This is a genomic window from Acinetobacter halotolerans (genome assembly GCF_004208515.1).
GTDB lineage: Bacteria > Pseudomonadota > Gammaproteobacteria > Pseudomonadales > Moraxellaceae > Acinetobacter > Acinetobacter halotolerans.
In genome coordinates this window covers 1-57671 of record NZ_SGIM01000006.1, presented here as the reverse complement: position 1 = coordinate 57671, position 57671 = coordinate 1, and the positions used below count along the sequence as shown (strand labels likewise).

54 protein-coding genes, 6 tRNA genes, 1 other RNA gene and 1 riboswitch (1 of these 62 running past the window's edge) are annotated in these 57671 nt (G+C 40.4%); of the genes, 32 read left to right on the top strand and 29 right to left on the bottom strand.

What is annotated here, in order from left to right:
* Nucleotides 1-2297, bottom strand: the 5' portion of a protein-coding gene (locus EXE30_RS08680) for a TonB-dependent receptor (protein WP_165382393.1). 382 nt of this gene lie to the left of the window's left edge; only the first 2297 of its 2679 coding nucleotides appear in the window; it begins with the start codon at nucleotides 2295-2297; its stop codon lies beyond the left edge, outside the window.
* A 656-nt stretch (nucleotides 2298-2953) separates the two neighbouring features.
* On the opposite strand from EXE30_RS08680, the gene EXE30_RS08675 reads away from it, so the two are divergent.
* Genes EXE30_RS08675 through EXE30_RS08650 form a run of 6 tightly spaced genes read left to right on the top strand, consistent with a single transcriptional unit; the run spans nucleotide 2954 to nucleotide 12446 of the window.
* Entirely contained in the window at nucleotides 2954-4738 is a 1785-nt protein-coding gene (locus tag EXE30_RS08675) for an ABC transporter substrate-binding protein (protein WP_130162038.1), read from the top strand.
* A 14-nt stretch (nucleotides 4739-4752) separates the two neighbouring features.
* Entirely contained in the window at nucleotides 4753-6564 is a 1812-nt protein-coding gene (locus EXE30_RS08670; RefSeq protein ID WP_130162037.1) for an ABC transporter substrate-binding protein, read from the top strand.
* A 21-nt stretch (nucleotides 6565-6585) separates the two neighbouring features.
* Nucleotides 6586-8601: a M3 family metallopeptidase gene (locus tag EXE30_RS08665; RefSeq protein ID WP_130162036.1), complete on the top strand. Its 2016-nt coding sequence runs from the start codon at nucleotides 6586-6588 to the stop codon at nucleotides 8599-8601.
* An 11-nt stretch (nucleotides 8602-8612) separates the two neighbouring features.
* Nucleotides 8613-9551 (top strand): ABC transporter permease, encoded by a 939-nt coding sequence (locus EXE30_RS08660; protein WP_130162035.1) that lies wholly within the window; start codon nucleotides 8613-8615, stop codon nucleotides 9549-9551.
* Between the two features lie 7 nt (nucleotides 9552-9558).
* A complete protein-coding gene (locus EXE30_RS08655) occupies nucleotides 9559-10701 on the top strand; it encodes an ABC transporter permease (RefSeq protein ID WP_130162034.1) in 1143 nt (380 codons plus the stop codon).
* A gap of 14 nt (nucleotides 10702-10715) precedes the next feature.
* Nucleotides 10716-12446, top strand: a complete 1731-nt coding sequence (locus EXE30_RS08650; protein WP_130162033.1) for an ABC transporter ATP-binding protein — start codon at nucleotides 10716-10718, stop codon at nucleotides 12444-12446.
* Nucleotides 12447-12499: 53 nt separating this feature from the next.
* On the opposite strand, the gene rluB is transcribed toward EXE30_RS08650, so the two are convergent.
* From rluB to EXE30_RS08635, 3 genes are read right to left on the bottom strand one after another with little or no spacing between them, the layout of a single operon-like run.
* Nucleotides 12500-13444, bottom strand: coding sequence for a 23S rRNA pseudouridine(2605) synthase RluB (rluB, locus tag EXE30_RS08645; protein ID WP_121930163.1), 945 nt, complete (start codon nucleotides 13442-13444; stop codon nucleotides 12500-12502).
* A 41-nt stretch (nucleotides 13445-13485) separates the two neighbouring features.
* Nucleotides 13486-14085 carry an SMC-Scp complex subunit ScpB gene (scpB, locus tag EXE30_RS08640; RefSeq protein WP_121930164.1) on the bottom strand — a complete coding sequence of 200 codons (600 nt, stop codon included), beginning with the start codon at nucleotides 14083-14085 and terminating at the stop codon, nucleotides 13486-13488.
* Nucleotides 14082-14876, bottom strand: coding sequence for a segregation and condensation protein A (locus EXE30_RS08635; protein WP_130162032.1), 795 nt, complete (start codon nucleotides 14874-14876; stop codon nucleotides 14082-14084). Before EXE30_RS08635 ends, scpB begins: the two co-directional genes overlap by 4 nt.
* 243 nt (nucleotides 14877-15119) lie before the next feature.
* Between EXE30_RS08635 and EXE30_RS08630 the strand changes: the two genes are divergently transcribed.
* The 3 genes from EXE30_RS08630 (at nucleotide 15120) to EXE30_RS08620 (ending at nucleotide 17158) form a co-directional block, all read left to right on the top strand.
* Nucleotides 15120-15839 (top strand): GNAT family N-acetyltransferase, encoded by a 720-nt coding sequence (locus EXE30_RS08630; RefSeq protein WP_130162031.1) that lies wholly within the window; start codon nucleotides 15120-15122, stop codon nucleotides 15837-15839.
* A 203-nt stretch (nucleotides 15840-16042) separates the two neighbouring features.
* Entirely contained in the window at nucleotides 16043-16525 is a 483-nt protein-coding gene (locus tag EXE30_RS08625; protein WP_130162030.1) for a hypothetical protein, read from the top strand.
* Nucleotides 16526-16591: 66 nt separating this feature from the next.
* Nucleotides 16592-17158, top strand: coding sequence for a hypothetical protein (locus EXE30_RS08620; RefSeq protein WP_130162029.1), 567 nt, complete (start codon nucleotides 16592-16594; stop codon nucleotides 17156-17158).
* A 9-nt stretch (nucleotides 17159-17167) separates the two neighbouring features.
* Here the strand turns inward: EXE30_RS08620 and EXE30_RS08615 are convergent, their stop codons facing one another.
* Entirely contained in the window at nucleotides 17168-17785 is a 618-nt protein-coding gene (locus EXE30_RS08615) for an L-threonylcarbamoyladenylate synthase (protein ID WP_004670005.1), read from the bottom strand.
* Between the two features lie 88 nt (nucleotides 17786-17873).
* Nucleotides 17874-18536: an elongation factor P hydroxylase gene (locus tag EXE30_RS08610; protein WP_130162028.1), complete on the bottom strand. Its 663-nt coding sequence runs from the start codon at nucleotides 18534-18536 to the stop codon at nucleotides 17874-17876.
* A gap of 96 nt (nucleotides 18537-18632) precedes the next feature.
* On the opposite strand from EXE30_RS08610, the gene EXE30_RS08605 reads away from it, so the two are divergent.
* From EXE30_RS08605 to lysM, 6 genes are all read left to right on the top strand, one after another.
* Nucleotides 18633-19193, top strand: coding sequence for a YceD family protein (locus tag EXE30_RS08605; protein ID WP_130162027.1), 561 nt, complete (start codon nucleotides 18633-18635; stop codon nucleotides 19191-19193).
* A 74-nt stretch (nucleotides 19194-19267) separates the two neighbouring features.
* Nucleotides 19268-19453: a 50S ribosomal protein L32 gene (gene rpmF / locus EXE30_RS08600; protein ID WP_004638135.1), complete on the top strand. Its 186-nt coding sequence runs from the start codon at nucleotides 19268-19270 to the stop codon at nucleotides 19451-19453.
* A 197-nt stretch (nucleotides 19454-19650) separates the two neighbouring features.
* Nucleotides 19651-20637, top strand: coding sequence for an ACP S-malonyltransferase (gene fabD, locus EXE30_RS08595; RefSeq protein ID WP_130162026.1), 987 nt, complete (start codon nucleotides 19651-19653; stop codon nucleotides 20635-20637).
* On the top strand, nucleotides 20634-21368 hold the full coding sequence (gene fabG, locus EXE30_RS08590) for a 3-oxoacyl-ACP reductase FabG (protein WP_130162025.1): 735 nt from the start codon (nucleotides 20634-20636) through the stop codon (nucleotides 21366-21368). Before fabD ends, fabG begins: the two co-directional genes overlap by 4 nt.
* 86 nt (nucleotides 21369-21454) lie before the next feature.
* The gene (acpP, locus tag EXE30_RS08585) at nucleotides 21455-21691 is read left to right on the top strand and encodes an acyl carrier protein (RefSeq protein WP_004655272.1); all 237 of its coding nucleotides are present in this window, start codon (nucleotides 21455-21457) and stop codon (nucleotides 21689-21691) included.
* 208 nt (nucleotides 21692-21899) lie between these two features.
* On the top strand, nucleotides 21900-22373 hold the full coding sequence (gene lysM, locus EXE30_RS08580; protein WP_130162024.1) for a peptidoglycan-binding protein LysM: 474 nt from the start codon (nucleotides 21900-21902) through the stop codon (nucleotides 22371-22373).
* Between the two features lie 115 nt (nucleotides 22374-22488).
* Here the strand turns inward: lysM and EXE30_RS08575 are convergent, their stop codons facing one another.
* Complete coding sequence (locus EXE30_RS08575) at nucleotides 22489-24543, bottom strand: TonB-dependent siderophore receptor (RefSeq protein ID WP_171457349.1); 2055 nt, start codon at nucleotides 24541-24543, stop codon at nucleotides 22489-22491.
* Between the two features lie 295 nt (nucleotides 24544-24838).
* The gene (locus EXE30_RS08570; protein WP_130162022.1) at nucleotides 24839-25606 is read right to left on the bottom strand and encodes a hydroxymethylpyrimidine/phosphomethylpyrimidine kinase; all 768 of its coding nucleotides are present in this window, start codon (nucleotides 25604-25606) and stop codon (nucleotides 24839-24841) included.
* Between the two features lie 93 nt (nucleotides 25607-25699).
* On the opposite strand from EXE30_RS08570, the gene EXE30_RS08565 reads away from it, so the two are divergent.
* Nucleotides 25700-26374: an HAD-IA family hydrolase gene (locus EXE30_RS08565; RefSeq protein ID WP_130162021.1), complete on the top strand. Its 675-nt coding sequence runs from the start codon at nucleotides 25700-25702 to the stop codon at nucleotides 26372-26374.
* A gap of 47 nt (nucleotides 26375-26421) precedes the next feature.
* On the opposite strand, the gene ribB is transcribed toward EXE30_RS08565, so the two are convergent.
* On the bottom strand, nucleotides 26422-27081 hold the full coding sequence (gene ribB, locus EXE30_RS08560) for a 3,4-dihydroxy-2-butanone-4-phosphate synthase (RefSeq protein WP_130162020.1): 660 nt from the start codon (nucleotides 27079-27081) through the stop codon (nucleotides 26422-26424).
* 94 nt (nucleotides 27082-27175) lie between these two features.
* A riboswitch (FMN riboswitch) is annotated at nucleotides 27176-27347 on the bottom strand.
* A gap of 182 nt (nucleotides 27348-27529) precedes the next feature.
* Between ribB and EXE30_RS08555 the strand changes: the two genes are divergently transcribed.
* Nucleotides 27530-27751 (top strand): hypothetical protein, encoded by a 222-nt coding sequence (locus EXE30_RS08555; protein ID WP_130162019.1) that lies wholly within the window; start codon nucleotides 27530-27532, stop codon nucleotides 27749-27751.
* A gap of 5 nt (nucleotides 27752-27756) precedes the next feature.
* Nucleotides 27757-28938 carry a hypothetical protein gene (locus EXE30_RS08550; RefSeq protein WP_130162018.1) on the top strand — a complete coding sequence of 394 codons (1182 nt, stop codon included), beginning with the start codon at nucleotides 27757-27759 and terminating at the stop codon, nucleotides 28936-28938.
* Nucleotides 28939-28941: 3 nt separating this feature from the next.
* On the opposite strand, the gene EXE30_RS08545 is transcribed toward EXE30_RS08550, so the two are convergent.
* From EXE30_RS08545 to EXE30_RS08490, 12 genes are all read right to left on the bottom strand, one after another.
* Entirely contained in the window at nucleotides 28942-30732 is a 1791-nt protein-coding gene (locus tag EXE30_RS08545; protein ID WP_130162017.1) for a patatin-like phospholipase family protein, read from the bottom strand.
* 200 nt (nucleotides 30733-30932) lie between these two features.
* Nucleotides 30933-31313 carry an aspartate 1-decarboxylase gene (panD, locus tag EXE30_RS08540; protein ID WP_004670039.1) on the bottom strand — a complete coding sequence of 127 codons (381 nt, stop codon included), beginning with the start codon at nucleotides 31311-31313 and terminating at the stop codon, nucleotides 30933-30935.
* Nucleotides 31314-31459: 146 nt separating this feature from the next.
* The gene (gene pth / locus EXE30_RS08535) at nucleotides 31460-32041 is read right to left on the bottom strand and encodes an aminoacyl-tRNA hydrolase (protein WP_121930178.1); all 582 of its coding nucleotides are present in this window, start codon (nucleotides 32039-32041) and stop codon (nucleotides 31460-31462) included.
* Nucleotides 32042-32059: 18 nt separating this feature from the next.
* The gene (rplY, locus tag EXE30_RS08530) at nucleotides 32060-32356 is read right to left on the bottom strand and encodes a 50S ribosomal protein L25 (protein WP_130162016.1); all 297 of its coding nucleotides are present in this window, start codon (nucleotides 32354-32356) and stop codon (nucleotides 32060-32062) included.
* A gap of 97 nt (nucleotides 32357-32453) precedes the next feature.
* Nucleotides 32454-33407: a ribose-phosphate pyrophosphokinase gene (locus EXE30_RS08525; RefSeq protein ID WP_004670043.1), complete on the bottom strand. Its 954-nt coding sequence runs from the start codon at nucleotides 33405-33407 to the stop codon at nucleotides 32454-32456.
* Nucleotides 33408-33507: 100 nt separating this feature from the next.
* A tRNA-Gln gene (locus EXE30_RS08520) sits at nucleotides 33508-33582 on the bottom strand.
* Between the two features lie 84 nt (nucleotides 33583-33666).
* Nucleotides 33667-33741 (bottom strand) — tRNA-Gln (locus tag EXE30_RS08515).
* Between the two features lie 16 nt (nucleotides 33742-33757).
* Nucleotides 33758-33832, bottom strand: a tRNA-Gln gene (locus EXE30_RS08510).
* A 30-nt stretch (nucleotides 33833-33862) separates the two neighbouring features.
* Nucleotides 33863-33937, bottom strand: a tRNA-Gln gene (locus tag EXE30_RS08505).
* Complete coding sequence (gene ispE, locus EXE30_RS08500; protein WP_130162015.1) at nucleotides 33936-34769, bottom strand: 4-(cytidine 5'-diphospho)-2-C-methyl-D-erythritol kinase; 834 nt, start codon at nucleotides 34767-34769, stop codon at nucleotides 33936-33938. The genes EXE30_RS08505 and ispE overlap by 2 nt, the downstream gene beginning before the upstream one ends.
* A 16-nt stretch (nucleotides 34770-34785) precedes the next feature.
* Nucleotides 34786-35367 carry a lipoprotein insertase outer membrane protein LolB gene (lolB, locus tag EXE30_RS08495; RefSeq protein ID WP_130162014.1) on the bottom strand — a complete coding sequence of 194 codons (582 nt, stop codon included), beginning with the start codon at nucleotides 35365-35367 and terminating at the stop codon, nucleotides 34786-34788.
* 4 nt (nucleotides 35368-35371) lie between these two features.
* Complete coding sequence (locus EXE30_RS08490) at nucleotides 35372-37090, bottom strand: tetratricopeptide repeat protein (RefSeq protein ID WP_130162013.1); 1719 nt, start codon at nucleotides 37088-37090, stop codon at nucleotides 35372-35374.
* A 79-nt stretch (nucleotides 37091-37169) separates the two neighbouring features.
* On the opposite strand from EXE30_RS08490, the gene hemA reads away from it, so the two are divergent.
* Nucleotides 37170-38453, top strand: coding sequence for a glutamyl-tRNA reductase (gene hemA / locus EXE30_RS08485; protein WP_130162012.1), 1284 nt, complete (start codon nucleotides 37170-37172; stop codon nucleotides 38451-38453).
* A 7-nt stretch (nucleotides 38454-38460) separates the two neighbouring features.
* Here the strand turns inward: hemA and EXE30_RS08480 are convergent, their stop codons facing one another.
* Both EXE30_RS08480 and EXE30_RS08475 read right to left on the bottom strand, forming a co-directional pair.
* Entirely contained in the window at nucleotides 38461-40341 is a 1881-nt protein-coding gene (locus EXE30_RS08480; protein ID WP_130162011.1) for a DNA primase, read from the bottom strand.
* A 132-nt stretch (nucleotides 40342-40473) separates the two neighbouring features.
* Entirely contained in the window at nucleotides 40474-41463 is a 990-nt protein-coding gene (locus EXE30_RS08475; protein WP_130162010.1) for an outer membrane protein assembly factor BamD, read from the bottom strand.
* Between the two features lie 71 nt (nucleotides 41464-41534).
* Between EXE30_RS08475 and rluD the strand changes: the two genes are divergently transcribed.
* The 3 genes from rluD (at nucleotide 41535) to EXE30_RS08460 (ending at nucleotide 44000) form a co-directional block, all read left to right on the top strand.
* Complete coding sequence (gene rluD, locus EXE30_RS08470) at nucleotides 41535-42584, top strand: 23S rRNA pseudouridine(1911/1915/1917) synthase RluD (protein ID WP_130162148.1); 1050 nt, start codon at nucleotides 41535-41537, stop codon at nucleotides 42582-42584.
* A gap of 24 nt (nucleotides 42585-42608) precedes the next feature.
* Nucleotides 42609-43349: a peptidoglycan editing factor PgeF gene (gene pgeF / locus EXE30_RS08465; RefSeq protein WP_130162009.1), complete on the top strand. Its 741-nt coding sequence runs from the start codon at nucleotides 42609-42611 to the stop codon at nucleotides 43347-43349.
* A gap of 84 nt (nucleotides 43350-43433) precedes the next feature.
* Nucleotides 43434-44000: a flavodoxin family protein gene (locus EXE30_RS08460; RefSeq protein WP_130162008.1), complete on the top strand. Its 567-nt coding sequence runs from the start codon at nucleotides 43434-43436 to the stop codon at nucleotides 43998-44000.
* A 52-nt stretch (nucleotides 44001-44052) separates the two neighbouring features.
* On the opposite strand, the gene smpB is transcribed toward EXE30_RS08460, so the two are convergent.
* On the bottom strand, nucleotides 44053-44529 hold the full coding sequence (smpB, locus tag EXE30_RS08455; protein ID WP_130162007.1) for an SsrA-binding protein SmpB: 477 nt from the start codon (nucleotides 44527-44529) through the stop codon (nucleotides 44053-44055).
* Nucleotides 44530-44659: 130 nt separating this feature from the next.
* Here smpB and coaD point away from each other — a divergent pair, with 130 nt between their 5' ends.
* From coaD to EXE30_RS08430, 5 genes are all read left to right on the top strand, one after another.
* Entirely contained in the window at nucleotides 44660-45151 is a 492-nt protein-coding gene (coaD, locus tag EXE30_RS08450) for a pantetheine-phosphate adenylyltransferase (RefSeq protein WP_004670066.1), read from the top strand.
* Nucleotide 45152: 1 nt separating this feature from the next.
* Nucleotides 45153-45416, top strand: a complete 264-nt coding sequence (locus tag EXE30_RS08445) for a YfhL family 4Fe-4S dicluster ferredoxin (RefSeq protein ID WP_004670068.1) — start codon at nucleotides 45153-45155, stop codon at nucleotides 45414-45416.
* Nucleotides 45417-45442: 26 nt separating this feature from the next.
* An RNA gene (gene rnpB / locus EXE30_RS08440) (RNase P RNA component class A) lies at nucleotides 45443-45798 on the top strand.
* 62 nt (nucleotides 45799-45860) lie between these two features.
* Nucleotides 45861-45937: transfer RNA gene (locus EXE30_RS08435), tRNA-Met, on the top strand.
* A 261-nt stretch (nucleotides 45938-46198) separates the two neighbouring features.
* Nucleotides 46199-46275, top strand: a tRNA-Met gene (locus EXE30_RS08430).
* A gap of 114 nt (nucleotides 46276-46389) precedes the next feature.
* On the opposite strand, the gene EXE30_RS08425 is transcribed toward EXE30_RS08430, so the two are convergent.
* Together EXE30_RS08425 and EXE30_RS08420 are read right to left on the bottom strand one after the other, a co-directional pair.
* Nucleotides 46390-47421 carry a hypothetical protein gene (locus EXE30_RS08425; RefSeq protein ID WP_121930864.1) on the bottom strand — a complete coding sequence of 344 codons (1032 nt, stop codon included), beginning with the start codon at nucleotides 47419-47421 and terminating at the stop codon, nucleotides 46390-46392.
* Entirely contained in the window at nucleotides 47414-49039 is a 1626-nt protein-coding gene (locus EXE30_RS08420) for an NAD+ synthase (RefSeq protein WP_130162006.1), read from the bottom strand. Before EXE30_RS08420 ends, EXE30_RS08425 begins: the two co-directional genes overlap by 8 nt.
* Before the next feature lie 862 nt (nucleotides 49040-49901).
* On the opposite strand from EXE30_RS08420, the gene EXE30_RS15885 reads away from it, so the two are divergent.
* Nucleotides 49902-50066: a hypothetical protein gene (locus EXE30_RS15885; protein ID WP_165382391.1), complete on the top strand. Its 165-nt coding sequence runs from the start codon at nucleotides 49902-49904 to the stop codon at nucleotides 50064-50066.
* A gap of 55 nt (nucleotides 50067-50121) precedes the next feature.
* Here EXE30_RS15885 and EXE30_RS08415 read toward each other — a convergent pair whose 3' ends face one another.
* The 3 genes from EXE30_RS08415 to EXE30_RS08405 form a co-directional block, all read right to left on the bottom strand.
* Nucleotides 50122-50646, bottom strand: coding sequence for a hypothetical protein (locus EXE30_RS08415; protein ID WP_130162005.1), 525 nt, complete (start codon nucleotides 50644-50646; stop codon nucleotides 50122-50124).
* A gap of 73 nt (nucleotides 50647-50719) precedes the next feature.
* Nucleotides 50720-51172: a CopD family protein gene (locus EXE30_RS08410; protein WP_004670082.1), complete on the bottom strand. Its 453-nt coding sequence runs from the start codon at nucleotides 51170-51172 to the stop codon at nucleotides 50720-50722.
* Between the two features lie 32 nt (nucleotides 51173-51204).
* Entirely contained in the window at nucleotides 51205-52434 is a 1230-nt protein-coding gene (locus EXE30_RS08405; RefSeq protein ID WP_004670084.1) for a beta-ketoacyl-ACP synthase II, read from the bottom strand.
* A gap of 290 nt (nucleotides 52435-52724) precedes the next feature.
* Between EXE30_RS08405 and EXE30_RS08400 the strand changes: the two genes are divergently transcribed.
* The 4 genes from EXE30_RS08400 to fusA all read left to right on the top strand — a co-directional run bounded on the left by EXE30_RS08400 (nucleotide 52725) and on the right by fusA (nucleotide 57566).
* Nucleotides 52725-54074 (top strand): EcsC family protein, encoded by a 1350-nt coding sequence (locus tag EXE30_RS08400; RefSeq protein WP_130162004.1) that lies wholly within the window; start codon nucleotides 52725-52727, stop codon nucleotides 54072-54074.
* Between the two features lie 169 nt (nucleotides 54075-54243).
* Nucleotides 54244-54618, top strand: coding sequence for a 30S ribosomal protein S12 (rpsL, locus tag EXE30_RS08395; protein WP_004648013.1), 375 nt, complete (start codon nucleotides 54244-54246; stop codon nucleotides 54616-54618).
* A 160-nt stretch (nucleotides 54619-54778) separates the two neighbouring features.
* Nucleotides 54779-55249 carry a 30S ribosomal protein S7 gene (rpsG, locus tag EXE30_RS08390; protein ID WP_004638185.1) on the top strand — a complete coding sequence of 157 codons (471 nt, stop codon included), beginning with the start codon at nucleotides 54779-54781 and terminating at the stop codon, nucleotides 55247-55249.
* Nucleotides 55250-55427: 178 nt separating this feature from the next.
* On the top strand, nucleotides 55428-57566 hold the full coding sequence (fusA, locus tag EXE30_RS08385) for an elongation factor G (RefSeq protein WP_130162003.1): 2139 nt from the start codon (nucleotides 55428-55430) through the stop codon (nucleotides 57564-57566).
* Nucleotides 57567-57671: the final 105 nt, after the last annotated feature.

Sequence of the window (57671 nt, the reverse complement as noted above, 5' to 3'; positions counted from 1 at the left end):
TCTTCTTGACGGTCATATTTGATAACATATGTGCCATCAATGCCGAAGCCAAAGCGACCAGTAGAAGTCGTAGGTGAAAGATAATTTAGCGCTAAATCAATACCTTCAGTTTTAACTCCACCCATATTTGTTAATGCACTGTTTATATATTCCAATCGACCATCAGCTCCTCGAATGAAACGATCTGCATATTTTTCAGGATCACCGAAAATCATTGCTTCTCCGATGCTGTTAATTAGCCCATCAATTTTGATGTTGTAATAATCAGCCGAGAACACTAAATTTTTGATGGGTTCCACAACAAAACCTGCGGTAATTGAGGTTGATTCTTCGGGTTGTAAGTCTTTTGTCCCACCTTGTGTACGGTAGAATTGGGTATTACATTCAGTTTGGTATTCTGGTGATATTGCTTTGCCGTTTGGACATAGCACAGGATCATTGTAGCGAGCACCAGTATAAGTTTTACTTTGGGGTGCATTGATATCATATAAGCTAGGTGCTCGGAAACCTGTACTGTATGAAGTACGGAACATCAATTGTTTAATTGGTTCCCAGCGGAATGCGATTTTAGGATTAAATGTATCACCAAAATCACTATAGTCATCATAACGAGCGGCGAGTTGAGCTTCTAAGGTTTTTGTAATTGGGACATGTAACTCTGTAAAAGCTGCGGTAATATCTCTTTTACCTTTACTTTCAGGTTTACTAGGATCAATACCGCTACCAGGAACTTGGCTCACAATCTCCGAGTTCACATTGGCTTTCCAGTCCTGTTTACTAAAACTACCTCCAAAGGCAAAGCCTATGTCACCTGCGGGCAAAGTGTAAATTGGACGACTAATGGTAAAGTCAAATGTGGTGGCTGCAAGTGTACCAGTGTTGGTATCGCCTTTTACTTCAAAGGATTTCCAAAGTTCTTGATTTTCACTAGGGCCAAAAGGGTTGATAGTTCCATTGTTTAAAGCATCTTGGAGTTTACTTTTATTTAAATACCCCCCAAAAAAACCATCTGTCGCTTCGCTACGCGCATAAGATAAACCTGTATTTATGTCCCAACCGTAAGCCTCACCTTCTAAAGCAATTAATGCTCGATGTGATTCATTCACTGGATTAGACATGCGGTTCCCAGCTTGTGATCTCAAGTAAAGTTCTAGGGGTTCACCACTTAATCCAGCGACATCAGGAGTTATGCCATTACCCGGATAGTATGGGCTTGTAGAGGGGAGGGTAACGGAGCGGCTGTAAACATCAGGTGCGATTGACGTAGTCACTTCATTTCGTGAGTAAACATATTCAGCGATAGCATTGAAATTATCATTTAATTTGAATGTGCCTCGACCTAAAGCAGAAATCGTTTCTGTTTTGGGGACAATTCCAATCAGCGCTTGAGTGTTTAGATAGCAGAGTCCGCCATCGGCGATAGTATTTGGTGCCTTATTACAGTTTTGGTCTCCATAAGGATTACCAAGGGCTCCTGTAACGGGATCACGAAAATTTGCAGGGAATCCATTTGCAGAGGTTCCATCAATACCGAGTTCAGGTATTAAACCTCCGCGTCGGCTAATTTTACGATCTTTCGCCATAATGTCATTTGAACGGCGATAGTCAATAACCCCCATGAGGTTAAAGCCTTGTTCATCGAGATCGCCATAACCACCAAAAATTGAAATGTCTTGTTTATCACCGCCACTTTGTTCTGGTTGAATAAAACCAGCACTAATATTTAATCCTTCAAATGATTTCTTGGTGATAAAGTTGATAACCCCTGCAATTGCATCCGCACCATAAATTGCTGAAGCACCATCACGTAAAATTTCAATACGATCAACCATTGCCATTGGAATAATATTTAGGTTTGTGGTTGATGTACTAAATGGACTGTACGCTAAACGTCGACCATTCAATAAAATTAATGTTTTATCAGTACCTAATGCTCGAAGATTTGCAGATGAACCCTCGGTATTACTTGCACCAACATTTTGAGCGGTAGAAAATCCTGCTTGATTGGCACTAACTTTAGTTAGTGCTTCCTCGACAGTGGTTACGCCTTGCTTTGCAAGATCATCTGCTTTAATCACCGTAATAGGAGAGGCGCTCTGCGCTGCAACACCTTTGATCGATGAACCTGTGACTGCAACTTTTACAACTTTGGTCGCTTTTTCATCTGTGGGTGACTCTGTTTCGGCCGCATGGGTCATTGATAAACACAACATACTGAGGCTCAGGGTACTGAGTTTTAGTATGCTTTTGCTCGCTTTTGGCAGAGCACTAGATTGAACGAAATTGGTATTTTTCATTGAATTTATAACCCCTAAATAGACGGTCACTCTAAAGAATGAACAAAATCGTTTTAGCAAGACATGTGCCAAATACTGTTTTTAAGTCTCAATTGGTCTAGATTAAATTGTGTAAAAGCGTTCTAGTTTTATCTAATAAGCGTTTCATATTTTTACTAATTATTAAAAAACAACCAATATACAAAAAATATTTTTATTGTCATTTTTCTACAACAAACATGATTTTTTATATCGCATTAAAATGAAACAGGATGTTTATGTGTTGCTTTTATTTGGTGCGAATTTTTATTTATTTATTTAAAATTATGCATTTGTATTTTTATACTGTCTGAGGTGAAAATTAATATCAAAAAATAATCTTTGCATAATATTACTTTTAATTAACTTCGATAAATCCATATCTTTAGACTACTTATTAAAATTTTTTGATTGTTGTTAAATATTTTATTTGAAAAGTGGCATGAATTTGGCAGTGGTTTTTCCGTCATGGAAATGATTCTTCCATCTTTGTTATTTTTATGAATGGTAAAAAATAATCAATTTTTAAATTTCATTAGAAATATCATTTGATTAAACAAAGATGCTCGAATCGTTGAGTGATTGGGTGCTATTCGAAAGACTAGCGTTTACTGAAAAACGATGATGTGAGCACTGAGTTGAAGTCTAAATTTTCTAGCGTTGCTTTGTTTTCAACCATTATTGCATTTGCCTCAATTGGATATGCCAAAACACCAGCACAAGCCGACAAAGTGCTTCGAATTGCTTTTGAAGCCCCCGATGATGGTTTTGATATGGTTAAAACTTTCAATTTCTATAGTGGGAATGTTGCTGATGTTATTTTTGAAAGGTTACTTCAATATGATTATTTAGCTAGTCCAGTAAAGCTTGTGCCATCGACGGCAGAGAGCATGCCAATCATTCAAGAACATGGCAAAGTTTATATTTTTAAAATAAAACCAGGAATTTATTTTACCAATGACCCTGCATTCAAAGGCAAGCGCAGAGAGTTGGTTGCAGAGGATTATGTTTATTCGATTAAACGTATTTTAGATCCTAAAAATCACTCCTCATCATTTGCTTTTATTGATCATAAAATTGTGGGTGCAAATGTATTGGTTGATCAAGCGAAGAAGTCTGGTCGATTTGATTATGATGCGCCGATGGAGGGAATCAAGGCATTAGACCGTTATACGATTCAATTCACACTGACACAACCTGATTATAACTTTCCTTATATTTTGGCATATAGCACTTTTGGTGCAGTTGCTCGTGAAGTGGTTGAATATTATAAAGATCGTCTAGGTATGCATCCTGTTGGTACAGGTCCATATATGCTCAGCAAGTATGTTCCTCGTAGCAAAATAGAGTTGGTCGCAAATCCTGATTATCGTGGTTTTGTCTGGAATTATAAGTCAACGGGAACGGCTTGGGATAATCAGCTTGTCAAAGAAATGACTGGCAAAAAGATGCCGCAAATTGGCAAGGTGAACATCAGTATTATCGAAGAAGAGCAGTCACGTTGGTTAGCCTTTAAATCCAAGCAACTTGATTTTGATAAGTTAACTTCAAGTTCAGTTCCCAAAGTATTGGATCAAAATAATCAATTAAAAGCTGAGATGAAACAGCAAGGTATTCTCCTTTATCCGAATAAAGAAGCTGAAATCACTTATACCATGCTGAATATGCGTGACCCGATTATAGGTGGGAAGAGCTTAGATAAAGTCGCATTAAGACGTGCCATAGCGATGTCTTTCAATTTGGATGAATACATCCGCATTTTACGAAAGGGGCAGGCAGTCAAAGCCGAAATGTTGGTTCCCGCCGGTGTAAATGGTCATAACCCGAATTATCGTAGCAGCATTGGTTACAACCCTGTTCTCGCTAATAAACTGCTGGATCATTTTGGATATAAAAAAGCTGCGGATGGTTATCGTACTTTACCTAATGGCAATGCTTTAACTTTAAAAATTAATACAGAAAGTGGCTCAGCTTCAGTTATGTACTCTGAGTTGTGGAAGAAAAATTTAGATGCAATTGGCATCAGAGCAGAATTTAAAGTCAGTAATTTTGCCGATAACTTAAAAGCGGCAACTCAATGTCAATACATGATCTGGGGTGGTGCATGGCATGCAGATTATCCAGAAGGAGAGAATTTCACCCAATTGCTTTATGGTCCTAACGTTGGACGCGCGAATCAATCTTGTTATCAGTCAGCAGCTTATGATCGTTTATATAAACAAGCGATGCAGCATGCACCAGAACAGCGTATGCCTTTTTATGAAAAAATGAGCCGACAAATCGAAGCAGATCATCCTTTTATTCTTCAAGACACCCGCATAAGAAACTGGGTCATTCAGCCCCATGTGCAAGGCTTCAAAGCCCATCCAATCATGAATACCAACTGGCAATATCTAGATATTGCTTCACCGCGTCAAAAATAAGTGATGAGTTCAAGATGAAGCAAAATTTTAAACTTTCGTTAACAGGCTATGGTTTGGCAATTTGTGTTGGATTCACGGCAACGCTTTCAACTTCACTGCTTGCTGCCAAAAGCCCAGCCGATCCCAATAAAGTATTGCGTTATGTCTTTCCTGTCGCAGAAACAGGTTTTGATCCTGCGGGTGTACACGACTTATATTCTGCGCATGTGAATGGTTCTATTTTTGAGACCTTATTTACCTATGATTATTTGGCTTCACCTGCAAAATTAACACCTCGAACAGCGCTGTCATTGCCAGAAGTCAGTGCAGATGGTTTGACTTATACCATTCGAATCCAGAAAGGCATTTATTTTGTTGATGATCCTGTATTTAAAGGGAAAAAGCGGGAACTAACCTCGGCTGATTATGCTTATACCTTTAAGCGCTTGCTCGATCCAAACTTGCGTTCACCTAACAGTTGGTTGCTGGATGGGCGTATTGCGGGAATGGATGCAGTGCTGAAGCAAGCACAAAAAACAGGAAAATTTAATTACGATCTACCTGTTGTCGGCTTACAGACACCAGATCGCTATACCTTGGTGATTCAACTGACCAGTCCTGATCAAAACTTCCCGATGATCTTGGCACATCAACCTGCTGGTGCAGTTGCCAGAGAGGTGATCGAAAAGTATCGGAACAAAGCTGGTTTTGCTATGGGACATCCTGTGGGCACAGGTCCTTATATGTTGGCTCGTTGGACACCGGGGTCACGCATTATTTTAAAAGCCAATCCGAACTTCCGAGGTTTTGTTTGGAACTTTAAAGCGAGTTCTGCTGAAGACCAGAAAATTGTTCAAGCCATGCAAGGCAAACAGATGCCGCAAATTGGTGTCATCGATATACAAGTGATGGAAGAGGGTCAATCACGTTGGCTGTCCTTTAGTAAAGATGAGGTGGATTTATTTCAGCTCGATGGTGAGTTGACCGTTCAAGCTTTGCAGAATGGTGAGTTGAAACCTGAATTGGTGAAAAAAGGTGTGCAACTATCTCGTATCGTTGATCCATCCATTGACTATCACTATTGGAATATGAAAAACCCAATTGTGGGTGGGTTGAGTAAAGAAAAAATTGCACTCCGTCGTGCCATGGCGATGGCTTTTTCTGCCGACAGTTATATCAATATTTTGCAAAAAGGGGATGCCCAAAAATTACAAGCGCTGATCCCAGATGGTGTAGTCGGCTACGACCCTGATTATAGAAGCAGTATTCCGTATTCCGTCAAAGCCGCCAATCTGTTGCTTGATCGTTATAACTACAAGGTGAGTGCAAATGGTTGGCGAACGCTGCCGAATGGAAAGCCGCTTGTAATTGATATGACGATCTCTGGAAATAGTCTAAGAAGTCAGCAACAAGCGGAGTTTTGGAAAAAAATTCTGGATAGTCTCAAGATCCAAATGACCACCAAATCTTTGCCATTTTCAGAGGCACTGAAGTTAGAAAAACAATGCAAAACCATGTTCAAAACATCTGCGTGGATTGCGGACTATCCTGATGCAGATAACTTTATGCAGCTTTTTTATGGCAAGAACGTTCATGTGAGTAACAACAGTTGTGCCGAAATTCCTGAATTTGACCGCCTATACGAACAAACCCAGAAGCTGCCACCTAGTCCAGAACGTGATGCCTTATACCGAAAAATGTCACGTGTCTTGGAAGTCTATATGCCCGTACAAGTGATCGGTGCTCGTTACCGAAACATCTTGGCTCAACCTCGTGTGATTGGTTTTAAAAAGCATCCGATTCTTCCTGCGGAATGGATGTACATCGACATTGATATGAAGAAATAGAAATAAAGAACTGGAGTCATCATGAAATTCAATACTTTTAAATTAACCACCTTATGTTTATTGACGATGGGCGTTAGCCAGATGGCAATCGCAGAAACCACAAAACGTCAGACATTACCAACATTTCAGGCCCAAGACATTGCAGCAATGTGCGATGCCAAAATGAATGAGGTGAAAAAAAAGCTAAAGTCGGTAGAAATGTTGCGGTTAAAACAAGATGCACCTGCAGCACCTGTTCTAGCAGAATGGGATCGTATCTTTGCAGAATTTGAAGATTTTTATGGGCCGATTGGTTTATATGGCAACGTTTATCCCGATGAGGCTGTACGCAACGCGGCTGAGGATTGTGAAGTTAAAATTACTCAGTTCCAAACCGATATTTTCCAAAATCCCAAGCTCTATCAGCAGTTTAAAAAACTAAAGCCATCTGATGCAATAGACAGCAAATTTCAGCAAGACATTTTGGATAATTTTGAAGAAAAAGGCATTCTGCTGACCACCAACAAGCAAAAACGTCTGAAAGAGATTTTGGACGAACTCGCAACGGTTGAGCAGGTCTATGCCAGAAATGTACGTGAAAATCCACAGAAATTAGAGTTTAGTGCCGCTGAGTTAAAAGGTTTACCGCAAAGCTATATTGATGCTTTAAGCAAAAATGATAAAGGTCATTATTTATTGGGTTTTGAATACCCTGAATACCGTCCTTTTATGCAGCTTGCGGAAAATGATGATGCACGTAAGCGCTACCAAATTGCTTTTAGTCGTCGTGGTGGAGAAAAGAATTTAGCATTGCTGAAGCAAACGATCGATTTACGCTATGCCTTAGCGCAGCTTTTTGGCAAATCTAGTTATGCTGAATGGGCTTTACAAAAGCGAATGGCAAAAACACCAGAGGCAGTCAATACATTTTTAGCAGAAGTTCATGCAACGGTCGCGCCGTTAGAACAAAAAGAAGTTCAGAACTTAGGCGAGTTCAAAGCAAAAAGTTTAAATATACCCTTACAACAAGCCAAGATCGAGCGTTGGAGCGAGGAATATTGGAGTGAAAAACTCCGTCAAGGCAAATATCAAATTGATCAGGAAAAGTTGCGGGAATTTTTTCCTACACAAGCGACGCAAGATTGGCTATTTGCTATTTCATCTGATTTATATGGGATTGAATTTAAGCCAGTAAATGTAGAAGTTTGGCAAGACGAAGTCGAGTATTACGATGTGGTCGACGCGAAAACAAAGCAATTAATTGGCGGCTTATACATGGATAAATTTCCACGCGAAGGCAAGTATGGCCATGCTGCGGTTTGGAGTGTTTTTGGACGAAGTCGTTTAACTGAGCGTAAACCAATCTCAGCATTGGTCACCAATTTTAATCGCAAGGGGCTGAATAGTGATGAGTTGGAAACCTTCGTACATGAGTTTGGACATGCTTTGCATGGCATTTTGTCAGATACGCGTTATGCATCACAAGCAGGAACCAGTGTAGAACGTGACTTTGTTGAAGCGCCGTCACAAATGTATGAAGAGTGGGCGAGACGTAAAGAAACCCTGTCCAAAGTCGCTGATTATTGTAGGCCTGCGTGTCCACGTGTCGATGATGTTTTGATCGAGAAACTAAATGCAGTACATGGCTATGGGCGTGGTCTGCATTATGCGCGTCAAACATTATATGCCCAGTACGATATGGCACTACATGGTGCTGATGCTTTGAAAGTACAACCTCTTGATCTATGGGGAAAAATGGAGAGTGCAACGGCATTGGGTTATGTGCCTACGACGCAATTTCCAGGTCAGTTTGGGCACATTATGGGCGGTTATCAAAGTAGCTATTATGGCTATATGTGGTCTGAGGTCATGGCCTTAGATATGTTGTCAGCCTTTGGCAATAACCTGAACAATGCTGAGGTTGGACAGCGTTATCGCGAAACCATTTTATCTCAAGGTAGCCAAAAGCCTGCACAAACATTGGTTGAAGCGTTTCTTGGGCGTAAACCCAACAACACCGCATTTTTCCATGAAATCTCAGGTCAACGAATTAAATAAGGGGCATCTTTATGCTGGCATATATTGTACGTCGCATATGGCAGATGATCCCAACCATGCTGGGTGTCGTGCTGCTGATCTTTTTCTTGTTCAATTGGGTAGGAGGAGATCCTGCTTATATCTTGGCAGGGAAAATGTCGAATCCAGAACAAATTGAAAATATTCGTCAGCAGCTTGGGGTTGATCAGCCTTACTATGTACAACTCTGGATTTTTATCCAGCAAATTTTAACATTTGATTATGGGGTGAGTTGGAGTACCGGTGAATCAGTCTCCCAGATTATTACGACACGTTTAGGGCCATCACTGACCATCTTAATTCCACTGACGATTTTACAAACGATTATTTCGATCATTTTGGCTTTAGCAGTTGCCTCAGTGCGAGGCAGTTTGACTGATCGGATGGTGATGATGTTATGCACCATCGGTATGTCGATTAGTATTTTGGTTTATATCATTGTTTTCCAATATTTCTTTGCTTATCAATTGGGTTGGTTTCCAGTGCAGGGCTGGAGCGATAGTTTTAATGAAAACTTATTTAAATATGCCTTACTCCCGATTTTGATCATGCTAGTGGTGAGTATTGCGCCAACGCTCAGACTTTATCGCAGCTTTATTTTAGATGAAGTCAATCAGGATTATGTCCGTACTGCACGCGCCAAAGGCGTGGGTGAACATCGCATTTTTGGTGTGCATGTATTACGCAATGCATCTATCCCAATCGTGACCGATGTCATGGCAACTTTGCCTGCATTACTGATCGGTGCATTTTTAATTGAACGCTTTTTTGGTATTCCCGGCATTGGTCGCGAAGTCATTATTGCGGTGGAGCGGAGTGATTTTCCCGTCATTAAAGCGATTACCGTGTACATCGCTGCTGCGACCATGTGTTTTAACTTAATAGCTGATCTGATTTATAAATTAATCGATCCGCGCGTACAGTTGAAGTAGGTGCAATATGCTGAATATATTATTCAAAAGAAACGCATCTGCTCAGTCTGGCGCAACTTCGTCTGGACTCTGGCAGTTGGCTGTGCAGCGCTTAAAAGCGGATCGTATCGCAATGGTTTCGCTACTCGTCGTGCTGAGTTATTTCATCATATTGGTTCTGTCGGTAACGGGTGTGATTGCATCGAATTGGAATAAAGAGGTTGCTGTGAGTTATGCACCACCTACTTTTATCGGTGCTGATATTGAGGAACGGATTGCTGAGAAAAAATCAGAACCATTGCAAGCTTTACCTGAAAACCCTGTTGATCCTTTAAAAGAGATTATTCGTGAATTGAATATTCAAATTGCGAATGAGCAGATCACCGAAACTCCAATTGATTACTATGGGGTGACAGATCCTTTAGCAGCAGATATGCAAGCCATTGATCAGCAATTGGGTGAGCATTTACTCGATCATAGTCATGCATTAAAAACCACACTCGCTTTTGGTGCTGATAAGTGGGGACAAGACATTTTACTCAAAACCATAAAAGGTGCCGAAACATCGATCCTCGTTGGATTGCTATCTGCTTTATTGGCAGTGGTGATTGGTACGGGTTTAGGGGCGATTGCAGGCTATTTTGGTGGTTGGGTCGATGATGTACTGAACTGGTTCTACAATATTTTTACCTCAATTCCTTATCTGTTATTGGTGTTAGCAGTTGCGGCGGTTCTGCAACAAAAAGGGGTACTTTCGATTGTACTTATTTTAGGTTTAACGGGCTGGACAGGTGTATTTCGCTTGATTCGTGCGGAGTATATGAAGCACAAATCTCGCGAATATGTACTGGCTGCTAAGGCCATTGGTGTCAGCCATTCGCGCCGTATGTTTGTGCATATTTTTCCCAATGTCAGTCATATTGCTTTAGTACAAATTTCTATTCTTGTGGTGGCATTTATCAAGTCAGAAGTGATTCTGAGCTTCCTTGGTTTTGGCGTTCCTGTGGGTGTGGTGTCGTGGGGAAGTATGTTGAATGAAGCACAAACTGAGTTGATTCTAGGCAAATGGTGGCAATTAGCTGCAGCATCGATCGCTATGGCAGTGTTAGTCACCGCATTTTCAATGTTCACCGATGCATTGCGTGATGCATTAGACCCTAAACTGAAATAGCGGAGTGGAATGAGATGATACGTAATAATGAAACACTGCTATTAAATGTAGAAAATCTTCGGGTTAGTTTTAAAGGTGAGGATAAACAGTGGATTGAAACAGTCAAAGGGATTTCATTTTCGATTTCTAAAAACAAGACTGTTGCCTTGGTGGGGGAGTCCGGAAGTGGTAAGTCGGTCACTTCACTCGCGGTCATGGGTTTGCTACCCAAAGGACAAAGCCAAGTCGCTGAGCAAAGCAAAATTATCTTTGAGGGTAAAGATTTACTTAATCTCTCTGCGAAAGAGATTCGGAATATTTGTGGCAAAGACGTTGCCATGATTTTCCAAGAGCCAATGTCATCGTTAAATCCTGTGTTTACAGTAGGCGATCAAATTGCTGAAGTTCTTCGTATTCACCTTGGCATGGGGAGAAAGCAGGCGCGAATACGCGTTTTGGAATTACTAAAGGAAGTTGGGATTCCTTCACCTGAGAGCAAAATTGATGCCTATCCAAGTCAGCTTTCGGGAGGTCAGCAACAACGTATTATGATCGCGATGGCGATCGCTTGTGAACCAAAGCTCTTGATTGCCGATGAACCGACAACTGCTTTGGATGTAACGATTCAAAAGCAAATTATTGATTTGCTCGAATCTTTACGTCAGCGTCATGAAATGTCGATGTTATTTATCACCCATGACTTAGCTTTGGTCGGTGAAATTGCTGATGAAGTGATTGTGATGCGCCATGGTGAAATTCGTGAAAGTGGTGATGTGAAACAAGTGCTTGAACAACCCAATGATGTTTATACACGTGCGCTTTTGCATTGTCGTCCTCAACTTTCATCGCGTCCATATCGCTTGCCTGTCACCAGTGATTTTATGAAACAGGAAAATGGACAACTGGTTGAAGCGATTAATCTGTCCACCTTTCATCTTCAAGAACGAACAAGAGGGCTTACAGGTCTAGAGAAAATCGTGCTGGAGGTTAAAGATCTGAAAAAGTCTTTTTATAGCCGTAAAGGTTTATGGGGACATGAGGAGTTTCAGGCGGTAAAAGGTGTCTCTTTCCAACTAGCAAAAGGTAAAACTTTGGGGTTGGTGGGAGAGTCAGGCTCAGGAAAAACCACAATTGGCTTATTGCTGATGCGTTTACATGAAGCCACGGGTGGACAAATATTGATTGATGGGAAAGATATTCTTTCCATGACGGAGAAAGAATTTGCGCTCTACCAGCGGAAGATACAAATCATCTTTCAAAATCCATATGCTTCGCTCAATCCACGCTTTACCATTGGGCAGATTTTACTTGAGCCAATGCGCATACATGGTATCGGTGAAAATGATGCGGAACGTAAAAAAATCGCATTAGCGCTTTTAGAGAAGGTCAGTTTGCCTGATCAAGCTTATGACCGTTATCCACATGAGTTCTCAGGTGGTCAGCGTCAACGCATTGCGATTGCCCGTTGTTTGACATTAAAACCTGAGATTTTGATCTGTGATGAGTCGGTATCTGCGCTTGATGTATCAGTGCAGGCACAGGTGTTGAACTTATTGCAAGATTTACAGGATGAGTTTGGTTTGAGCTATATTTTTATTTCACACGATTTATCGGTTGTAAAATATATTTCGGATCAAGTGATGGTGATGAATCATGGAGAGATCGTCGAAATTGCGGATTCAGATGAGCTGTATTTACATCCTCAACATGAATACACTCAAAAACTGCTGAATGCAATTCCACAAGGCATCATATCTAATCGCTAGCAGTGATAAAAAAACGCTCAAATTTGAGCGTTTTTTTATATGAATGTAAAGTCTTAAAACTTCTTAAAGCCTTTACTGATACCAAGAGGTTTACGGTCACTGGTATTTTGATTTTTAGAATTGCTGTTCGGGCGTTGTTCTGGTTGTTCATCATCACGACGTTGTTGACGTAAATAACCACCACGACGTGCAGCCATTGGTTTTTCAATCATTCTGTCACTACGACGTTTGGCCATACCAAATAAACCAGTGCCTTGACGTGGTTTCAATTCAACAGATTTCGCAAGATTATCGATATCGCCTTTATCCAATTCCATCCAGCGACCTGTACGCAATTCGCGCGGTAAAATCACTGTGCCGTAACGGGTACGCAGTAGGCGACTAACTTTTAAACTTTGTGTTTCAAAAATACGGCGCACTTCACGGTTACGACCTTCTTTGACCACAACTTGATACCAACGGTTGATCCCATCACCACCAATGTCAGTGAATGATTCAAATTTGGCAGGGCCATCTTCAAGCTCTACACCTTTGAGCATATTGTTGCGAATCTGTGGTGTCACTTCACCCATGACACGTACCGCATATTCACGCTCAATTTCATTAGATGGATGCATCAAACGATTGGCAAGCTCACCATCATTGGTAAATAACAATAAACCAGTACTGTTAATATCCAGACGACCAACCATGACCCAACGATCATTGGCAATTTGTGGTAACTGTTCAAAAACAGTTGGGCGATTCTCAGGATCATTACGTGAACAAATTTCGCCTTCAGGTTTGTAGTAAACCAAAACACGACGACGGATTTCATCTTCAATTTGGAATTGGACTTTACGACCATCAATACGTAGTTCATCCGTCGGTTCAATTCGTTCACCGACCTGTGCAATACGACCATTGATGCTGACACGACCAGCAGCAATAACTTCTTCCATATAGCGACGTGAGCCTAGCCCAACCCTCGCTAACACCTTTTGTAATTTTTCACTCATGACAGCACAACCTTAGACATAATGATCAACAGTTCACCTTATCAAGACTTCGGCGCATGTGCGTCGAGTGTCATGAATGCTTCCTTGGCGTTCTGTAGGGGAGGCAGTTGACCTAGCGAGGCTAGACCAAATGCATTTAAAAATTGGGGCGTTGTAACTAACAACGCAGGTCTTCCAGGTAAATCTCTGAAACCAGCCTCTTTGATCCAGTTCCAGTCAAAAAGCGTTCTTAAAATCTGACTATTATTTGATACGCCACGAATTTGTTCAATATCGGCACGTGTGACAGGTTGATGATACGCAATCACTGCTACTGTTTCGAGTAGTGAGGGTGACAATTTGGTTGGGCGTTCTGGCCAAACCTGCGCAATAATATTCCGATATTTGGCTCGGACTTGAAAACGAAACCCTTGTACCGTTTCAATCAACTCAATGGAGCGACCATGTTGTAACATGGCTAATTGTTGCAAAAACTGACGTAACTGTTGCTTATTATATTGGTTTTGAAATGCTTCTTTTAGTCGTGCAAGTGAGACTGGTGAGTCACTGGCGAATAAAATCGCTTCAATTTGCAATAAAACATCATGATGAATGTCTTCAAGAGACATGCCTTCATTTGAGTCCAATTGATCTAAACTCATGCTGTAACGCCTTGAACAGTTAACGGAGCTTCAATTCCAGTATGAATGATTTGAATTTTTTGCTGACGCGTGAGTTCTAACACCGCCATAAAGGTCACGACCATCCCCATACGACCTTGCTTAGGATTGAGTAAATCAATAAAACTCAGTGTCTCACCAGACGCAAGTTGCTTTTGAATAAATGCAATACGTTCTTCGAGTAAAACAGGTTCTTGAGCCACAACATGCGTTATTGGCTCAGGACGATTAAACACACAGAATATCGCATCGCGTAAAGCCTCGACATCATAACCTTCGTAAATAGGTGCAATATGACCAATACTGACATTTGCGCTAAAGGTATCGCGTTCAAAGATCGGCATTTGACCTAATCTTTCAGCAGCTTGTTTTATGCGTAAATAGGTTTCTAAACGATCGATCAGTTCTTGTTTTGGATCTTGTTCAAATTGATCAACAACCGTGGCTTTCGGCAATAATAACCGTGATTTTAAATCAGCAAGTAGAGCCGCCATCACCATATAATCAGCCGTCAGTTCAATATTCAATGATTTCATACTATCCATATACCTAAGATATTGAGTCGCAATAGGCGCGATATCCATATGTAATAGATCAAAACCATTTTTTTGAATCAGATAAATGAGGAAGTCCAGCGGTCCTTCAAATTGTTCCAGTAAGATTTCAAATGCAGCAGGCGGGATATACAAATCTTCAGGTATGGAGTCTTGCCACTCGTCAAGCACACGAATGGAAGGAGTTAACTCCAAAGAAGAAGATAGGATTTGATTCATTACCGTTATAAGCCACGCGAATTTTCAAAAGCATGAAGGATCGTTTTTGTGATCAAGGGATGACACATACAACAAAGAGCACAGCTATTCTAATCGAAATAGCAAATTTAATAAATTACTCACTTACAAAAACCTTAAAGTTCTCAGGGTATTTTCTATATTTATGCAAAATTATATTGGTAAGGGAAAAATTATGCTTAAATTAGCGACGAAAACCTCATTTTCTTTAAATGATAAATCTCTATGAAACGTTATTTAAGTACACAGCAAAATCAACTTGGGCAAAAAATTGGCCTTTCCATAGAAAATAACTTATCAGTTCAACCGATAGTCGGTGACTTAAACGGGCAATACGTTAACTTGATTGATATTGCTGGTGGTGTGTCCGACCAAGCTTTAAGTCAAATATGGACGAGTGTTTCAACAGAACCGAATGATGGATGTTGGACTTATCTGCCTTATCCAGCACCACAGAGTCAAGACGTTGTAAAAGATGCTTTGCATAATTTATTTAATTTTAAAGATTCCACCCATTTTCTGATCGAAATCGATGGGGATGTACAGGGCTGGATTGCGTTATTAAACCCAAGACTTGAACATGGCGCGATTGAAATTGGCAATGTTTACTTTTCACATAAGATGAAAAAATCAAAAGCATCGACTGAAGCGATATTTTTATTATTACAACAATGTTTTAAACAGGGTTTTAGACGCGTTGAGTGGAAATGTGATGATTGTAATGCCCCCTCTAAAGCCGCAGCCTTACGTTTTGGATTTCAATTTGAAGGCTTGTTCCGCCAAGATCGGATCGTAAAAGGGCGCAATCGCAACACAGCTTGGTTTTCAATTATTGATGAAGAATGGGACGATTTGAAAGGCGCGTATCAACAATGGCTCAGTCCAGATAATTTTGATGAACAGGGTTTTCAGAAACAGCGGTTGTCTGATTTTTTTAACTTTTAATACGTTAAATCATTAAAAATAGTTAAATATATATTTTAATTTTTTTACAGCTATATGGGTGAACTTGCTATCTATCAGAAAATGGCTAATTTAATGTTCATATTTAATTTTTTTTTGTTGATTTTTAATGGTTTTTATAAATAATGTGCTTGCAGATAAACCAAAAAAATTATTAATTATTGAATGAAATATTATGGGGTAATATGAACATTAAATTTGTTGTGATCGGGGTAGCAGTCATTGCTGCATTATATTTTGGAACTGAAAAATATTGGCAACATGAGTTTGAGGAGCAAGAGCGAAATATCTTAAAGAATCTAGCATTTACTCCTGAAATGCTGAATGCTTCCAAAGGTTTGCCAATAAAAGGTGATATTTTGAATCAGTATCCTAATATTTTCTTTTATATGAGTTTTACTAAGGACTTTCCTCAAGGAACAGAAGCTACTATTAAACCTAAATTATTAGAAAATAGTCAAAAGTTAGCTTGTGGTCCCTTTTCTAAATTATCTCAACAAGATAATAAATATAATGATAGGGCTAAAGCTATTATAAGCGTCATAGAGAAAGATAACGTTGTGATGACGTATATTATTAAAAATCGTTTGGGAAGTGTTTTAATGGAACATAAGCAAGTGCTTTCCCAATGTCCTGAATTTCAGATTTTAAAAACAAGTATTTCTTAAAAAATTCCCTACTTTTTTTAGAGTTTTTATATGTGTTCTTGTGTGATTTTATAGAGCAAAAATTAAATGAAAAATATCCTTATTGTTTCTGTAGTTCTGCTATTTTTTTGGCAATTAATTTTTCCAAAATATCAATCATATAAATATGAAAAAGAAGCGAGGAGGTATTTACAAACAACTTGGGCAGATGAGACGCAAAAAGAAATTGCATCTAGTCAATCTAAAGATTTTAAAGTTGACCTTTTAAATCAATACCCCAATATGCGTATTTATCAAAACTTTCTGGTTGATGTTGTTTTTGTTCCTGGGGCGTTAAATAATAATACCTTTAAAAAGCTTTGGTGTAGCAAATTAAATCAACTTACTAAACTTGAAATAAAACCACGCTCAGCAATGTTAAAGGTATTTGAGCAAGATAAAGTCACTTTCTATTTAATTGTGAAAGATAAGTTTGGTAAGGAACTCTTTTCTTTTACGCAACAAGTTTCAGAGTGTCCAAATTTCAATCAACTTCGTACTGCAAAAAAAGATGAAGTGATTGAAGAAACTAGACAAGTGACTTTTGTGCCTAGTGCAGCACCAGCAGTAAGGAGTTCTCCGAGTGAGCCAGCAGCATCAGCATCTCTACAGTAATGCATTAGCTTACTCAAAAGCACTCACATCCCCAATCCCACGACGGATGACTTCTGGATTTTCACCTGATAAATCCACAATGCTTGTGGTTGCTAACATTCCAAAACCACCATCGATAAATACATCAATACGTTTGCCGAGCTGATTTTCAATATCAAATGGGTCATCTAAAGGATCTGTTTGATTCGGCAAGATCAAGGTGCTGGTGAGTAAAGGTTCATCTAACTCTTTTAATAATGCTTGAGCAATTGGATTACTTGGAATACGTAGACCGATGGTTTTTTTCTTCGGATGCATTAAGCGTTTTGGTACTTCACTTGTTGCTGGCAAAATAAAAGTGGTGACAGCAGGCGTATTATTTTTCAACAATCGATACATTGCATTATCAACTTTGGCATAAGTTGCAATGTCTGATAAATCACAGCACATGATGGCGTATTGATGTTTAGGACCTAAACCACGAATTTGAGCAATACGTTCCATCGCACTTTTATTACCAATCTGGCAACCAATGGCATAGGCCGCATCAGTTGGATAGACCACAACGTCACCAGCACGAATACGATCAACGGCTTGAGTGATTAAGCGAGCCTGTGGATTTTCAGGATGAATATGTAAATGCAACATTATTATAACTCCCTGATCTATGTGGCTGAATTTAGTATGAAACTTGTTGTGGGCTTGTGGCAAGAGGTTGATGTGATAATTTTGTCATTTAATCAAGGTATTCACGTTTAAATTCATTGAGTTGTAATGGTGATCCATTGCGTGTGCAAAGACAAATGCAATAAATAAAATGCGCAGCATCACGAGGTAGCTTTGCTTCGCCAGAAAAGTAACGCTGTACTTGAGCAAATACATGATCTTTAAACTGCTGTCCATTTCCACTGTCGCCCGTTAAGTTATCTAAAGACACACGGAATTTTCGACCAAAGGCAGTTGCAAATAGCCATTCAATTGCTTGTGGTTTGATTTCAACTTGTTCAAATAAACTTTGTTGTTCAGCGCTTCGACCATCAGGTGCATACCAATATCCAAGGTCGGGAAGCAAACGGCGTTTTTCACCTGCAATCGTCCAATGGCTGATCTCATGCAGGGCACTATTAAAGAAACCATGCGCAAATTGAATTCTTGCAGCTTGATGAAAAGTAGCAGGGAAATACTCTGGTTCAAAATCACCTTTGACTAAGATAATATTATGGTGGGAAAACCAATGATTAAAGTGTAAAATGAGCCAATCGACCTGTTCTGATTCTGTGGTTAACTTTTGCCAAGATGCACGTTGCACTTGATCTAATGCTAATACAGGAAAAGAGGTTGAATGGGTGCCAATAAGTGATGAAGTTGTTACTTCAAGTTGCGGCTGCAACAAATGCATTGCTTAATTTACCCCGAGTTCTGTCGAAAGAAGTGCAAAATTGTATCTTAATCTTTGACAGAGTACCGATGAATTTGTAGAATTGCCGCCTTAATTATGTCAGCAAATACTTTTCCAAGCCAAATCGAGCCATTTAAATGGGCTGAACAGGGCTTTACATGGTCAGGAACACTGCCATTGTCTCGCTTTGCTCGTATTGCTCGAGACGCTGTTGGTTCAATTGATGATCAATTGATCAACATAGACTGTAAGCTATCAATGGATATCTATCATCGTATTATATGGTTAGATGGACATATTGAGACTAAAGTTCCAATGGAATGCCAACGTTGTTTGGGAACTGTTGAAATTGAATTGGTTTCAGACTTCCATTTAGCCTTGATTGATGATGAGTCACTGATAGAGCGATTGGATGAGGATGCTGATTTCATCGTTTTAGGTGAAAGTGAATCTTCGAAAAAAGGTGATTTTGATACACCTGCATCGATTAATTTACTCGCATTACTAGAAGATGAACTGTTACTGTTGATGCCTTTATCTCCTAAACATGATGTTTGTGAGCATAAGCATCGACCTGCCACTCAGGAAGATGTCGAAGAAAAGCGGGATAATCCGTTTGATGTTTTGGCTGGCCTGAAGGGTAAACTTAGCTCATAATTTATGTTATAATGTTGAGTTAAGACAACCGAATTTGTTCTGATCCATTTTTTCGATCTTTGTAAGGAGCCATCATGGCCGTTCAGCAAAACCGTAAAAGTCGCTCTCGCCGTGACATGCGCCGTTCACATGACGCTTTAACCGAGAATGCATTATCTGTAGACCAAACTACTGGTGAAACTCATCGTCGTCACCATGTGACTAAAGATGGTATTTACCGTGGTCGTCAATTATTCGCTAAAGCAGCTGATGCTGAATAATTGAATCATATGCATTAAGCGTTAGCTTAAAGTATAGAAAAAATGGGAGCGAAAGCTCCCTTTTTTGTTGTTTTTCGCAATTATAAAAAGATTTAATCAATGTTAAATTGCCGCATCGCTAAAGAGTCTATCGTCATTCTCATGTAGAATCATGGGTGTTGATGAAATTGGCAATAGACTAATTTAAGGATTTTTATATGTCGACTAAACGACTTGAGCAGGCTGCTCAAGCAACAAAAACAGCATTTGTTTTTCCGGGTCAAGGCTCGCAAAAAGTAGGTATGTTGGCTGAACTTGCAGAGCAGTTTAGTGTTGTTCAAGAGACCTTTGCTGAAGCTTCTGAAGCGCTTGGTTTTGACCTTTGGCAGATTGCTCAAAGTGGTGAAGGTTTAGATCAAACTGAAAATACCCAGCCCGTGTTACTTACCGCAAGTATTGCGTTGTGGCGTGTATGGTTAGAGCTAGGTGGTATTGTACCGAAATACTTGGCTGGACACTCTTTAGGGGAATACAGCGCCTTAGTTGCAGCTGAAGCAATGACGTTGGGCGATGCAGTTAAATTGGTCAATTTACGCGGTAAATTGATGCAAAGTGCTGTTCCTCAAGGTGAGGGTGCAATGGCTGCAATCCTTGGTTTGGCTGATGACAAAGTTGTTGAGCTTTGCCAGCAAGTATCTGCGGCAGGTCAAGGTTCAGTTGAAGCTGCAAATTACAATGCGCAAGGTCAAGTCGTGATTGCGGGGAGTACTGCTTTGGTTCAGCAAGTCATGGCTGAGGCAAAAGCACAGTCTGGTAAAGCCATCGCATTACCTGTTTCTGTCCCTTCACATTGTTCATTGATGAGATCGGCAGCAGAACAGTTTGCTGATGCTTTGGAACAAACTGCCATTGAGCTACCCCACCTTCCTGTAATACAAAATGTCAACGCGGGAATCGCTACGGATGTTGCTCAATTACGTCAGGCATTAACTGCTCAATTGTACCAATCGGTGCAATGGACACGTACCATGCAATATCTACAAGATCAGGGTATTCAGTATGTGGTCGAATGTGGGCCGGGTACAGTACTTAGTAATCTTGCCAAGCGATTACCGAACATAGAAAAAGCATTTGCCATTGATAGCAAAGCACGTATGGAAGATGCCCTAAACGCAGTGTTAGTGGCAGAAGGAAAAATTGCATGACACAACAACGAAAAGTTGCGTTAGTGACAGGAGCTAGCCGAGGTATTGGCGCAGCAATTGCACAGCAACTCATTCAAGACGGTTTTTTTGTCGTTGGTACCGCGACCTCTGAATCAGGCGCGCAAAAACTGACAGAAAGTTTTGCTGAGCATGGAACAGGTGCAGTACTCGATGTTCGTGAGGGCGAGGCAATAGATGCACTTGTTTCACATATCGAGCAGCAATATGGTTCGGTTCTGGTATTGGTCAACAATGCGGGAATTACCAAAGATAATTTGTTATTGCGTATGTCAGAAGATGACTGGGATGACATTCTCAATATCCACCTTAAAGCGGTTTATCGCTTGTCTAAGCGGGTATTGAAAGGCATGACCAAAGCACGCTTTGGGCGCATTATTAATATTAGTTCAGTGGTTGCACATTTTGCTAACCCTGGACAAGCCAATTACTCAGCAGCAAAAGCAGGGATTGAAGCATTCAGTCGTAGCTTAGCGAAAGAGATGGGGAGCCGTCAGATTACGGTAAACAGTGTTGCACCTGGTTTTATCGCAACTGAAATGACTGATCAGTTAAGCGAAGATGTTCGTAAAAAAATGATCGATCAAGTAGCTTTAAATCGTCTAGGTGAACCCCAAGATATTGCAAATGCAGTGAGTTTCCTTGCAAGCGATAATGCTAGTTACATTACTGGTACAGTTTTACACGTAAATGGTGGTTTATACATGGCCTAAGTGGCGACGTATAAACTTTTAAAAATTTTAATATTCAATTAAACTAGTGGCAAATTAAAACGCCACAAGCAATGAGGAGAATTCCTGTGAGCGATATCGAACAACGCATCAAGCAAGCTGTAGCTGAACAATTAGGTATGCGTGCTGAAGAGATCAAAAACGAAGCATCTTTCATGGATGACTTAGGTGCTGACTCTTTGGATTTGGTTGAACTTGTTATGTCATTTGAAAATGACTTTGACATCACCATTCCAGATGAAGATTCAAATGAAATCACAACAGTTCAATCTGCAATTGATTATGTAACCAAGAAACTTGGTTAATCATCTTGCATGATCGAAAGCCACCGTAAGGTGGCTTTTTTATGGGTGAAAATAAGAAATTCCAAATATACTGAGCGTTGTTTTAGAGAATATACATATATTTACAAGACCTATTTAAATTGAAACTCGAGCAATTCTTTTTTTCTGTATAACTAGAAATTAGGTCAACTTTGACCAAGCATCATTAATAATTACAGAGGAAATAACAATGGGTCTTTTTGATTTTGTTAAAGGTATTGGCAAGAAAAATACTGCGCCAGCAGAACCACAAGCTGCGCCAGCATCACCAGCTGAGCCGTCAGCTCAGGAAGTAGCAAATAAATTATTGGGTTTGATTAAAAGCTTAGGTTTAGGTGTTGATGGCCTATCAGTTACTTATAATGGTGCAACTGACACCGCAGTAATTAAGGGGAAGGTAAATAGTCAGGCGGATAAAGAAAAGATCGTGCTTGCAGTCGGAAATATTGATCATGTCGCTCAGGTCGATGATCAAATGACAGTTGATACTGCTGAACCAGAAAGTAAGTTTTATACAGTTAAATCAGGCGATAACTTATCTAAGATTTCAAAAGAATATTATGGTGATCCAAACCAATACAATAAAATTTTTGAAGCCAATAAACCGCTTCTAAAAAATGCAGATGATATTTTCCCAGGTCAAGTGTTACGTATTCCTCAATAATTTACTTGATCCTAAAAAAGGCGCATTAAGCGCCTTTTTTGATGGTGAGTAGAAAGTGTTAAATATATATGTTTAGTTCACTTCGCACAGACTCAACGTGGACTGATATACATACTTAAAAACTATAGGTCATCCCAAGTTTGACTGTTCGAGGCTGTCCTGGATAAACATAGCGATTAAACGCGCTATCATCATATTTTTTATTAAAGATATTTTTAATATCAAAACTGAAACGTATGTCCGATGACAGATTGTAATAAGAAATAAAGTCTGTAGTCGCATAACTTCCCATGCTGTACGTATTATTTGCAGTTTGTCCCTTTCGGCTGGCAACATAGCGCTGGTTTAAGCCTAAACCTAAACCATTTAATGCATCTGATTGAAACTCATAAATACTTAACAGGTTGAATGAATCTTTAGGAATATTAGCTAAACGTGTTCCTTTAGTTAAGCTATTATCTTTGCTCACCGCAGCATCGGTATAGGCATAATTCCCAATTATTTTCCATTCTGGGGTGAGATTTCCAACTAAACTGAGATCAAAGCCTTTACTTGTGACTTCACCCGCAGCAATACTTTTCGTCGAATCAAGCGGATCTAGTGTGAGTACATTTTCTTTTTTTACATAATAAATTGCATTTTCAAATGAAAGTTTATGATCAAGAAGGGCATATTTTGAACCGATTTCATAAGAAATACCTTCTTCAGGATCAAAGCCTTGATTATTTCGATCTGCACCAGCGTTTGGCTTAAATGATTTACTGATGTTGCTATAAAGCGTGAATTGATCGGTCAAATCATAAGTAAATCCAATACGCGGTATGACTGTATTGTGATCAGTTGACCATGAAGAATTATTTATAAAATTCGTATAATCCTGTTCGTAATGCTCAAAACGTAAACCAATCAAAGTATTGAATCGATCTGTTAAACGAATTTGATCTTGAACATAGAAGGCTTTACTACGCAGTTGTTCATGATCATGTGTGGTGACGTTGATTAATTCAGGTAGTGGCTGAGCACGATCGGGATGATGAATATTTAAGTCAAATGGTGCTGTGGAACGAATAATATAGGAACGATAGTCATAATCTTCGAATTCTATTCCAGACACTAACGTATGTTCTAGGTTAAACAGATTAAACTCACCGACAAGGTTTACTTGGATATTTTTGTCACTCCAATCCAAATTCCGCCAATTATAGTTTCGAGTAATGATCTCGCCATGACTATCTGCTTTTACACCATTTGCTTCAACAGCATAACCATGTAAATTTCCATCTAAATATTGCGTACCAACATTCAGTTTCCATGCATCATTGAGGTTATGTTCAACACGTAATTGAAACATATCATTATCGTTATAGAGTCGATTTCGATTTTTTCCAGATTCCCACCAATATTCTTTTGGATCAAAAGAATATTTTTGTTGACCATCATAGCGAGTAAAACCACGATCTAAAGCATGTTGGTTGCGTAAGAAATCTGCTTCAAAGATCACTTTGGTATTCTCTGAAGGCGTCCATTGAATAACGGGTGCAATGTTCCAGCGTTTTGAATCAACATGTTCCCGAAAGGTATCTCCGTTTTCCCCCATTAAATTTAAACGGTAGCTGACACTATTATCTTGAGTAAAAGAACCTGTGGTATCCACTGTACTACGATAGAGCCCCTCATCATCGATACTCAAACCGAGTACTGTTTTTCGTTCGGCTTGGGGTACTTTACTCACCACGTTAAAAGTACCTCCTGGATCACCACGACCATATAGGCTTGATGAAGCACCTCTTAAAACTTCTACGCGCTCGATCGTTGTACTCTCAGGCGCATTTGGATAACCACGATTGATTGGAAAGCCATTTCTATAATATTCACCGCTAGTAAATCCACGAGATGTGAAGGTGGTTAGACCTTGTCCACCAAAGTTATTTGCGCGTCCTAGACCTGCCACATCGAGTGCTTCAGATAAACGCGTCGCTTGTATATCTTGAAGTACTGCTTTATTGACCACAGTTACAGCTTGTGGCGTATCTTTAAGTAAAGTAGATGTGCGTGTCGCAGAACTTGCAGAATCGACCTTATATTCTTTTTCAGCATTTTCGACTGGTGTTGAGGCTTGAACTGTGATGGTCGGCAGCGTATTCACTTGATCATTAGCAAAGACAGTCATGGCGCAGCTAAGCGGTAATAAGCTAGGTAGAAGGCGGTATTTCAGCATGAGGGGTATGGTGATAATTAAAATGATAATTATTATATTTTATAAGCGAGTTAAGGTTCTTGAATATTTTGCATATGTTTATAGGAGTTGATGATAAATTTTCATATAGAGCCTTAGATATGCCTAAAATAGTAGGGCATGCTTAGTATTTTTTGAAAATACGATACTACTGATCTGCAAGATATTGAACCCGTTATCGATTTTTGTAAAAGTCTTGGCTTAATTTTTTATGGATAAGCAAAGCGGTTTAAAACCGCTTTGGAATCTTTTGCCCATTCGGAACAGGTGTTTCCGCATGTTTTAATACACCAAATAACCATGTTTCTGCATGTTGAACTGCGATTTTGAGTGAATCACCTAAAGCCAATCGTCCCGCTATGAAACTTGCCAAAGAACAACCTGAACCATGATATTGTCCTTCTAGGCGAGGGCAACGGCTTTCCGCAATCATTTTGCCATCCGCATACAGGACATTTCGAATATAATCAGGTGTGTCTTCATGCCCACCTTTGACCAGCACTGCTTTTGCACCCATTTCAAATAATTTTTGAGTGGCTTGTTCAATGTCATCTATACCCGTTAAGGCCGTTAATTCAACCGTATTTGGGGTAATCACTGTGGCTAAAGGAATCAACTCCACAAAGGCTTTAACTAAAGTTGCTTGATCACCCAATGAACCGCCGCTATTCGCTACGAGTACAGGATCAAGTACATATTGATAATCTAAATGTTCGCGTAAAAACGTTGCCAAAGCTGCAATATTATCTGTCGTACCGAGCATCCCAGATTTAACGCATTTAATCGGTAGATCGCCGACCACAGCATTTGCTTGCGCAAGCAACAGTTCTTTAGATGTGGCTTCAAAACCAAATACTTGTTGAGAGTTCTGGATAGTTAGGGCGGTACATGCAATCGCAGCATGTGCACCACTTTGCCCAATTGCTTCAATATCGGCTTGTAAACCAGCACCACCTGATGGATCTAAACCTGAAAAACAAAGTACGGTTGGACGCACTGCAATTTCCTTTTATGTTTTCATTTGCGTTAGTATAAGGAAGTTTCGAGAAACTCTCGACTTTGTTGTGTAAGGCTGTAAGAGATTGGATGAATGACGATCAAAAATATTCTGATTGATTTAGATGGTACTTTGACTGACCCGAAAACAGGGATTCATGGTTCAATTCGTTTTGCTTTAGCAAAGCTCGGCCAACCGTTGGCTGATGTTGTGGACTTGGATTGGACCATTGGCCCACCATTGAAGGGTTCGTTGGCTAAATTACTCAATACACAAGATGATGCTTTGGCTGAGCAAGCTTTAGCTGCCTATCGTGAGCGTTTTTCGGTTACAGGTTTATTTGAAAATGAAGTTTATCCAACGGTAGTTGAGACCTTGCAGCAATTGCAAGCACAAGGTTATACCTTGTTTCTAGCCACAGCAAAACCTACGATTTATGCAAAACAAATCTTGGTTCATTTCAAGTTGGATCAATATTTTACAGGCATCTATGGCAGTGAACTGACAGGTGAACGTACCAATAAAGCAGATTTGATTGCCTATATTCTTGAGAAAGAACAGTTGGATGCGCAGCAATGTATTATGGTCGGTGATCGTCAGTATGACATTATTGGCGCACGTGCCAATAATATTGAGACGATTGCGGTGAATTATGGATATGGGACAGCGGAAGAATTGGTCCAAGCCCAGCCAGTAACGCAGATTGCACAATTTAAAGAATTGATTGAGTGTGTTGCAGTGTTAAATGCAGAGCGAAAAGTTTCTTAAGCATTGAATGGGTAAATAGCCTCGATGATTCGAGGCTATTTTTTTAATTAAATATTATGCTTCAAACGATACTGCACTAATTCCTCGATATTAATCACCGTCAAATCATGTGTTTGTGCATACGCTAAAACTTCAATGCCTGAAGCCATCGAACCATCAGGATTCGTTAATTCACACAAGACACCTGAAGGTTTCAAGCCAGCTAAACGGGCTAGATCAATCGTTCCTTCGGTATGCCCACGGCGTGTCAATACACCACCATCACGTGCACGTAAAGGAAAAACATGACCGGGACGACTGAGATCACTGGCAACAGCACCATCTTTGGTCGCTGCTAAAACTGTGGTAACACGATCTTTGGCAGAAACACCTGTGGTCACACCTTGTGCCGCTTCTATCGTCACGGTAAAGGCTGTTTTGAACTGACTTGAATTATCCATGACCATGGGTGGAAGTTGTAAATGATCTGCCAATTCTTCAGTTAAGCAAAGACAGACAATTCCTGAACCATCACGGATCATTTGTGCCATGGTTTCGACAGTTAATGTTTCGGATGCAACAATTAAGTCCGCTTCATTTTCACGGTCAAAATCATCCATTACCAACACAGGTTTGCCTTGGCGGATATCATCTAAAGCGTGTTGAATACGTTGTTCAGCAGGGGAAAGGGCTGAAAAGAAAAGTTCGGGTTGGATTAAACTCGACATAATGAAACGCTCTCGTAAATAGGTTACGGTTGAACATTTCAGGACTGATGCAAAAATAAGCGCGCACTAAAACAAACCAAAGTTGTTTTGGTGATTTCGTCTTCTTTCATCCGGACTATACCGTCGGCTTTGGCATCTCACCAAATCTGCGAGTATACGTGGGATATTTCTACCCCTCTTATACAGGCTCGTGGGCTGATTAGGTCATTGATGAGCAAAGCCTAACTTACCACCGGTGGGGAATTTCACCCCGCCCTGAAGCGATGTGTTTTGATTATAGTCATATTTTACGTGAAGAATATAATTTTTATGGAATGAAACGTTCTATAGCGACCACAAATCATGTTGAGATGTAGTTCAATATTTTCCATTAATCAGTGAAATTGGTAATAGATCATAATTGAGCATAAACTCAAAATATAGAACAACAAGAAAGGGAGGCTCGCCCATGCAAAAACCAGTTCAAACAGACCTCGAACAACTCGCTCAACAAATACATCGTCCAGTGATGAATCTCAAAGATTTTTCCCATTTATCCGCGCAAGAGTTGACTTGGTTAAATCAGCAGTTACAGCGCACTGTGTTAGAAGAAAATCGGAAAATTAATCAGCATCTATTTCAAGTTCCTTTCTTTTTACGGCTATTTTTTAGAAATAAAATGCAGAGGTAAGGGCGATGACGCGATTAGCAGTGCATGCAGAAATTATAAAACTTGCACGTATTTTAAGTGTTTCAGAACAACAGCTGGCCTTCTTGCAAAGCATAGCACCAGAAAGCCTTAGACAATTTCGCTTTGCAATCATTGAATTATTACAAGATCAGCAAAAAGCACGGTTTCGACATTTGGCAATTTGGGTCAATTGGTTGCCAAATTGGTTAAATGTTTTCATGGTTAAACGATTTTTAGATCCGTTGATTGTGGCACAAATTGCCGTACACCTATCCACTGAAAACTTATATCGGATTGCTAAAAAATTATCCGCCGACACACTTGCTGAAATCTCAGTTCATCTTGACCCACGATTGGCACGAGAGCTGTTGGTTTACTTAACCACCCATCAAATTATCGAGATTGCTCAAGTGCTTTTGCAAAAGCGTGATTTTGTGACCATGGGACGCTTCGTGAGCATGTTGTCTGATGAGGTGGTGCAAGATGTTGCTCAGATTGTTGAACAAGAAAGTGATCTTTTAGAAATCGCTTTTTATATTGAATCTAGAGAGCGCATTGATCATTTGGTTCATGTCATACCGAAAGCACGTATAGAAAAGGCATTATTGATTATCTGTGATCCGACGCAACGTCTAGTTTGGCCCAAATTATTGGCATTAATGAGCCATATTGGTTATGAATTAAAACAAGAGCTTGGGGATTTAGCCGTACAGCAAGGTGAAACGGTCATTAACGCGATTATTCAGGCGGCTCAGGAAGATCAACTTTGGGAGGATATGTTGCCCGTTGTCGCAGGTCTATCTGCTCAGGCACAGCATTATGTTGCAAATTTACCTGCATTGCGACAAGTCGACATTATTCAAAGCATCGTGGCTGCCGCAGATCATTGTCATTTATGGACTGATATGTTGGTGGTTGTGAATTATATGCAAGATGAAGCAAGGCAGGGGGTTGCCATAGCCATTGCACAAATTGATGAACAGGTTTTACATCATATTGCCTATGCTTCCTTGTTGCGTTCGCAATGGGAGGTAACTTTCGATATCGTTGGTCGTATGCCGATAGACAAACAGCGACAATGTCGGAAAATTCTCAATGTTTATATGCGGCAACTCGATGCTGAAACTTATCAATATCTCGATGGTTTATTAGATCATTATCAGATTGATGTACCTGTTGTAGATTGAGTTTTAGGAATAGGGTAGTGTGTCGCGAATCGGAAGTAGTGTTGCTAAAGCGTGCTCATAGCCACGCTCTACTAATTCATCTAATTTATGCCAGTCAAACATAGCGATACCTTCAATTGGCATACGAATATGCAAGTTCGCCCGTTCAATCGCAGCCGCTTGAATCATGGTATCACTGGCAAGTGTCGCGGTACGCATTAAAATTTCAGCCAGTCGAGGTGCTGGTAAAAGTTTATCTTTAATCAATTTGTTCCAGTTCAGAAGGGCACTTTGGTCAGGTTCATTTAAACCAATTCCTGGTATGCGAATATCATCATTTAAACTGACATTACTGGCAATAATTACACCTCTTTCTAAATTTTGCATCACGTCTGTGGGGAGATTATTGATGATACCGCCATCGCACAATAAGTTCTCATGCCATGCAACAGGTGGTGCAACGCCGGGAACACTCATACTGGTGCCGACCCATGTTGCCAGTTCACCTTGATCATGAATGACAGCTTGACCCGTCGATAGATTGGTGGAAATACAATAATAGGTTCGTTTCAACTCCTCAATTCGTCGATGTCCAAAAATAGCCTGTAATCGGGTATGAAATCGTTGTCCTCGGATTAACGAAACTTTTGGCATGGTGTAGTCATTTAGATAATTTCGGGCAACAAAAGTTTCATAAGCAATATGGGTCATTTCAACACTATCAAAACCGCATGCGACCAATGCGGCAACAAATGCACCCATACTGGTTCCCCCTACAATGTCGATTGGGATATGCAATTGCTCCAATGCGCGAATTAAACCAATATGAGCAAATCCACGCGCACCGCCACCCCCAAGGACCAAACCTAAACCTTGACTGGAGATTTGCCGAGCGACAGCGCTGATATCTGCCTGCGCCCAAGGGTGAATAAAATAATGGGCACGAGCATGATAAAGCTGTTTCCAGCTCAGTGTATGCGGGGAGGGATCTCCCTCAGAGCGTAATAGCACTAATTCTATGGGACTTTGCCAATCATATTGATTTAACACCTCGACCAGTTGGGTCTGAACAGGTGGGTGATTGGCTTCTGCTAAGATTAAGATTCGATCTGCCTGATGTAGACAGCGCTTTGACCATTCATCGTCATGAGTATGTGCAGCATAAAGGACGTAACAATGCTTTTCTTCAAGGTTTGCTAACCATTGACGTAATTTTAAATCATCTGCACCGTAGTCGAGAGCTGTTTGACTAAAACCGAAGCCAAATAGTGCATCCACATGTGCGGCGGTAACTAATCGAACATGTGGCCATCGTTGTAAATGCTCAGTCAATTGTTCTGCGAGATGAATAGCTGGAATCTGTGATGCAACAGGAACAACAGATAACGTTCGGTTATGGCTCATGGCATGAGTGTGTTGTAGTTCGGGTTGTGTGCGAGCGATGATGAGTCGAGTCAAGGCCAATAAAACCTTAGGATATTGATGGATGAAGTCTAAAAATGGTTGCTGTGGAATCGCGAAAAGGGTGGTATCTCGGATGGCATGAACGGTACCGTGATGTGGCTGCTTGGAAATATTGCCTATTTCTCCCACGATTTCGTGACGGCCCAAATAGGTTGATAAACCTGAAGCAGTAGTGAGCTTAACGCGACCATAAGCAATAATATAAACATGATCAGCAATATCATCGAGCTGATAAAGCATTTGCCCTGTTTGTAAATGCAGAATATGTCCATAACTGGCGATGACGCTCAGTGTGGCTGCTTCTAGTTCCGCAAATACTGAAACTTTACTCAGTGTTTTTATAATATCCATATTCTTCAAATTATCTTTATTTTCTATTCATTTAATAAAGCATTGAGCTCTTTTACAAGTATGGTTGCGTAAAGTAGGACTGTTGTTTAGACGTTTTTTTGTATGTAGGTTTTTGGGAGATACTTTTATGTAGCTGTAAAAAGCTTAGCTATAAAAAAAGCCAGTTCATTTTTGACTGGCTCTTTTGGAATCTTTAAAGTTTATGCAATTTGCACAGGAATGCAGTTTGCAGTGTGACTTACAGTATTGTTTGGATTAGCATAGACTAAACGCGGCTTGTGCAGATCTGCTTCTACTTCAGTGAAATCACCAAAGGTTGCAATAATCACTAAATCGCCTACATCAGCTTGGTGTGCTGCGCCACCATTGACTGAAATAATGCCTGAATCATCTTCACCACGGATTGCATAGGTTGTGAAACGTTTGCCGTTAGTGACGTTCCATACGTGGATTTCTTCGTATTCACGAATCCCTGCTAAGTCCATTAATACACCGTCAATTGCACAAGAACCTTCGTAATGAAGTTCTGCATGAGTCACAACTGCACGGTGAATTTTACATTTTAATAAACGAGATAGCATGGCTAGCGTCTCCTGAGTAAGACCTAAGATGAATATCTTATGGTTGACTTGTCACGTTTTCCGCGGGCTATTGGCGGTACGATGCGCATTTTGCGCCTAAAAATGCAATATGGCAAGTATGATTGTTCAACAATACAGTCGTAAGTTTAAGCGGGTTTGTAAGCATTGATTTGATTCATCGCTTGCGAAACTTGTCCATCAACAAGTATTTTCACTTTAGATAAAGCATGATCAATTGCTGCATCCATTAAATCTTGTTCACTGCTTGGGGCTTTATTGAGTACATGACCTGAAACACGCTCTTTCGAGCCAGGATGTCCAATTCCAATCCGTAAGCGGTGGAAATTAGCACCAAGATGAGGAACGATATCACGTAGACCATTGTGTCCGCCGTGTCCACCACCTGTTTTCAAACGAATAACGCCAGGATCCATATCCAGTTCATCATGAGCGATTAAGATCGATTCAGGAGAAATCTGATAAAACTTAGCGAAAGGGGCAACACTTTGACCAGAACGGTTCATAAAGGTTGTTGGGAGCAATAGACGTACGTCATGACCTTCAATTTGACCACGACCACTGAATCCATGAAATTTCGGATCAGCTTTTAACTGAATACCATAACGATCTGCAAGCTGTTCTACGAACCAAAAACCTGCGTTATGGCGAGTTTGGGCATATTCCTTTCCAGGATTGCCCAAACCAACAATTAGCGAAATATTTGACACTAATTAAGCCTTTAACACTTATGCGCGGATAAAGTCAGCGTGCATAGGTGTATTTTTTGCTGGGTGACGTTGTAACGCTTTGATTTTAACGTTTTCAACTTGATCACCAATTTGGATTTCAATCACTTCTTCAAAGAAGGCATTGTTTTCTAAAGCTTTAACGATTTGACGAAGCTCTAAAGTAACTGTTACAGGCTCACCGCTACCACCATAGATGATTGCTGGAATTTTTCCTGCGTGACGAAGGCGGCGGCTCGAACCTTTCCCTTGTAGTGCAGCTTCACGTGCTTGAGCATTTAATACGAAGTTTGCCATGGGCATATCCTCATTGAGTTTTAAGAGACTAAACTTGCGACCAGTTTAGTGATAGAAAACCCTAGCTAAGCTAGGGTTTAAGAAAAAAGCTGGGCTATTATAGATAACTATCAAACATTGCGCTAATAGATTCTTCGTTATTGATACGACGAATTGTTTCAGCAACCATGCTAGCAACAGACACTTGGCGAACTTTGCCAATGTTTGCTGCCTCATCTGAAAGAGGAATCGTGTCGGTTACAACAAGTTCGTCAATAACAGAATTTTGAAGGTTCTCAATGGCTTTGCCAGATAAAACAGGGTGAGTTGCATAAGCAATAACTCGACGTGCACCAAATTGTTTTAGTGCATCAGCCGCTTTGCAAAGCGTACCTGCTGTATCAACCATATCATCTACGATGACACAGTCACGATCTTTGACGTCACCAATCAAATGCATCACTTGAGATTCATTTGCTTTTTGACGGCGCTTATCGATGATAGCTAAATCAATATCACCCAGTTGTTTTGCAACAGCACGAGCACGTACCACACCACCAACGTCAGGTGAAACCACCATTAAGTTGTGATGTTGTTGCTGATGTAAATCAGCTAACAAAGCAGGCGTACCATAGATGTTGTCAACAGGAATATCAAAGAAACCTTGAATTTGGTCTGCGTGCAGATCGATCATCACAACGCGGTCGATACCTACAGTTGTTAGCATATCTGCAACAACCTTAGCAGTAATAGGTACACGAGCAGAACGCGGACGTCGATCTTGACGTGCGTAACCGAAGTACGGAATAACTGCTGTGATACGACCTGCACTTGCGCGACGCAAAGCATCAGCCATGACCAAGATTTCCATAAGGTTATCATTGGTTGGCGCACAAGTAGATTGGACGATAAAAACGTCTTTACCACGTACATTTTCAGTAATTTCAACTGAAATTTCACCATCAGAGAACTTGCTAACTGAAGCAGCTCCTAAAGGGATATGTAAATGACTTACGACTTTTTGGGCGAACTGTGGATGAGCACTTCCACTAAAAACGACAAGATTGGGCATGAAGCACCTGAGCGAGGATTAAGTGAAGCAACGCTTCACCCGAGCGCAAGGGAAAAATCTATGATTTTTCCAACGGGTAGTTTAGAAACAATCTATTATATGGCAGGGGCGGCTGGATTCGAACCAACGGATGCCGAGATCAAAACCCGGTGCCTTACCACTTGGCGACGCCCCTAATGCGGCAGAACTTTAATGGTTTTATACGGTATTGTCAATATGTTTGATCAATATCAATATAAAACAAGTCTGTCTAAAGGAATGGCAGGGGCGGCTGGATTCGAACCAACGGATGCCGAGATCAAAACCCGGTGCCTTACCACTTGGCGACGCCCCTAAATTTGATAATGTAATGGCAGGGGCGGCTGGATTCGAACCAACGGATGCCGAGATCAAAACCCGGTGCCTTACCACTTGGCGACGCCCCTAATGTATTACATATATCTACAGATGAAAATTGGCAGGGGCGGCTGGATTCGAACCAACGGATGCCGAGATCAAAACCCGGTGCCTTACCACTTGGCGACGCCCCTAGCGTGTAACTGAGAAATTTCTTAAAGGTGATTCTGCTAAACTATTGACCACATAAGCTTTACATGGTGCGTTTTGCAAGATCAACTCTATGTCCATCTCTTCGGTTACCTCAGTAAAAACACAAGCACCTGTACCTGTAAGCTTTGCTAGACCAAACTGATCTAAATATTGCATTGCTTCTTCAACTTCAGGATATAACTGTCGAGCCAAAGGTTCAAAGTTATTTCTAAAAAGAGAAGGTCGTAACTGATAGGCGCAAAATGTAGTGATCTTAGAATCTCTTGTCAATGATTTTTGTGAAAATAGCTGTTGAGTGCTGATAAAACAGTCAGGTTTTAAAATAATGAACTTTTTTTGCGCTAAGTCTATGAATGATAAATGTTCACCGATCCCTTCTGCCCATGCATTTCGTCCATAAACGAAAATTGGAACATCGGCACCAAGTTGCACGCCATACTCTGCGAGTTGCTGATTATTTAACCCGCACTGCCAAAGCTGATTGAGCACAATGAGTGTGGTTGCAGCATTGGATGAACCGCCACCTAGACCTGCACCCATGGGTATATTTTTCTCAATTTGGATGTTGAGACCACATGGCGATTTGGCATGAGGACGTAATAGTTGAGCTGCTCGATAGATTAAGTTCTGTTCGAATTGTACTTCTGCTAGGCCCTGTATTTGAATGGTTTCTTCTGTAATTTCCTCAAAAGTCATCCAGTCATATAAATCAATCAATTGAAAAATAGTTTGTAATTCATGATAACCATTTTCTCTACGACCTGTGATATGAAGAAATAAATTCAATTTGGCAGGGGAAGGAACTCTCATCATAATAGAATAATCTAAGCTATCGGTTTTGAATGACCATTGTAATACGGTTTTCTTTATCTTCGGCAAGCGCTTGTTTCAACAGCAGCTTATTTGGCAGCATTTGAGCATCGTTATAACTAAAATCGACCGTCCAACCATCTTCAATGAGTTGTTTTAAACGTTGGTTTTCATCTTTCGTAACTTGCGCATGTAAGGTAGCTGGTTTGGCCTGTACCCAATGGGTTAAATGCATAATGGGCGCCTGCCAGCCAGTCGCTTTTTCTAATAATTCTTCAGGCGATGCTGCTGTAATTAACCCTGTTTTAGCACTATTGAGTGTGACCTCACCAGATTTACCTTGGATCTGTGTTTTACCCACACCGAGTATGCCCGTGAGTTCGATATCAAATTGTTCTTGCTGTTGCACCCATGTAAAAAATGCGCTCCCAGACTGTTGTGGAGTCCGCACGCCGATTTTTCCTTGCAAACTAAAGTTGTTTTCATCCTGTAGTTGCGGTGACGCAATGACCTTTTTGGATTGGTTTAAATGTTGGCAGCCGGTTAAAAACAACACGCTACTGCTACAGATTGCGACGCATAATTTTGGGAAAAAACGCATGGAGTTAACTCTTATTTACAGTGACAGGTAAGATTAAGCTATCAAGTTGTTGTAATTGTGGGGCATTCGCATGTTTTTGTTTCAATTGCTGTAACACATCGCTAAATTGAGTGAGTGAGCCTTGCATATAAAGTGCTTTCGCGTAACGAACACCGATATTAACATTCTGACTTAGATCATATGCTTGCTCAAGGACATTGACAGCTGTATCAAAGTCATTTTGCAAAAAGGCAATGTAACCAAGCGTATCTAAAATAGAAGCTTGTTCAGGCGCATATTCAAGTGCCAATTCCGCATATTTTCGTGCCTCTTTTAGACGGCGATTTTGTAAGGCAAGTGTATAGGCATAAGCATTCAGATAGGTTGGGCTATTCGGCTCAATCAATAACAATTGTTTTAGAGTTTTATCGAGTTTATCTCGGTCGGTAAAAGGATCGAGCAATAAAACTTCAGCATAAATCAACTCAGGATCATCAGGAATATTTTTTATGGCTTCATCAAGCAATGCCAATGCAGCCTTCTTATTATCCATTTTCTTTAATATATCCGCTTGAGCTTGATATAAAAAACTGGCGTGTTGCGGATAATTTACTCGTTCTTGCGTTAAAAAACGCAGCGCATCATTGAGTTGTTGTTGCTGTTCAAAAATAGAGATCATGTTGCGCCGAGACACAATGTATAGACTGCCATCGACTAGACGATAATAGGCCTTGGCAGTTTCAAAATGTTGCTTACGTTGCGCATTAATCGCGAGGTAATAATAGGCTTCATTTTGGTATTTTTCAGAATGACGTAACTCAACCAGATACTGTTCAGCAAGTTCGTATTGCTTTAAATCGATACTGGTCAAACCCGCAATAAATAAAGCCTCCTCCGCATGAGGGTGGTCTTTAAGAATTGCTTGAAGCTTATCGAATGCCTGCTGCTGTTGATTGATCTGAATGTAATAACGTGCTTCTGCTAAACGAACATCTAGATTATTTTTATTCTTTCGACTCGCACGAGCTAGCCATTTTTGAGTTGCTTCATCGTCTTGTAAAGCCATCAACAAATTGGCTTTCATTAAAATAAAACTGGTTGATTTTGAACGTTTACGCAGTGCTCGATTAATATTTTTGAGTGCTTGTTCATATAAGCCATCTTGTGCTTCTAATCCTGCGATTAATGCCAATATTGATGGATTATTTTTTTCTTTACTGGCACTAAGTGCATTTAATAAAACTTTACGATCTTGAGCTTGTTCAGGTGCAATTCCAGCTAAAATTTGTTCTAAATCAGCAGTTGGATCAATATTTAAGATTTTATCCAATGTTTTTGCAGCAAGGTCATACTCATGGGTTTTGAGCGAAATATGCGATAAGTAGAATAATGCAGGAACATCTTCAGGCTCTTGTTCGACCCAATGAGTGGCGATATCTAATGCTGCTTGTAAATCGTCATATTCAAGTGCAATGTCAAGCGCGCGTTGTTTAATTATGGTTGAATTGCCGCGAATCGCAAGCACGGTATAATTGTGTAGTGCTGTCGGAATATCGTCGTAGGCAAGAGAAAATTCAGCAACCATACTTTGTTGCAGGGCATATTCAAAGCTCTGATCGGCATACATGTCATGTATTGCTTGTGCAGAGACGTAAGCGCTCATACTACCTAACAATAAGATTGTGGTAGAATACCGTCTAATCGTCTTGCCGTGAAAATGAATACGGCGATATAGCTGACGCAATTTTTATTGATCCAAAGTAATGCTTTTTATGACACCGATGTTGCACAATAACATAAATTTAGCGAAATGATGATCTGATATGTCTTTCTTTGCACTGGGTGTCAACCATCAGACAGCTTCTGTCGAACTCCGTGAACAAATTGCTTTCAATACAGAGCGATTAGCGACGTTATTGCATGAGCGACACCAACATCCAGCGCTTAAAGATATGGTGGTGGTGTCTACATGTAATCGGACGGAAGTGTATGCCATGACTGAGGATGCGGATAGCGTTCTGAATTGGCTCGCCCAAGTGAATAATATTGATGTTAAACAGTTGATTCATCATGTGTATCGTTACGAAAATGCTCAAGCTGTTACACATTTGATGCGTGTTGCCAGTGGTTTGGATTCGCTCATGTTAGGTGAGCCACAAATTTTAGGGCAAGTAAAAAGTGCATTAGCCTTGTCCAAAGATGCAGAAACGATTTCTCCTGAGTTAAATGGCATTTTTGAATATGCTTTTTATGCGGCGAAACGCGTTCGCTCGGAAACCTCTGTTGGTAGCCATGCTGTTTCAATGGGATATGCAGTTGCCCAGCTTGCTTCTCAGGTCTTTAGTCATCCAGAAAAATTAACAGTGATGGTGGTCGCGGCAGGTGAGATGAATACTCTCGTTGCCAAACACTTGGCTGAAATGGGAGTGGCTAAAATCATTATTTGCAATCGTAGCCGTGAACGAGCGGATGAATTGGCACAGGAACTTGCACATCAAGCTGATGTTGAAATTATTTCTTTCTCAGAGTTAGCACAAAATTTACATAGAGCTGATGTGATTTCAAGCTGTACAGGTAGTTTGCATCAAGTGATTGAATATAATGACGTTAAAGTCGCATTAAAAAGACGTCGTTATCAACAAATGCTGATGGTTGATTTGGCTGTTCCACGCGATATAAATCCAAAAGTAGAATCATTGGATAACGTTTATTTATATGGTGTTGATGATTTACAAAGTGTCATTGAGGAAAATTTAGCACAACGACGTCAGGCGGCTGTTGAAGCTGAGATCATGGTCAATCAATTGGCGACTCAATTGATGACCCAACAAAAAGTCAAAGAAGCAAGCGGCACGATTCAAGCCTATCGCCAACATAGCGAAGAAATGAGTCAGCATGAATTGGCACATGCTTTAGAGTCATTACAACATGGCCACGCACCCGAACAGGTCCTACAAGAGTTTGCACATCGTTTAAGTCAAAAGTTAATGCATCCTACTTCGATTTTATTAAGAGAGGCTGCCAAAGCTGAAAATCCTGACTACTTCGAATGGTTACAACAACATCTGCATGAAGTGTTTGAGCATGAACGCAAGCCGAAACAATAAGACTTTTTTAAGATAATAAGCGCAAACTAATTTGTTTCGTTAGTTCATTGAGTTGCTGGCGTAAGTTGCGCGATTCGATTAAAGAGATCGGTGATTTAAGCTTTAATCTTAAATATTTTTCTTGTAGACCCAAGGCATATTCTTTGGCCAGTTTATCTGCGATTTCAGGCGCTTCAGTGAGTGACTGAATATTGGTGCGTTGCATAATATCAGCCAGTTCATGGCTATAACTACTACACGCGCCAAGTACATAGTACGTTGCTAATTCTTGATCATCAGGTAAATCATCAAATACGATATTCAGTGCAGCCAAAATTTTGGCTAAGAGTTCAGTCTGATCAATCACTGCGCGAAGTTCTTCGAAGTGAATATAGAGGTAAGGGTGATGCATTAATATAGCAATCGCAAAATCTTCATCTTTAGTCTGAATGTTAAAAGATAAAGAAGCATCATGACTAATCTGAGGGGTAAAGCGTTTGCCTAAACCCAATTTTTCACGGAAAGATTGTGTCAGCATATAACGGAAAGAGCCATGTTTCGGCAACAACTCCGTTAATTCACGTAGTTCACCCATCACCAAGCTTTTGCCTTCAGGCGTACTGACGTCATGTTGTCCCGTTAAGTATGCAAACACGAAGTCTGATAAGAGCGGTGCTTGTTGTAATAACTTTTGGAAATTTTCTAAGCCTTCACGGCGGATCAGGGAATCAGGGTCATGTTCATTGGGAAGCACGAAGAATTTTAATTCACGACCATCGTTGAGTAAGGGAAGTGCGATTTCTAAAGTTCGGCGTGCTGCTTTTTGTCCCGCAGCATCTCCATCAAAGGCGATTGTGATTCGTGAGTTTTGTTTAAATAGGGTATTTAAATGGTCTGCATTGCTTGCTGTTCCAAGCGTCGCCACAGCACCATTGATGCCATACTGCTGTAAGGCAATCACATCCATATAGCCCTCAACCATCAGCCAATCATTGGCTTTTTGTTTACGGCCTTCATACAGTCCATAAAGCAATTGGTTTTTATGAAAGACTTCCGAGTCTGGAGAGTTGATGTATTTCGGCTTGACCTCATCATTAAGTGCACGACCACCAAAACCCACTACGCGACCCTTATGGTCACGAATTGGAAAAATCACCCGTTCACGTAACAAATCAAAGTCTCGACCGCTATCACTTGAACGAATCAGCCCCAGTTGTTTTAAACCTTCAATATCTTGTGGGAAGGTTTTTTCAAGATGCTGCCAATCTTCTGGCGCATAGCCTAAACGCCAGAATTGAATGGTCTGGGCAGATAGACCACGCTGTTTAAAATAATTTTGTGCTTTTTGACTATTTGGCAATTGGCGTTCATAAAATTGCGCCACATTTTCCAAAAGGTCATATAGGTTTCCTTCCTGTACATATTCATCCATGACAAATGATGGATCAAACTGAGCAAAAGGATCATCCATATAGCGATCCATATCGACAAAATGACCATCGGCAGGTTCATCCATTGTTGGACTATTGGGTGTTGAAGGGCTGGTTTTTTGAGTTGGTTGTACGATCGTTGCTTGAGTACTGCGCTTATAAGAAAGTTTTTTATTATCATGGTTGTCTTTGGGTAGCTCAACACCCGTCTTATTCGATAAGTCTTGCATGACATCGACGAAGTTACGGCTATCAATATCCATCAAGAATCGAATTGCATTACCATTGGCTTGGCAACCGAAGCAATGATAATACTGCTTGTCTCGGTACACATGAAAAGACGGTGTTTTTTCTTGATGGAAGGGGCAACAGCCTGAATAGGTTCTTCCAGTCTTTTTTAACTTCACACGTTGACCGATCAAATCGACGATGTCGGTTCGATCCAAAATTTGATCAATCGTATGTTGTGGAATTGCCATGAGCGTTTAACCATTTAAAACTAGGGTGAGATGTATTTGTAAAAACAATATCAGATGAATCATTGTTGCATAAAATGAAAAACAGGCAAGGGGTGGCTTGCCTGTTTGCTGAATCAGATTGTGATCGCAGGATTAATTTGCGGCATCTTCTTCGTTGGTTTGTTCAGTTTCTGGTTTGTCGAATAAACCGAAACTTAAACGATTGGTTAAACTGCGTTGTTGATCGGTTTTTGGTTCATTTTTTTCTTCGGTATCGACAGTCTGAGACTCACGACCTAATAAACCTAATGTAGCGCGATTGACCCAACTTCCTTCTTTACGTGCTGCACGTAAATTCACTTCACCATTGGATTTGACCAAGTTTGGATAGTTGAGTTTTAATATTTCGATATATTGTTGTGAAGTTGCTTTATCACCCAGTTTGTCATAACTATAAGCAAGTGTTGCTAATGCTTCAGGTGTTTGAGGCGTTTGAGGATAATGCTCAATCACCCATTGTGCACGCTCAGCAGCAGCTAGCCATGCCTTACGTTTAATATTAAAACGTGCTGCATTCATTTCATTTTCGGCAAGTTCTTGACCGATAAATTTCATCCGTTGAGCAGCGTCAACTGAATATTGGCTACTTGGGAAGCGGCGGATTAAATCAACAAAGTTCTGATAGGCAACTTTGACATAGCTCACATCACGATGTGATTGTTGTAGTGAGGTATAGCGAATTAAGCTATCGTAATTCATTTCCATATTCGCAACACCGCGAACATAGTAAGCATAATCAACATTTGGATGTTGAGGATTTAAACGAATAAAACGATCTGCTAGTGCGATTGTTCCTTCATAATCCTTTTGTTTGAATTTTGCATAGAGAAGTTCGAGTTGTGCTTGTTGCGTGTATTGCCCAGTTGGATAATAGGTGTCTAAAGCTTCCAATGATTTTACAGCATCGGTATATTGATTACGATCTAGCGATTTTTGCGCTTTTTCAAAATAAATTTGTTCACTCGATTGTGGTCCTTTATCAACCACTTCTTTCTTGCTTGGATTGCTGCTACAGCCCACAAATGCAGACGCTACACCTAAAGATAGTGCAAGCATCGTAATTTTATAACGTGGTAGCGACATAAAAACTCCTCTGTTATTCTGGGCAATGAGCTACAATGGTTGTATTAAACCATTTTTGTACCGATCATCAAATGACTTCAGCACAATCTTCCGATTCAAACTTATCTGAAACAGATTTCTTACTCGAAGAATCTGTCGATGCAGATAATCATACTTCTGACTCAACTGCAACACGTTTATCGTTGCAAATTCAACTCGATGAAGACTATTTAGGTCAACGCATAGATCAAGTAGCAGCATTGGTTTGGAGTGAGTTTTCTCGTGAAAAACTAAAACAATGGATGAAAGAAGGTCATCTGTTGGTAAATGGTAACACGGTTAAACCGAAATACCGCTGTGAGGGCAATGAACAACTCACGCTTGAAGTAGAACTTGAAGCACAAACGTCTAACCAACCTGAAAATATTCCACTGAATATTGTTTATGAAGATGACGATATTATTGTGATTAATAAAGAGATTGGTATGGTGGTTCATCCAGGTGCGGGTAATCCCTCAGGAACACTGGTCAATGCATTACTTTATCATTGTCCTAAGCTTGTAGAACTGTCTCGTGCAGGTTTAGTGCATCGTATCGATAAAGATACCAGTGGTTTATTGGTGGTTGCGAAAACATTAGAAGCCCAATTTTCACTCAGTAAACAACTTGCAAAGAAAACGGTTTATCGGGTTTATGATCTTGTTACCTACGGCAATATCATTGCGGGTGGCACGATTGATGAACCGATCAAACGTCATCCTGTTGATCGCGTCAAAATGGCGATTTTACCGGGTGGGCGTGAGGCCGTGACTCACTATAATGTGAAAGAGCGTTTCCGAGACTTTACCCGCGTACAAGCGCAATTGGAGACTGGTCGTACCCATCAAATCCGTGTGCATTTTAGCTATATTGGACATGGATTGGTTGGCGATCCCGTCTATGTTAACCGTGTGCGTTTACCTGCTGGTGCATCAGAGACTTTGGTGGATATGCTTCGTGGTTTTAAGCGTCAAGCTTTACATGCAGCAAAACTTGGTTTGGTTCACCCCCGCACTGGTGAAGAAATGATGTTCGAAGCGCCGTGGCCAGAAGACTTTATTAAATTGCTCGAAGTCCTTCGTAGTGAAAATGAGGCGTATTAAGCAACGATGTTAAGGAATTAAGGCATGGAATTTGTACAAGGTTTGCCTAAAGGTGTATATGTTGGGCAAACACGAATTGAACATCCTCATATGATTGCAACTGACAATGAAAATCTTTATGGATTTAATTTGGCATTGCATGTCAATGATGATGTACAGCGTGTTCAGCAGCATCGTATGGTGCTGTTGCGTGAGTTGTCACAGTTCGGGGTAGATAAACTGACGTGGATGACTCAAACGCATAGCACCATTTGTCATACGATCAATGAACAAATTCCATTTATCGCACTTGAAGGTGATGGCTTAGTCACGCAGCGTACAGGTCATGCTTTAATGATGATGACAGCCGATTGTTTGGCTGTGGTATTGGGCAATGCCGAAGGAAATGAAGTTGCCAATCTACATGCAGGTTGGCGTGGCTTGGCCAGTGGTATTGTTGAAAATACAGTCAGTGAAATGCAATCACAGCCGACTTGGGCATGGTTAGGTGCTGCGATTAGCCAGCCTTGTTTCGAAGTCGGTGCAGAAGTGAAAGCGGCTTTTTGTGAGAAATATCCCGAACTAGAAAGTGCTTTTATCGCAGGTCAGGTTGAGGGGAAGTACCAAGCTGACTTATATGCGATTGCTCGATTTATCCTTAATCGTTTGGGTATTGAAACGATTGTGGGTGGAGATCAATGCTCTTATCAACAGGCACAAGATTTTTTTTCTCATCGCCGTAATTCGAAAACAGGGCGAATGGCAACTTTTGTATTTATGCAATAAATTGCATCCTTTGTATTGTTGATTCGCCTAGCCTCTGAGAAAAATGTTAAACTTGACTCAATTCATTGGTTTTTTAAATTTTCCATGCTCGTTATTGATCAAGCCACTCCTAAAGTTAAAGTTTGTGTGATTTATCATAGTCCGTATGGCCATACGGCTAAAGTTGCACAATATATTGCACAAGGTGCAGAGCAGGCAGGTGCAGAAGTGCACTTATTTTCTGTTGCGGCTGTGCAATGGGAGTTGTTAGACCAAGCTGATGTTTTGGTTATGGGATGCCCGACGTATATGGGGAGCCTGACGTCTGCGTTGAAACAGTTTATGGAAGATTCTTCTAAGCGTTGGTTAGCGCGGACATGGCAGGGCAAACTGGCTGCTGGCTTTACCAATGGTGGTGGGCTTAGCGGTGATAAGTTAGCGGTATTGCAACAAATCAATTTATTTGCGATGCAACATGGCATGTTGTGGGCGGGATTACCGTTTATGCCGACAGGGCGTAGTCCACAAGATATTAACCGTATGTCGAGCTTTTTAGGATTAATGACACAGTCTGATAATGCCAGCGTAGAAATCACACCACCCGAAGGTGACTTGGAAACGGCACGAAAATTTGGTAAATATTTAGCGGAAGTGAAGTTAAAGCCTTTGTAAATTTTGTTTTAATTAAAAAAACCTCCAATCATCATGATTTGGAGGTTTTTTATTACTTATGCAACATTCTTGATTTGTCACGTTGCCAGTCACGGTCTTTTTCCGTGGCACGTTTATCATGCAATTGCTTACCTTTTACCAGTGCAATTTCTAGCTTGACCAAATGGCCTTTCCAATAACAAGCCAAAGGGACACAGGTATAACCTTTTTGGTTGACTGCACCCAAGAGATGTTCTAATTGACGACGAGAAAGGAGCAACTTACGTGTGCGTGTTGCTTCTGGTACGACGTGTGTTGATGCAGACAATAAAGGCTGAATTTGTGCACCAAACAAAAATGCTTCACCATTTTTAAAAGTCACATAACTTTCAGTCAAACTCATACGACCAGCGCGTAGGGATTTTACTTCCCAGCCTTGTAAAGACATGCCAGCTTCAAATTTTTCTTCAATAAAGTAATCGTGGCGCGCTCTTTTGTTTTGAGCAATCGTGCCACCATTATGCTTTTTTACTACTGTTGCTTTCGCCATAATTCAAACTTCCACAATTGTGCTTATTGTGCCGTAAAACGTAATCTTTTTCCATCATTTAGGAATTTCGCGTTTATGCTTAACTTTTGTTAAAATACCCAACTTATCTCATTGACGCAGAGTACAACGCATGTCTAAAACACGTGTGATTTATCCAGGGACTTTTGATCCAATTACCAATGGACATGTCGACTTGGTTGCAAGAGCATCAAAAATGTTTGATGAAGTGGTTGTTGCGATTGCGATTGGTCACCATAAAAATCCAGTGTTTAGCTTAGAAGAGCGTGTAGCATTAGCCAAAACATCATTAAGCCATCTAAACAATGTAGAGTTTGTGGGGTTTGATGGGCTGTTAGTCAACTTCTTCCGTGAACAACGTGCGACTGCCGTGCTGCGTGGTTTAAGAGCAATTTCAGATTTTGAATATGAGTTTCAGTTGGCAAATATGAATCGTCAACTTGATCCACAATTTGAATCGGTATTTTTAACGCCTTCTGAACAATACTCATTTATTTCATCGACCTTGGTCAGAGAGATTGCGCGTTTAAAAGGTGATGTAGCTAAATTCGTGCCTCCCGTCGTGGTTGAGGCTTTTGAACGTAAACATCAACAAGGCTGGTAACGTGTCCTTATATATTACAGATGAATGTATTAACTGTGACGTCTGTGAACCTGTGTGTCCCAATGAAGCAATTTATATGGGTGAGCTGATTTATGAGATTGACCCTGCACTTTGTACAGAGTGCATTGGTCACTTTGATCAGCCGCAGTGTCAGTTGTTTTGTCCAGTGGATTGTATTCCACTGGATCCTCAGCATGCCGAATCACATGATGAACTCATGCAGAAATATAAAAAATTAACAGCGCAAAAAAAATCGAGCAATTAAGTTCGAACTTTGATAATATGCGCCACGAAGTGGGCTGGACGGTCGCTGCTGTGGAGGTCTCCGTGACTGAAACAGGGGAGGAAAGTCCGGGCTTCATAGGGCAGGGTGCCAGGTAACGCCTGGGCGGTGTAAACCGACGGCAAGTGCAGCAGAGAGTAGACCGCCTCATTCGTGAGGTAAGGGTGAAAGGGTGCGGTAAGAGCGCACCGCGTGTCTGGTAACAGTTCACGGCAAGGTAAACCCCACCAGAAGCAAGACCAAATAGGAATCCTGAGGCACGGCCCGTGCTGGATTCGGGTAGGTCGCTTGAGCGTACGAGTGATTGTACGCCTAGAGGAATGATCGTCCTCGACAGAACCCGGCTTACAGGCCCACTTCCAAGTTTTTTTAAAAATTGTGCTTGACGTGTGTAGTAAAAGTTTAGATAATGCGCGCACAGTTTTCGGCTATGTAGCTCAGTTGGTTAGAGCACCGCACTCATAATGCGGGGGTCACAAGTTCAAGTCTCGTCATAGCCACCATTTTATAGACCACGCTCCTGCGTGGTCTCTTTTTATCTGCTGTTTTTGTCAAACTTAAAAAATTATTTTAATTGTTAATTCTTGGATTTTTAAATTCAATCTATTTGAAAGATCGATTGAATTTTAATATGTATTGCCGCTAGTGCTGAAAAATGAACAAACGCAAATTAAGCGCGTAAAAAATGTGCATATGTTTTGTATTTTCAAAGTCATAGGCTTGACCTACTCAGTATAACCCTAGATAATGCGCTCACAGTTTACGGCTATGTAGCTCAGTTGGTTAGAGCACCGCACTCATAATGCGGGGGTCACAAGTTCAAGTCTCGTCATAGCCACCATTTTATAAACCACGCTCCTGCGTGGTTTTTTTTATCTGCTGTTTATATACGAGTGATGAATTGGAGAGGTGGAAGAAGCCCGTCAATAAGTCGTTTATGAACAGGCTATATTTTTTATAAGTGTTTTTCGATGCTGGCTAAAGTTTGGGGATTTTCATAGAAAGGTTTTAAAATCATGGTGATGATCGGTTCCAAAACACCGTGTTCATCTAAAGCCGCCACAACCTTTGGATAAAAACGAACAGCTTCATTTTGAAGGTCACTTTCTTCTAGTCCAATTGCCGTGAAAACATCTTCTAAGCTTTCGTCCTTATAAAAGTCATAAAAGACTTTTACGCCATATAAAATAAGATCTTGGAGGAATGAGGATTGACGCAATTCTTTCCAATATTCGTAGATCATGACAAAGAATTCTTCCACATCGAGTGGGGTGACTTGCTTGGTATACTCTGATAGCGGTTTGGCTTTATTGTCATCCCAAATATTACGTGCAAGGCTTTCTAAATCATCATTTGAAAGTAAGCTTAGATCAACGAGTTGCTCTTGAATAAAACGAGCAATACTTTCTTCTATTTTATGCTCGATACGTTGTTGTTGACGGTGTGAAAAGATTTTTAGTTTTTGTTGCCATTCATATTTGCTGTCAGAAATCCGTTCTTCATCTGTTTGTGAAAATAGTTTTGGTAATTTATTTTGCAGTGTGGTGGTTGCGATGTACTGGCAGAGCTGTTGAATCGATGGACTTTCTTTTAAGAAATGGTTTAGGTAATGGCGAATATTTTCAAGTTCTAGAAATTTAGACAGCCATATTTCAAATTGTTGATCTGAAAATACATCCTGCAATTGAGCAGATGACTGCAAAGAAAAAACATGAAGTTTTTGTGCGATTTCCCCAATAAACTCTAATAAACCTGCGCCTAACTGCATCTCAAAGGCATAACGTTTAACAACGGCTTGGATTTGTTCTAACTCAATGACTTCTTTGAGTTGAATATTGGGTGCATGTTGTAAAAATAATTGAATGAATTGCTGAAAGAAATCGGCTGAAAGCTGTGTGGTGAGTTGAGTTTTATAAAATGAAACTTGCTCAAGCAAAAGTGCTTGAGCAAGTAATTGTGACTTTTCAGAAACAATTTGTTCAGTCATTCGCGGTCCATCCATTGACGATTGGGTAGCGTCGTTCGCGATTGAAAGCACGTGAACTAATACGTGGTCCAATCGCTCCTTGACGACGTTTATATTCATTACGATCGACCAAGCGGATGACTTTTTCTACCACTTCGGCTTCGTAGCCTTTTGCAATAATATCTGCTTGGCTGAGATCTTCTTCTATATAAGCATATAAGATTGCATCGAGTACATCATAGGCTGGCAATGAGTCTTGATCTTTTTGATCAGGACGTAACTCTGCTGATGGTGGTCGAGTGATCACACGTTCAGGGATCACAGGTGTTTCACTCAGTGTATTACGGTATTTTGCGAGTTCAAATACAATCGTTTTGTAGACATCTTTCAGTACAGAGAAGCCACCAACCATATCGCCATACAACGTACAATAACCAACGGAGATTTCAGATTTGTTACCAGTAGATAGAACCAGATTACCAAATTTATTGGATAGCCCCATCAACAATGTACCGCGCGTGCGTGCTTGTAAGTTTTCTTCCGTTGCATCCGCAGGACTATTTCCAAAGAATGGAAACAGGGTTTGCATGAAGCTATTTACGATCGGATGAATTTCAGCTATACCAAACGTCACACCCATGCGACGCGCTTGTTCAGTTGCATCTTCTACACTCATTTGAGAGGTGTAGGTATAAGGCATCATTACTGCTTGAACTTTATCAGCGCCTATCGCATCAACCGCAATCGCGAGTGTCAAAGCGGAATCAATACCACCCGATAGCCCTAAAATAACGCCTGGGAAGCCTGAGCGTTGAACGTAGTCACGAGTTGCCATGACCAGTGCTTGATAAATCTCAGCAAAAGTATCTAAAGTTGGCGTTGTTTCTGCAGTTTTAAATTGTTTTTGTTCTGCATCGTATTCAGCAAAATAAACAGACTCTTTGAAACTTGGCGCTTGTAATGCAACTTGTCCATTATTATTGCTGACAAAACTTGAACCATCAAAAATTAAGTCATCTTGTCCGCCAACTTGGTTCACATACACAATATTTAAGCTCAATTGTTTTGCGAGCTCATTCAAGGTTTGAATACGATGCTGTGGTTTGCCGACTTCATAAGGAGAAGCATTAAGGATAAGTATAGTTTCAACATTGAGCTGACTAAGCTGCTTTACTGTATTTAATGACCATATATCTTCACAGATCAGTACACCAAACTTATGCCCTTGATATTCAAATATCAGGTGTTGATGACCTTCTTGGAAGTAGCGACGTTCATCAAACACACCGTAATTTGGCAAGTTGTGTTTATTATAGATTCCTAAAACCTGCCCATTCTTCATCACTGCAGCAGAGTTATAACGTTGGCCATCTTCAGTTTGATGTACAAAACCGAATACCATGACGATATCTTTGACTTCACCTAATTGAGCAAATGCTTTTTGGGTGCGTTTTTGTAGATTTGGGCGAAGTATCAGGTCTTCGGCAGGGTAACCGATTGTTGATAGTTCTGGGAAGATGATTAAATCGGCCTTTTGTTGTTTCGCTAAATTAGCTTGTTCAACCATCTTTTGAGTATTTGCGTCAATATTGCCAATATGCGGAGAGAATTGAGCAAGGGCAATTTTAAAATTTTTCATTCAAACCTAATCCTAAGTCTTAACTGATGCTGATATACAGGTTTTTGATTTATATAGGTATAGTTTTAAAAACATGTGTATATCATGGCGCCAAACATTCTATATCTAAAAGAGAAATCATAAGTTCACTAATATATACTAAATGCACATTTTTCTGCGTAAAAATAACAAGTTTTTCTGTATAAAATACGAAGAAGTATTGGGTGGTTTCCGCATTTTTAACTGTTTTTGTGGCTTCGGTGCATGATTGTGAAGAACTTCAGGTATGCAAAATTGGTTTTTATATGCCATTTTGTCAGCTTTAAAAGACACATTCATGACCAATGAAATTAACTTTAAACTGTTTTAAAAATAAAAAATGATAAGAGCGTGAATGTAATTATTATTTATTTGTAAGTTTATAAAATTATTAATTTATTTGATTCAATGTCTTATTGATTTGTGCTTATTTTTCATACCGTTCGTCGGGAATCTATTTGCGACACTTGAGTGTACATACGTGCACTGCTAATATCCTAATCAATGTGAACACATGTACACTATGGTGAAGACCTAGCATGTGGTGAATAAACAAAAGAGAGGTAACACATATGTCAATTTTATTTTTTCTTATCATTGCATCAGTTCTAGCGATCGTAGTTGGGCGTTTAGGTACGATTTTATTGCAATATAAAGAACAACAAGTTTGATCTTGTTTAATTTCTAAGGAGACGAATATGTCAATTATATTATTTCCAGTGGTAGCAGCAACTTTAGCAATTGTTGTTGGGCGTGTCGGGACAGTGATGTTGCAAAAGCAAGATGAATCGAATTAATACGATTTTAGCTGTCGCCTATAAATTAAATTAGAGAGGTAACCACAATGATAGTTCCAGTAATTTTATTTCCTGTCGTTGCGTTTGGATTAGCAATTGGTGTAGGACGTGTTGGTACAATTGTTAAAGATGCAATGCGTATAGATTTTACGACTGAAATGGATGATAGTCATGAACTCAAATCTGAAGATCGCAAAGGTTCTGTTGCGTAAAGTTGATTGCGATTTACTTAAATAAAAAGCCCTGTAGATAAAATGACAGGGCTTTTTATTTTTCCAGAATAATATTAGGGATTTTCTTCAGAAAAATATCGCGGGCAATATCACCTTGTTGTTCAATGTTGTAATGATTAAAGGCTTTGCCTGATATAAATTGGTAGCGATAGGGATTGTATTTTTTAAAGCTTAAATAATAACCCAATTGTAAAATTGCACCTTTAAATATGACATTGGTATGTTGTTGATGCTGCAAGATGTGGGCAAGTTCGTGGATAAAAATTGCTTTTAGATGAATCGAGCAGATTGAATAATCTGGACAATAATATTGTTGGTGTACAAACAGATTGCCATTCGGCGCAATAAAAATATTGACGGGCTGCCAAGGTAAATAGGGAATATTAAAGATTTTCACTTGTGAGTAGTCGATAAGATTGCCAAAGACAGGCCGAGCCATCTCAATCTCAGCTTGAGTGAGTCCGCGATAAGCAAATTCATTTATCTTAAAGAAAACAATCAAACTAGAAATGAATCTTGCTTTTAATGTTTGAGTCAATCGATACCAAAGTTTAGACATTTTGAAAATCTAGGGTTAATGGTGTTTAAAAATTATTTGGGTTTTAAGATTAAGTCTAAAGAAAAAACCTCAGTTAGAACTGAGGTTTTACGACAACTAAAATGATGATAGCAAATAATAGCAGCGTTGGCATTTCATTGAAGAAGCGCCAAAACTTATGTGATTTGTAGTGGGCATTGCCAATCAGCTTTTTCCGATAATAACCACACACAAAATGGTAAATCACCAACAGTCCGACTAAACCGACTTTAAGATAAAACCATAGTGCTTCATGATAATGTCGAGTAGCATCACCCCATTCGACGAGAAAGTGGGCAGTCACTAAGGTGGCGATCATCGATGGCCACATGATACCTCGATACAACTTACGTTCCATGACTTCAAAGCGTTGGTGACTAATCGCATCTTCACTCATGGCATGGTAAACATATAGACGTGGTAAGTAGAACAATGCAGCGAACCAGCAAACCACAGCAATAATATGTAATGCTTTTACCCACAAAAAAGCATCAGAAGGTGCATCCATCGATAATCCTACGTGTGTATTTCACGTGGGATTTAGGCATCCCACTTCTTGAAAATAAGGCAAGCATTAACGCCGCCAAAGCCAAAACTGTTACTCATCACAGTATTCAGTTTTGCATCACGTTTTTCAAGCACAATATCGAAACCTTGTGCGCCTTCATCAAGCTCAGTGACATTGATGTTCGGTGCAATAAAGTCATTTTGTAACATCAAAACAGAATAGATTGCTTCGTGAACACCAGCAGCCCCTAAGCTGTGACCGGTCATCGATTTAGTTGAACTTACAGGTGGAACTTTACCTTCACCAAATGCACGTTCCATTGCTTTAAGTTCAGTAATGTCGCCAGCTGGAGTAGAAGTACCATGTGTATTTACATAATCGATTGATTCAACGCCGTGTTGCTTAGCTTCTTCGAGTGCCATCAAGATACAACGAGTAGCGCCTTCGCCACTTGGTGCAACCATGTCCGCACCATCACTATTGGCTGCGTAGCCAACAACTTCAGCTAAAATTTTTGCACCACGTGCTTGAGCATGTTCGAGTGATTCAAGGATTACGAAACCACCGCCACCTGCGATTACAAAGCCATCACGGTCTTTAGAGTAAGGACGAGATGCTGTTTCAGGTGTGTCGTTATATTTTGAACACAAAGCACCCATTGCGTCGAATAATAAACTTTGTGACCAGTGATCTTCTTCACCACCACCCGCAAGCATAAGATCTTGTTTACCTAAAGCAATGAGGTTATATGCATAACCGATTGCATCAGCAGACGTTGCACAAGCGCTTGCGATAGAGTGGGCTACACCTTGAAGTTTAAATGCAACACCAACGTTTGCAGTAATGGTATTTGTCATGTTGCGAGGTACGAAGAACGGACCTACTTTACGTGCACCTTTAGTTTCTAAAAGTTCAGTCATTTCTACAACAGAAGCAGTTGAACCACCGCCACTACCACCAGCAATACCATAACGTGGGTTATCACCTAAATCTTCTGCTTTTAAGCCAGCATGTTCAACAGCAGCTACTGCAGCATTGTAGGCATACATCGCACAAACACCCATAAAGCGTTTTACTTTGCGGTCAATACCATCAAAATCTTGTTCTGCGGCTGCGCTGACATGGCTTTTAAAATTCAGTTCGGCATAAGTTGGGTTAAAACGTGTCCCAGAGATTCCATTTTTTAACGAATGAGTGACCTCTTCTAAAGAGTTACCGATGCATGAGTTGATGCCCATACCAGTGATTACAACACGTTTCATTTACTGATCCCTTTTATGGTAATACTAAGCCTTGTATATCATCGCTATAAACAATAACGAGGAGAATATAATGATTAAAACGGCTTATGAGTGAATGACATCATGATAACAGAAAGGTTTTTTATTTCTTATGGCAAATTTTATGTCTATTTTCGGTTGTGTAAATATTCGTAATGATCAGTCAGGTCGAACAGAAACACGATGAAAGTATACAGATAAACATTGAGATAAATCTGTATTCAACCTAGTATTTACCTAGAAATGCACAGAATATAGAACAGAGGTACTTGATGACAAAATCTAAAAACAAACCATCTTCGGGTTTATTTGCACAAGCCTTTGGAGTGGCTAAAAAGCTCAGTTCAGAATTGCAAAAATTACAAGTTGCCCCAACGACTTCAGGTACAGCAGGTCTTCATCCCTCCAATGTTATTGAAGGAAATGCGCGTTTGAAGAGTGCATTTGAGGTGGAGAAATATGAAAGTCCGCAACAAATGTTGCGCCAGCAATTTCCTAAGTTGTCGCATCAGCTGTTGGGTCGTCATTATACCAAAGTCAATAATGTAGCTTCTTTTATATCTCCTGATTTAAGTGAAAAAGTTTCAGACTATTTGTTTCAGTGGCTAAATGAATTTAGTTCAAATAGCTCAATGACTGAAAAAATCCTTGAGGAAGCTGGAGTAACAGAAGTCGCGGAGTTGACGAAGGATACGGGGCGCTCACAGCGTTTAAGTCAAGCACTGATTGAACAAAATAAGCTCTTGGCTACAGCTCAAGGTGTGGTGACAGGCGCTACCGGTATCTGGGGCGCTGCTGTTGATATTCCTGCTTCAATCGTTTTGGCCCTTAGAACCATTTATCAAACAGGTCGCTCTCATGGATTTGATCTAACAGAAGAAGTTGATCAAGACGTTGTTGCTTTTATTTTTAAAGAAATTGATTTGGGTATAGTTGCCGAGAAACAGACATTATTACTCGCTTTAAAAGCACTTAAATCGATGCTGGAAACACATGATTTGCAGCAATTTCAACAACTCTTAGGCTCAAATAATGATGTTGAGCTTGTTAAAAAATGGTTGGTGGATGAAGAGGGGCAGTTTAAATGGGGCTGGCTAAATCATATTCCTCAGGTTTCCATGATCGGAAAGCTAACGCCAGTTGCGGGTGCTGCATTGGGCGGTTTTTATAGTTGGAAGTTTTTGGAAGATGTTGGACATAAATCTCAATCGGTCTTTGGCGCAGCGCGTTTCTATTTAAATGAACATCCCACTGAGAAGATTTCACCTTTAGATGCTTATTATAAAGCTGAAGCTTTGTTGAAAAAGGCCAGTCCAAAGTTACTGAATGCTGCTGGAGTAGGATCACATCAAGCGATCGTATCAGATGATGTGAAAAATAATGTGATTACCAACGTAACAGTTCAACTGAAAGAAGAAGCGCGAACGCAAACACAAAATCATGAGCAAGTAGAGGAGGGTATCCAACAACTTGCTGAGCAACATGTTGTAGAGCATGAGCATAGTGAACAACAACCTGCTCTAAAAGTAGAGCAAAATGAATTGTTTGTGGATGAAGATCAAGAGGTTGTGGGTGAGCAAAAAACCATTGATATAGAGCCTGCTTCTACGAAACATAGTTAATTTTTTGAAGATCTATTTATAACTTCAAAAAACAATTTAATTCTAAGAATGGTCAACATTTGCTGTGTATTGCAATGTTGACCATTTGTGCTTCTTGGCTTACAATTGTGTGCCCTTGAAAAGAGGTGTTTTTCTTTTTGAGGTTGTTTAATAACGGGAGAATTGCCAAATGGCAACAACAAATCAGTTGATCCGTAAGGGTCGTACAACTTTGATTGAAAAATCAAAAGTTCCTGCGTTGAAGGCTTGTCCACAACGTCGTGGTGTATGTACACGTGTTTACACGACTACACCTAAAAAACCAAACTCAGCAATGCGTAAGGTTTGCCGTGTTCGCTTGACTTCAGGTTTTGAAGTATCTAGCTACATCGGTGGTGAAGGTCATAACTTACAAGAGCACAGTGTTGTTCTTATCCGTGGTGGTCGTGTTAAAGACTTACCAGGTGTACGTTACCATACCGTTCGTGGTTCTTTAGACTGTGCTGGCGTTAAAGATCGTAACCAGTCACGTTCTAAATACGGTACGAAGCGTCCTAAGAAGTAATTCTAGGAAGCTCGCACAAGCAATCCTTTAGCGTTTCGCTTGTTTGAATTCTTCATAGATTTGTAATTCAAGCGACGTATAGTAAGGCCAGCGTAGAGTACATGACACTTGTACAAACTGCTGGATTATCCTGAAGTGTCATATTATTAGGTGTATTAAAATGCCAAGACGTCGCGTAGTCGCTGCTCGTGAGATCCTTCCAGATCCAAAATTTAGCAGCCAAACAATCGCTAAATTCATGAACCACGTAATGCAAGATGGTAAAAAATCTGTTGCTGAGGGTATCGTTTACGGTGCTTTAGAACGTGTTCAAGAAAAAAACAAAGTAGATCCAGTTGAATTTTTCGAGACTACTCTTGAGAAAGTTCGTCCTATGGTCGAAGTAAAAGCACGCCGTGTTGGTGGTGCTACTTATCAAGTACCTATGGAAGTACGCCCATCCCGTCGTACTGCCTTAGCAATGCGTTGGTTAGTAGATGCTGCTGCTAAGCGTTCTGAAAAAACGATGGCTTTACGTCTTGCTGGTGAGTTGCTTGATGCAGCTGAAGGTAAAGGTGCTGCGATCAAAAAACGTGAAGACGTGCATCGTATGGCTGAAGCCAACAAAGCCTTCTCTCACTACCGTTTCTAAACGGATAAAACAGTCCCTAATCAGGAGAATATTCATGTGTACAGTAGCTCGATTCAACATCGCTCTCTATCAAAGTGGAGGCTTTGCGGGTATTTAAGTTGCCTGCTTGAATATTCGTGCGCATCAATGTCATTGATGCGCCCTGTTTTAAATATAACATTTAGGAATGTAAGACATCATGGCTCGCCAAACCCCTATTACTCGTTACCGTAACATCGGTATTTCTGCGCACATTGACGCAGGTAAAACAACTACAACTGAACGTATTTTGTTCTACACAGGTGTATCTCACAAAATTGGTGAAGTACACGACGGTGCAGCAACAATGGACTGGATGGAACAAGAGCAAGAGCGTGGTATTACCATTACTTCTGCTGCAACGACTTGTTTCTGGTCTGGCATGAGTAAGCAATTCCCACAACACCGTATTAACGTAATTGACACCCCGGGACACGTAGACTTCACGATTGAAGTTGAACGTTCTATGCGTGTTCTTGACGGTGCGTGCATGGTTTACTGTGCAGTTGGTGGTGTACAGCCTCAGTCAGAAACTGTATGGCGTCAAGCGAACAAATATAAAGTGCCTCGTTTAGCATTCGTGAACAAGATGGACCGTACTGGTGCAAACTTCTTCCGTGTTGTTGAGCAAATGAAAACACGTTTGGGCGGTAATCCTGTGCCAATCGTTGTGCCAATTGGTGCTGAAGATACATTCGCAGGTGTTGTTGACCTGATCGAAATGAAAGCTATCATTTGGGATGAAGCTTCTCAAGGTATGCAGTTTGAATACGGTGAGATCCCAGCTGACTTAGTTGATACTGCTAATGAATGGCGTACTAACATGGTCGAAGCTGCTGCTGAAGCTTCTGAAGAGTTAATGGACAAGTACCTTGAAGAGGGTGAGCTTTCTAGAGAAGAGATCATCGCAGGTTTACGTGCTCGTACATTAGCGTCTGAAATCCAAGTAATGCTTTGTGGTACTGCATTCAAAAACAAAGGTGTTCAACGTATGTTGGATGCTGTTATTGAATTCTTGCCATCACCAACTGAAGTTAAAGCGATCGAAGGTATCCTTGACGATAAAGCTGAAACTAAAGCGACTCGTGAAGCATCTGATGATGTTCCGTTCTCTGCACTTGCGTTCAAAATCATGAACGATAAGTTCGTAGGTAACTTAACATTCGTACGTGTTTACTCTGGTGTTCTTAAACAAGGTGATCCGGTTTATAACCCAGTTAAATCTAAGCGTGAGCGTATCGGTCGTATCGTGCAAATGCACGCGAACGAACGTCAAGATCTTGATGAAATCCGTGCAGGTGATATCGCAGCGTGTGTAGGTCTTAAAGACGTTACCACAGGTGATACATTATGTGATGAGAAAAACATCATTACACTTGAGCGTATGGAATTCCCAGAGCCAGTAATTTCATTGGCTGTTGAACCAAAAACTAAAGCTGACCAAGAAAAAATGTCAATTGCTTTAGGTCGTTTGGCTAAAGAAGATCCATCGTTCCGCGTTCGTACAGATGAAGAATCTGGTCAAACCATTATTGCTGGTATGGGCGAGCTTCACCTTGACATCATCGTTGACCGTATGAAGCGTGAATTCGGTGTTGAAGCGAACATTGGTAAACCAATGGTTGCTTACCGTGAAACGATTAAAAAGTCTGTTGAACAAGAAGGTAAATTCGTACGTCAAACTGGTGGTAAAGGTAAGTTTGGTCACGTATATGTACGTCTTGAACCGCTTGATGTTGAAGAAGCTGGTAAAGAATACCAATTCGTTGAAGAAGTTGTTGGTGGTGTAGTACCTAAAGAATTCTTCGGCGCAGTTGATAAAGGTATTCAAGAACGTATGAAGAATGGTGTATTGGCTGGTTACCCTGTTGTGGGTATCAAAGCGACATTATTCGACGGTTCTTACCATGATGTCGATTCTGATGAATTGTCGTTCAAAATGGCGGGTTCTTACGCTTTCCGTGATGGTTTCATGAAAGCTGATCCGATCCTTCTTGAACCAATCATGAAAGTTGAAGTTGAAACTCCAGAAGACTACATGGGCGATATCATGGGTGACTTAAACCGTCGTCGTGGTATGGTTCAAGGTATGGACGATCTTCCTGGTGGAACAAAAGCAATTAAAGCAGAAGTTCCTCTTGCTGAGATGTTTGGTTACGCGACTCAAATGCGTTCTATGTCTCAAGGTCGTGCGACTTACTCTATGGAATTCGCTAAATACGCTGAAACTCCACGTAACGTGGCTGAAGGCATCATCGCTAAGTTCCAGACTGGCGGTAAAAAAGGTGACGACGAGTAATCTTTCGATTATTATATTACCCAACTAAAATTTAGTTAAAAAACCAAGTGCTCATGGGTGACCCTCATGAGCAGTTTATAAAGGAAGATCATCATGGCTAAAGCC

Excerpts from the sequence above, each read along its gene's own strand:
- rluB (WP_121930163.1), bottom strand. The coding sequence starts at position 13,444 with ATGAGTGAAAAATTACAAAAGGTGTTAGCGAGGGTTGGGCTAGGCTCA.
- lolB (WP_130162014.1), bottom strand. The coding sequence starts at position 35,367 with ATGCGTTTTTTCCCAAAATTATGCGTCGCAATCTGTAGCAGTAGCGTG.
- fabD (WP_130162026.1), top strand. The coding sequence starts at position 19,651 with ATGTCGACTAAACGACTTGAGCAGGCTGCTCAAGCAACAAAAACAGCA.
- ribB (WP_130162020.1), bottom strand. The coding sequence starts at position 27,081 with ATGTCGAGTTTAATCCAACCCGAACTTTTCTTTTCAGCCCTTTCCCCT.
- EXE30_RS15885 (WP_165382391.1), top strand. The coding sequence starts at position 49,902 with ATGATAGTTCCAGTAATTTTATTTCCTGTCGTTGCGTTTGGATTAGCA.
- fusA (WP_130162003.1), top strand. The coding sequence starts at position 55,428 with ATGGCTCGCCAAACCCCTATTACTCGTTACCGTAACATCGGTATTTCT.
- EXE30_RS08525 (WP_004670043.1), bottom strand. The coding sequence starts at position 33,407 with ATGCCCAATCTTGTCGTTTTTAGTGGAAGTGCTCATCCACAGTTCGCC.
- EXE30_RS08545 (WP_130162017.1), bottom strand. The coding sequence starts at position 30,732 with ATGGATATTATAAAAACACTGAGTAAAGTTTCAGTATTTGCGGAACTA.
- rpsL (WP_004648013.1), top strand. The coding sequence starts at position 54,244 with ATGGCAACAACAAATCAGTTGATCCGTAAGGGTCGTACAACTTTGATT.
- EXE30_RS08565 (WP_130162021.1), top strand. The coding sequence starts at position 25,700 with ATGACGATCAAAAATATTCTGATTGATTTAGATGGTACTTTGACTGAC.
- rplY (WP_130162016.1), bottom strand. The coding sequence starts at position 32,356 with ATGGCAAACTTCGTATTAAATGCTCAAGCACGTGAAGCTGCACTACAA.
- coaD (WP_004670066.1), top strand. The coding sequence starts at position 44,660 with ATGTCTAAAACACGTGTGATTTATCCAGGGACTTTTGATCCAATTACC.
- EXE30_RS08615 (WP_004670005.1), bottom strand. The coding sequence starts at position 17,785 with ATGTTGCATTTACATATTCATCCTGAAAATCCACAGGCTCGCTTAATC.
- rpmF (WP_004638135.1), top strand. The coding sequence starts at position 19,268 with ATGGCCGTTCAGCAAAACCGTAAAAGTCGCTCTCGCCGTGACATGCGC.
- EXE30_RS08650 (WP_130162033.1), top strand. The coding sequence starts at position 10,716 with ATGATACGTAATAATGAAACACTGCTATTAAATGTAGAAAATCTTCGG.
- EXE30_RS08670 (WP_130162037.1), top strand. The coding sequence starts at position 4,753 with ATGAAGCAAAATTTTAAACTTTCGTTAACAGGCTATGGTTTGGCAATT.
- rluD (WP_130162148.1), top strand. The coding sequence starts at position 41,535 with ATGACTTCAGCACAATCTTCCGATTCAAACTTATCTGAAACAGATTTC.
- EXE30_RS08420 (WP_130162006.1), bottom strand. The coding sequence starts at position 49,039 with ATGAAAAATTTTAAAATTGCCCTTGCTCAATTCTCTCCGCATATTGGC.
- panD (WP_004670039.1), bottom strand. The coding sequence starts at position 31,313 with ATGCTATCTCGTTTATTAAAATGTAAAATTCACCGTGCAGTTGTGACT.
- EXE30_RS08660 (WP_130162035.1), top strand. The coding sequence starts at position 8,613 with ATGCTGGCATATATTGTACGTCGCATATGGCAGATGATCCCAACCATG.
- EXE30_RS08665 (WP_130162036.1), top strand. The coding sequence starts at position 6,586 with ATGAAATTCAATACTTTTAAATTAACCACCTTATGTTTATTGACGATG.
- EXE30_RS08605 (WP_130162027.1), top strand. The coding sequence starts at position 18,633 with ATGTCAGCAAATACTTTTCCAAGCCAAATCGAGCCATTTAAATGGGCT.
- scpB (WP_121930164.1), bottom strand. The coding sequence starts at position 14,085 with ATGAGTTTAGATCAATTGGACTCAAATGAAGGCATGTCTCTTGAAGAC.
- EXE30_RS08425 (WP_121930864.1), bottom strand. The coding sequence starts at position 47,421 with ATGACTGAACAAATTGTTTCTGAAAAGTCACAATTACTTGCTCAAGCA.
- ispE (WP_130162015.1), bottom strand. The coding sequence starts at position 34,769 with ATGATGAGAGTTCCTTCCCCTGCCAAATTGAATTTATTTCTTCATATC.
- EXE30_RS08575 (WP_171457349.1), bottom strand. The coding sequence starts at position 24,543 with ATGACTGTCTTTGCTAATGATCAAGTGAATACGCTGCCGACCATCACA.
- EXE30_RS08460 (WP_130162008.1), top strand. The coding sequence starts at position 43,434 with ATGCTCGTTATTGATCAAGCCACTCCTAAAGTTAAAGTTTGTGTGATT.
- smpB (WP_130162007.1), bottom strand. The coding sequence starts at position 44,529 with ATGGCGAAAGCAACAGTAGTAAAAAAGCATAATGGTGGCACGATTGCT.
- EXE30_RS08400 (WP_130162004.1), top strand. The coding sequence starts at position 52,725 with ATGACAAAATCTAAAAACAAACCATCTTCGGGTTTATTTGCACAAGCC.
- EXE30_RS08480 (WP_130162011.1), bottom strand. The coding sequence starts at position 40,341 with ATGGCAATTCCACAACATACGATTGATCAAATTTTGGATCGAACCGAC.
- pgeF (WP_130162009.1), top strand. The coding sequence starts at position 42,609 with ATGGAATTTGTACAAGGTTTGCCTAAAGGTGTATATGTTGGGCAAACA.
- EXE30_RS08625 (WP_130162030.1), top strand. The coding sequence starts at position 16,043 with ATGAACATTAAATTTGTTGTGATCGGGGTAGCAGTCATTGCTGCATTA.
- EXE30_RS08550 (WP_130162018.1), top strand. The coding sequence starts at position 27,757 with ATGACGCGATTAGCAGTGCATGCAGAAATTATAAAACTTGCACGTATT.
- rpsG (WP_004638185.1), top strand. The coding sequence starts at position 54,779 with ATGCCAAGACGTCGCGTAGTCGCTGCTCGTGAGATCCTTCCAGATCCA.
- EXE30_RS08555 (WP_130162019.1), top strand. The coding sequence starts at position 27,530 with ATGCAAAAACCAGTTCAAACAGACCTCGAACAACTCGCTCAACAAATA.
- EXE30_RS08620 (WP_130162029.1), top strand. The coding sequence starts at position 16,592 with ATGAAAAATATCCTTATTGTTTCTGTAGTTCTGCTATTTTTTTGGCAA.
- fabG (WP_130162025.1), top strand. The coding sequence starts at position 20,634 with ATGACACAACAACGAAAAGTTGCGTTAGTGACAGGAGCTAGCCGAGGT.
- EXE30_RS08410 (WP_004670082.1), bottom strand. The coding sequence starts at position 51,172 with ATGGATGCACCTTCTGATGCTTTTTTGTGGGTAAAAGCATTACATATT.
- EXE30_RS08610 (WP_130162028.1), bottom strand. The coding sequence starts at position 18,536 with ATGCATTTGTTGCAGCCGCAACTTGAAGTAACAACTTCATCACTTATT.
- hemA (WP_130162012.1), top strand. The coding sequence starts at position 37,170 with ATGTCTTTCTTTGCACTGGGTGTCAACCATCAGACAGCTTCTGTCGAA.
- EXE30_RS08630 (WP_130162031.1), top strand. The coding sequence starts at position 15,120 with ATGAAACGTTATTTAAGTACACAGCAAAATCAACTTGGGCAAAAAATT.
- lysM (WP_130162024.1), top strand. The coding sequence starts at position 21,900 with ATGGGTCTTTTTGATTTTGTTAAAGGTATTGGCAAGAAAAATACTGCG.
- EXE30_RS08635 (WP_130162032.1), bottom strand. The coding sequence starts at position 14,876 with ATGAATCAAATCCTATCTTCTTCTTTGGAGTTAACTCCTTCCATTCGT.
- EXE30_RS08655 (WP_130162034.1), top strand. The coding sequence starts at position 9,559 with ATGCTGAATATATTATTCAAAAGAAACGCATCTGCTCAGTCTGGCGCA.
- EXE30_RS08415 (WP_130162005.1), bottom strand. The coding sequence starts at position 50,646 with ATGTCTAAACTTTGGTATCGATTGACTCAAACATTAAAAGCAAGATTC.
- EXE30_RS08405 (WP_004670084.1), bottom strand. The coding sequence starts at position 52,434 with ATGAAACGTGTTGTAATCACTGGTATGGGCATCAACTCATGCATCGGT.
- EXE30_RS08475 (WP_130162010.1), bottom strand. The coding sequence starts at position 41,463 with ATGTCGCTACCACGTTATAAAATTACGATGCTTGCACTATCTTTAGGT.